The organism is Zunongwangia sp. L-65, assembly GCF_056859415.1.
Map to the genome: position 1 here is coordinate 1 of NZ_JBSXOK010000022.1, position 45,879 is coordinate 45,879.

General features: G+C 36.8%; 40 protein-coding genes. 28 read left to right on the plus strand and 12 right to left on the minus strand.

Translation table 11 applies throughout. The features are described from left to right. Window positions 1-295: 295 nt before the first annotated feature. The 4 genes from AC13DP_RS00885 to AC13DP_RS00900 all read right to left on the minus strand — a co-directional run bounded on the left by AC13DP_RS00885 (window position 296) and on the right by AC13DP_RS00900 (window position 2,509). A complete protein-coding gene (locus AC13DP_RS00885) occupies window positions 296-454 on the minus strand; it encodes a YqaE/Pmp3 family membrane protein (RefSeq protein ID WP_083759765.1) in 159 nt (52 codons plus the stop codon). Between the two features lie 95 nt (window positions 455-549). Continuing rightward, window positions 550-1,332: a DUF1206 domain-containing protein gene (locus AC13DP_RS00890; RefSeq protein ID WP_013072032.1), complete on the minus strand. Its 783-nt coding sequence runs from the start codon at window positions 1,330-1,332 to the stop codon at window positions 550-552. A 107-nt stretch (window positions 1,333-1,439) separates the two neighbouring features. After that, a complete protein-coding gene (locus AC13DP_RS00895; protein WP_041578895.1) occupies window positions 1,440-2,057 on the minus strand; it encodes a YqaA family protein in 618 nt (205 codons plus the stop codon). Between the two features lie 59 nt (window positions 2,058-2,116). Next, window positions 2,117-2,509, minus strand: coding sequence for a hypothetical protein (locus tag AC13DP_RS00900; RefSeq protein ID WP_013072034.1), 393 nt, complete (start codon window positions 2,507-2,509; stop codon window positions 2,117-2,119). A 211-nt stretch (window positions 2,510-2,720) separates the two neighbouring features. On the opposite strand from AC13DP_RS00900, the gene AC13DP_RS00905 reads away from it, so the two are divergent. From AC13DP_RS00905 to AC13DP_RS00920, 4 genes are all read left to right on the plus strand, one after another. Continuing rightward, window positions 2,721-3,434, plus strand: a complete 714-nt coding sequence (locus tag AC13DP_RS00905) for an SDR family oxidoreductase (RefSeq protein ID WP_347407371.1) — start codon at window positions 2,721-2,723, stop codon at window positions 3,432-3,434. Between the two features lie 197 nt (window positions 3,435-3,631). After that, window positions 3,632-3,961, plus strand: a complete 330-nt coding sequence (locus AC13DP_RS00910; RefSeq protein WP_272958708.1) for an ArsR/SmtB family transcription factor — start codon at window positions 3,632-3,634, stop codon at window positions 3,959-3,961. Next, the gene (locus tag AC13DP_RS00915) at window positions 3,962-5,017 is read left to right on the plus strand and encodes an ArsO family NAD(P)H-dependent flavin-containing monooxygenase (protein ID WP_347407370.1); all 1,056 of its coding nucleotides are present in this window, start codon (window positions 3,962-3,964) and stop codon (window positions 5,015-5,017) included. Between the two features lie 151 nt (window positions 5,018-5,168). Continuing rightward, a complete protein-coding gene (locus AC13DP_RS00920) occupies window positions 5,169-5,915 on the plus strand; it encodes an SDR family oxidoreductase (protein ID WP_272958709.1) in 747 nt (248 codons plus the stop codon). 148 nt (window positions 5,916-6,063) lie between these two features. On the opposite strand, the gene AC13DP_RS00925 is transcribed toward AC13DP_RS00920, so the two are convergent. Beyond that, entirely contained in the window at window positions 6,064-7,059 is a 996-nt protein-coding gene (locus AC13DP_RS00925) for an NADP-dependent oxidoreductase (protein WP_347407369.1), read from the minus strand. Window positions 7,060-7,260: 201 nt separating this feature from the next. Between AC13DP_RS00925 and AC13DP_RS00930 the strand changes: the two genes are divergently transcribed. From AC13DP_RS00930 to AC13DP_RS00940, 3 genes are read left to right on the plus strand one after another with little or no spacing between them, the layout of a single operon-like run. Next, window positions 7,261-9,507 (plus strand): FUSC family protein, encoded by a 2,247-nt coding sequence (locus AC13DP_RS00930; RefSeq protein WP_483067153.1) that lies wholly within the window; start codon window positions 7,261-7,263, stop codon window positions 9,505-9,507. Window positions 9,508-9,510: 3 nt separating this feature from the next. Continuing rightward, window positions 9,511-10,026: a DUF6155 family protein gene (locus AC13DP_RS00935; protein WP_272958711.1), complete on the plus strand. Its 516-nt coding sequence runs from the start codon at window positions 9,511-9,513 to the stop codon at window positions 10,024-10,026. A 41-nt stretch (window positions 10,027-10,067) separates the two neighbouring features. After that, a complete protein-coding gene (locus AC13DP_RS00940; RefSeq protein WP_483067154.1) occupies window positions 10,068-11,927 on the plus strand; it encodes a T9SS type B sorting domain-containing protein in 1,860 nt (619 codons plus the stop codon). Window positions 11,928-12,182: 255 nt separating this feature from the next. Here the strand turns inward: AC13DP_RS00940 and AC13DP_RS00945 are convergent, their stop codons facing one another. Together AC13DP_RS00945 and AC13DP_RS00950 are read right to left on the minus strand one after the other, a co-directional pair. Continuing rightward, window positions 12,183-13,313 (minus strand): AEC family transporter, encoded by a 1,131-nt coding sequence (locus tag AC13DP_RS00945; RefSeq protein WP_272958713.1) that lies wholly within the window; start codon window positions 13,311-13,313, stop codon window positions 12,183-12,185. A gap of 3 nt (window positions 13,314-13,316) precedes the next feature. Next, the gene (locus AC13DP_RS00950) at window positions 13,317-14,501 is read right to left on the minus strand and encodes a pyridoxal phosphate-dependent aminotransferase (protein WP_347407367.1); all 1,185 of its coding nucleotides are present in this window, start codon (window positions 14,499-14,501) and stop codon (window positions 13,317-13,319) included. 348 nt (window positions 14,502-14,849) lie between these two features. Between AC13DP_RS00950 and AC13DP_RS00955 the strand changes: the two genes are divergently transcribed. The 3 genes from AC13DP_RS00955 (at window position 14,850) to AC13DP_RS00965 (ending at window position 18,842) form a co-directional block, all read left to right on the plus strand. Continuing rightward, a complete protein-coding gene (locus AC13DP_RS00955; protein WP_483067155.1) occupies window positions 14,850-16,265 on the plus strand; it encodes a glycoside hydrolase family 30 protein in 1,416 nt (471 codons plus the stop codon). Window positions 16,266-16,999: 734 nt separating this feature from the next. Further along, window positions 17,000-17,572 carry a Crp/Fnr family transcriptional regulator gene (locus tag AC13DP_RS00960; protein WP_347406205.1) on the plus strand — a complete coding sequence of 191 codons (573 nt, stop codon included), beginning with the start codon at window positions 17,000-17,002 and terminating at the stop codon, window positions 17,570-17,572. A 169-nt stretch (window positions 17,573-17,741) separates the two neighbouring features. Beyond that, window positions 17,742-18,842, plus strand: coding sequence for an alkene reductase (locus AC13DP_RS00965; protein WP_272959347.1), 1,101 nt, complete (start codon window positions 17,742-17,744; stop codon window positions 18,840-18,842). Between the two features lie 76 nt (window positions 18,843-18,918). Here the strand turns inward: AC13DP_RS00965 and AC13DP_RS00970 are convergent, their stop codons facing one another. From AC13DP_RS00970 to AC13DP_RS00985, 4 genes are all read right to left on the minus strand, one after another. Further along, complete coding sequence (locus AC13DP_RS00970) at window positions 18,919-19,344, minus strand: BRCT domain-containing protein (RefSeq protein ID WP_228252128.1); 426 nt, start codon at window positions 19,342-19,344, stop codon at window positions 18,919-18,921. Between the two features lie 189 nt (window positions 19,345-19,533). Continuing rightward, on the minus strand, window positions 19,534-20,553 hold the full coding sequence (locus tag AC13DP_RS00975) for a zinc-binding alcohol dehydrogenase family protein (protein ID WP_347406206.1): 1,020 nt from the start codon (window positions 20,551-20,553) through the stop codon (window positions 19,534-19,536). A 125-nt stretch (window positions 20,554-20,678) separates the two neighbouring features. Then, complete coding sequence (locus AC13DP_RS00980) at window positions 20,679-21,593, minus strand: AEC family transporter (protein ID WP_347406207.1); 915 nt, start codon at window positions 21,591-21,593, stop codon at window positions 20,679-20,681. Next, window positions 21,580-23,097 carry an FAD/NAD(P)-binding protein gene (locus AC13DP_RS00985; protein ID WP_347406208.1) on the minus strand — a complete coding sequence of 506 codons (1,518 nt, stop codon included), beginning with the start codon at window positions 23,095-23,097 and terminating at the stop codon, window positions 21,580-21,582. The genes AC13DP_RS00980 and AC13DP_RS00985 overlap by 14 nt, the downstream gene beginning before the upstream one ends. Window positions 23,098-23,369: 272 nt before the next feature. On the opposite strand from AC13DP_RS00985, the gene AC13DP_RS00990 reads away from it, so the two are divergent. From AC13DP_RS00990 to AC13DP_RS01070, 17 genes are all read left to right on the plus strand, one after another. Next, window positions 23,370-24,266: a helix-turn-helix domain-containing protein gene (locus AC13DP_RS00990; RefSeq protein ID WP_228252124.1), complete on the plus strand. Its 897-nt coding sequence runs from the start codon at window positions 23,370-23,372 to the stop codon at window positions 24,264-24,266. Between the two features lie 65 nt (window positions 24,267-24,331). Further along, window positions 24,332-25,072, plus strand: a complete 741-nt coding sequence (locus AC13DP_RS00995; RefSeq protein ID WP_347406209.1) for an SDR family oxidoreductase — start codon at window positions 24,332-24,334, stop codon at window positions 25,070-25,072. Window positions 25,073-25,258: 186 nt separating this feature from the next. Next, a complete protein-coding gene (locus tag AC13DP_RS01000; protein ID WP_347406210.1) occupies window positions 25,259-27,133 on the plus strand; it encodes a M1 family metallopeptidase in 1,875 nt (624 codons plus the stop codon). Between the two features lie 229 nt (window positions 27,134-27,362). Next, entirely contained in the window at window positions 27,363-28,643 is a 1,281-nt protein-coding gene (locus tag AC13DP_RS01005; RefSeq protein ID WP_228252121.1) for an MFS transporter, read from the plus strand. A gap of 88 nt (window positions 28,644-28,731) precedes the next feature. Continuing rightward, window positions 28,732-29,625, plus strand: coding sequence for a LysR family transcriptional regulator (locus AC13DP_RS01010; protein ID WP_347406211.1), 894 nt, complete (start codon window positions 28,732-28,734; stop codon window positions 29,623-29,625). 72 nt (window positions 29,626-29,697) lie between these two features. After that, window positions 29,698-30,627 (plus strand): YeiH family protein, encoded by a 930-nt coding sequence (locus AC13DP_RS01015; protein WP_347406212.1) that lies wholly within the window; start codon window positions 29,698-29,700, stop codon window positions 30,625-30,627. 171 nt (window positions 30,628-30,798) lie between these two features. Then, the gene (locus tag AC13DP_RS01020) at window positions 30,799-31,254 is read left to right on the plus strand and encodes an RpiB/LacA/LacB family sugar-phosphate isomerase (protein WP_347406213.1); all 456 of its coding nucleotides are present in this window, start codon (window positions 30,799-30,801) and stop codon (window positions 31,252-31,254) included. Window positions 31,255-31,284: 30 nt separating this feature from the next. Continuing rightward, window positions 31,285-32,691, plus strand: a complete 1,407-nt coding sequence (gene gndA / locus AC13DP_RS01025) for an NADP-dependent phosphogluconate dehydrogenase (RefSeq protein ID WP_272959339.1) — start codon at window positions 31,285-31,287, stop codon at window positions 32,689-32,691. A gap of 23 nt (window positions 32,692-32,714) precedes the next feature. After that, window positions 32,715-34,241: a glucose-6-phosphate dehydrogenase gene (zwf, locus tag AC13DP_RS01030; protein WP_013072062.1), complete on the plus strand. Its 1,527-nt coding sequence runs from the start codon at window positions 32,715-32,717 to the stop codon at window positions 34,239-34,241. Next, window positions 34,235-34,945: a 6-phosphogluconolactonase gene (gene pgl / locus AC13DP_RS01035; RefSeq protein WP_483067156.1), complete on the plus strand. Its 711-nt coding sequence runs from the start codon at window positions 34,235-34,237 to the stop codon at window positions 34,943-34,945. Before zwf ends, pgl begins: the two co-directional genes overlap by 7 nt. Window positions 34,946-35,171: 226 nt before the next feature. After that, window positions 35,172-37,502, plus strand: a complete 2,331-nt coding sequence (locus tag AC13DP_RS01040; protein ID WP_483067157.1) for a T9SS type B sorting domain-containing protein — start codon at window positions 35,172-35,174, stop codon at window positions 37,500-37,502. A 235-nt stretch (window positions 37,503-37,737) separates the two neighbouring features. Continuing rightward, the gene (locus AC13DP_RS01045; RefSeq protein ID WP_483067158.1) at window positions 37,738-38,280 is read left to right on the plus strand and encodes a helix-turn-helix domain-containing protein; all 543 of its coding nucleotides are present in this window, start codon (window positions 37,738-37,740) and stop codon (window positions 38,278-38,280) included. Between the two features lie 227 nt (window positions 38,281-38,507). Beyond that, on the plus strand, window positions 38,508-39,110 hold the full coding sequence (locus tag AC13DP_RS01050) for an FMN-dependent NADH-azoreductase (RefSeq protein WP_013072067.1): 603 nt from the start codon (window positions 38,508-38,510) through the stop codon (window positions 39,108-39,110). A 124-nt stretch (window positions 39,111-39,234) separates the two neighbouring features. Beyond that, window positions 39,235-40,062: a 4,5-DOPA-extradiol-dioxygenase gene (gene ygiD, locus AC13DP_RS01055; RefSeq protein WP_483067159.1), complete on the plus strand. Its 828-nt coding sequence runs from the start codon at window positions 39,235-39,237 to the stop codon at window positions 40,060-40,062. A gap of 127 nt (window positions 40,063-40,189) precedes the next feature. Further along, on the plus strand, window positions 40,190-40,372 hold the full coding sequence (locus AC13DP_RS01060; RefSeq protein WP_013072069.1) for a hypothetical protein: 183 nt from the start codon (window positions 40,190-40,192) through the stop codon (window positions 40,370-40,372). Then, complete coding sequence (locus AC13DP_RS01065) at window positions 40,372-41,397, plus strand: glycosyltransferase family protein (RefSeq protein ID WP_347406219.1); 1,026 nt, start codon at window positions 40,372-40,374, stop codon at window positions 41,395-41,397. Before AC13DP_RS01060 ends, AC13DP_RS01065 begins: the two co-directional genes overlap by 1 nt. A 178-nt stretch (window positions 41,398-41,575) precedes the next feature. After that, complete coding sequence (locus AC13DP_RS01070; RefSeq protein ID WP_347406220.1) at window positions 41,576-42,994, plus strand: GH1 family beta-glucosidase; 1,419 nt, start codon at window positions 41,576-41,578, stop codon at window positions 42,992-42,994. A 121-nt stretch (window positions 42,995-43,115) separates the two neighbouring features. On the opposite strand, the gene AC13DP_RS01075 is transcribed toward AC13DP_RS01070, so the two are convergent. Beyond that, window positions 43,116-44,585 carry a sulfatase family protein gene (locus AC13DP_RS01075; RefSeq protein ID WP_347406221.1) on the minus strand — a complete coding sequence of 490 codons (1,470 nt, stop codon included), beginning with the start codon at window positions 44,583-44,585 and terminating at the stop codon, window positions 43,116-43,118. Window positions 44,586-45,299: 714 nt separating this feature from the next. Between AC13DP_RS01075 and AC13DP_RS01080 the strand changes: the two genes are divergently transcribed. Further along, window positions 45,300-45,491, plus strand: coding sequence for a cold-shock protein (locus tag AC13DP_RS01080; protein WP_013072074.1), 192 nt, complete (start codon window positions 45,300-45,302; stop codon window positions 45,489-45,491). Window positions 45,492-45,879 lie beyond the last annotated feature (388 nt).

Sequence of the window (45,879 nt, forward strand, 5' to 3'; positions counted from 1 at the left end):
CTTTCGTCTGGGTAGCTAGTTGGGATAACAGGGCTTCAGGTATAACTTGAAGTAACTCATTTACAGTTACCTTATGATCTTTAAAAACTGACATATAAGACTGATTATCAATATTAAAGATACAAAAAACAAAGAATAAAAACAAGTTATTTGTCTGATAACCAGTAGGTTATTCATATATTTCCTTCGGTATTATAATTAAGAAAAAAGTCTTTATAACAAAAAAGTCGGAAGAATAATCTTCCGACCATGACTGGCTTTAAGCCGGTTTTTTGTTTATAATTATTTTCAATAATTATCTCGTACCATTCACTAAAAAGGCATGAATTACACCAGGTATCCAACCAATAATGGTTAAAACAATACTGATAAGTAAAGTAGTGCCCACACCGTGTTTCATATACACTGCAAGAGGTGGTAAAAGAATATTCAGAATGATTGTTAAAATAGACATCGTTTAATTTTTTGGTTAGTTATTAATTTTCAACTAATGTAATGCTATGTGATTAAGTTATTGAAACAATTAGTTTTAGTTTAACTCACTTTAACTTAAGCTTTAAATTTACGATACTTAGCCATCATAAACATATAAATACCATAACACACCAATCCGGCTGCCACCGCTCCTAATAAGTATTGACCATAGGAAGAGTCCTGAAGAAAGGAAAAAGCATCGGTAGTACTTTTAATTTCCGAAGTATTGGATTCTATAGCTGCCCTTATAAAAAAGTAACCTAAAATAAAGAAAATCACCCCACGTGCAATAAGCCCCATTAAACCGGTATTTTTAATGGTTTTCCTTCTTTTTTCTTCTGAAATTGACTTGTAATCAAATTTGGAAAGAAAGCTTTTCGTATAAGCTTTTTTAATCTGGTTGATTCCGGCTCCAATAACTGCAATCCCGATAGCTGCAAATATAAAGACTCCAACCTGGCCGGTCATAAAACCAGGACTTTGGCTGCCACTTCCGGAACTTCCTCCGGCATTTATTACTTTCATAAATGCAGAAACGGCCAAAGCCAGATAAATCAAAGCACTTACCCCAAAGGCCGCTCTCTTCACTTTTCCTTTTTTATCGCTGCCGATATTTTCAGGATCTTGAAATACCTGTATGGCCCTCCATATAACATAGCATAAAAGACCAATACCCATTACGATTAATATCGCGTTTCCAAAAGATTGTTTTTCCAGAAATTCTAGAGCCTGAAATTTTCCGGCTTTTTGTCCGCCCATATTAAAAGCGGCTAAGAAAGTAAGTATACCTGTTATAGCATAAACCGATCCTTTTGCCACATATCCCGTACGTGCAATTTTCTTTAATTTTGAGTTCATTTAGATTGTTTTTTTAGTTGGTAATTCTAAATGTACTCTAATAAAAAATGTTGTTCCAAATTTTTAGCACAAGTTTACCTCCTTATGCTTCAAAATGTTATAAAGCGTTAAACCATTTCGAAAATTACAAGGGCATATAGATAAAAACGAACAAATCGTAGCAAGCCAAACATTAAGTAACTGCTAAATGGAAAGTTAATAATCCCTGCAGCAATACTTGTGATAGAAAAAGGAATAGGCAATAAAGCTCCCACGATAATTAAAAATCCACCCCATTTTCGGGTATTTTTAATATGCTGTGCTAATTTTAATTCCATAGCCTCGTGAACGCTTGGTATTTTAGTAATACCCCGGCCGATATAATAAGAAACAATTCCTCCAACATAAGAAGCCACTGCTAAAAAAGATAAATATAAAATGGGGCTAACAGATTTGCCTGCCCAGGCGATAAACAATTCAGGCGGAATTAATCCTAATAGTGATTCGCTGGCAAAAAAGATGCTTAGGATGACGATAGGTGAGTAGGTTTGGGTTACCATCACCAAAGTATCTTCTATATCAATGACAAAACGATCTAAAGCAAATAAAGCACCAACAAATAATATAATGGGTAAAATAGCTTTTTTGATACTTTTCCAAACAAAACTATAAAAACCGGTATACTTGTAGTATTGGTGCATTAAGCGCAGTCTTGATTTTTTCCTAGACTTCGCATCTTTCTTCATCAGCTATCTTTTAAGAAATTGATCTGGTTAATACAGATGTAAACAGGCAAAGAAGTTTTTTAATTCTCTTCAGCGTATTCTGTAAATGCCTGTATATAGTCGCGCAACTCAATCTCATTTACCCTATTGGTATGATCTTCCATCAAAGATAAAAGGTAAGCAAGGCTTTCCTGCCCGGTTACTTCATCTTCCACGCGAACTTCCTGATTTTCCTCATCATCTTCGATAGGATCGTCTTCAGGAATGGCAATGTTAAATGACTGATACTCTTCTACATGCTCGAAAGTTAATCGAATCACTTTGGCAAGTAGTGGCTGTCCTTCTTCAACCACATAATTTCTAAGTTCTTTTAAGTCGTCGATCAGCGTATTGGTAATAATTCCGTTTCGCATCAAATCTCGCTGAATCTTATTAAGCAGCTTCTGAGCTTTTATGTTTTCTAAAGGTTTCAAATTATCAGTGTATTTATTTGTAGTAGTAAGAAATCAAGTTTTTGCAAAAATACTTTTTTATGCTAGTTCTGAAACTATTTAACACCAAAATTAATAAAGGTTTTAGATTTAAAATTAACAATTAATTACCAATTATAATTTTAAACGCCATAGCTTCTTTATTAGCTTTAATTCTAAAGCAAATTTCAAATAAAAAATCAAGAAATTAGTTATGAATAATTTAAAAGGAAAAGTGGCATTTATTACTGGCGGGAGTAAAGGTATTGGCTATGGAGTTGCAGAAGCACTGTTAAACCAGGGCTTTAAGGTAGCAATTACCAGCCGTTCTTTGGAAGCCGCCCGTGAAGCTGCAAAAGAATTAGAAAGTAAAGGAGAAATTATTGGTTTAGAAGCTGATGTTAGAGATTATGAAAGTCAGCAAAAAGCAGTACAGTCTGCCGTAGATAAATTCGGGAAAATAGATCTTTTAGTGGCTAATGCCGGAGTAGGAAAATTTAATTCTATAGAAGATATGACTCCCGAAGAATGGAATGCTACGATCGAAACCAACCTTACCGGGGTATTCTATAGCGTGAAATCTACTTTAAGCGAATTAGTAAAAACCGAAGGTTATATCGTTACGATTTCAAGTCTGGCAGGAACCAATTACTTTGCTGGTGGTGCAGCATATAACGCCAGTAAATTTGGTTTAACCGGTTTTTCTCAGGCAGTAATGTTAGATTTAAGACAAAAAGGGATAAAAGTGAGTACGATTATGCCTGGATCTGTGGCCACGCATTTTAACGGACACACGCCAAGTGATGAAGACGCCTGGAAAATACAGAAAGAAGATATTGGCGAACTGGTAGTGAATTTAATGAAAATGAATCCCCGAACTTTACCAAGTAAAATAGAGGTAAGACCATCTCAACCACCAAAAAAATAATCGTCAGATTTAAATTTTGTAAAAAAAGCTGCTTTTTACGGCAGCTTTTTTTACTGCTAATATTATCGTAATATTGCAATTAATAATTTTTAGGGCAACTCTAAGAGGTAGGAATAGAAAGATTTTTTCACAATATTAAAGTATCACTAAGAGCTCGATCGTGATATCATATCTTTTGGTGTTAATAAAAACAGGCTATGGGAGTTACAAAATCAGAAATTTTTAGTGAAAGTCAGAATCAAATTGCCACGATTGCCAAAGTCTTGGGGCATCCGGCTAGAATTGCTATACTGCAGCAAATCATCAAATCCAAAAGCTGTATTTGCGGGGATCTGGTGATGGAGATTGGCCTGGCCCAGCCCACTATTTCACAGCACCTTCGGGAATTAAAAAATATTGGTATTATCAAAGGAGATATTGAAGGAACTCGTGTTTGTTATTGCATAAACGAAAAAAAATGGGGTGAAATTCGTGATGTACTTGTTAGCTTTTTTCAGCAGGATATCATCGGAAAGGAGTGTTGTTAGATGATTTATGATGTTGTTATTGTTGGTGGAGGTCAAAGTGCACTTGCCTGCGCCTATTATTTAAGACGAACTTCGCTGGACTATATCATTTTAGATGCTAATAAAAATTGTGGTGGTTCCTGGGGACAAAACTGGGAGCATTTAGACTTGTTCTCTGCGGCTCAGCATAGTTCTTTACCGGGTTGGCTAATGCCAAAGACCAAAAACGAATATCCTACTAAAGAAGAAACAATAGCGTATTTATGCCAATATGAAAAGCGTTACGATTTACCGATAAAAAGAGGTGTTAAAATCACTAATATTGAAAAAGAAAACGGAGTATACCTTCTGAAAAGTACCAAGGAAAACTTCAAATCTAAAGTTATCATTGCAGCTACCGGTAAACAATCCAAACCACTAATTCCTGAAGTCACCGGAATAAAAAAATTTAAGGGAAAACAACTCCATTCTTCGAAGTATCGTAAAGCAGAAGATTTTATCAATAAAAAAGTTTTGGTCGTAGGTGAGGGGAATAGCGGAGCTCAGATACTGGCACAACTTTCAAAAGAGACTGAAACGAAATGGGCGGTTAAAAATACTCCCGAATTTTTACCTGATGATGTAGATGGTAAAGATTTATTTGACCAGGCTTCAGCAAAATATAAATCCAAAAAGGAGGGCAAAGAGTTTAAACCACAAAACTACAACATCGGTAGTATTGTTATGGTTCCACAGGTGAAAGAGGCAAGAGATCGCGGAGTTTATAAAGATTTCAAAAATATTGAAAAGCTTACCGAAACTGGCGTACAATGGCAAAATGGAGAAAGGGAAGATTTTGATATCATATTATGGTGTACAGGTTTTGGCTATGCTACAGATTATCTGAAAAATATTACTGAAATTCAGCAAAACGGAAAAATAGCTACGAAAGGCACAGCAGCTTTATATGGCGATGGCTTGTGGCTTGTAGGTTTTGGACAATGGACGGGGTTCGCCTCGGCAACTTTAATTGGGGTTGGCCGCTCGGCCAGAAAAACAGTGACCGAAATTAAAGCATATCTGGAGGTTTCTAAATAGTTTTACCCTGTAGTAAAGCGCAACATCTTCAACAACATTTAAATTCTTAACAAGAATAGTCAGGCAGCGTTAAATGTGCGCTAAATCTAAAACACAATTTTGGGTTAAAGTATAGTTGTGCTTATATTCAGCATGAACAAAAAAAATTATTATGAAAATTGAAGGAAAAACAGTGATCATTACCGGAGCTTCCAGTGGAATAGGGGAAGCTACTGCAAAAAAATTAGCAAAAGAAGGTGCTAATGTGGTGATTTCAGCCAGAAGGGAAGATCGATTAAAATCATTAAAAGAAGCGATCGAAAAAGAGGGTGGTAAAGCACTGGTGGTAACTGCAGATGTTACTAAAAAAGAAGATTTTGAAAAAATAGTAAGTGAAACCAAAAGTAAATTCGGGAGTATTGATGCGCTTGTCAATAATGCAGGACTAATGCCGCTTTCTTACGTTAAGAATTTACATACCGATGAGTGGAATACCATGGTAGATGTAAATATTAAAGGCGTATTAAACGGTGTAGCCGCTGTTTTACCGACGATGAAAAACCAAAAATCCGGACATATTATAAATATTTCATCTTCTGCCGGAAATAAAATATATCCCGGTGGTGCTGTTTATTGTGCAACAAAAGCAGCAGTAAAAATGTTTACGGAAGGCCTAAGAATGGAATTAGCACCAAACTTCGGTATTAAAGCAACTTCTATTGAACCTGGCGCTGTGGATACCGAATTAACTGATACCATTACCGATGAAGAAATTAAAAAAGATTTTGTTTCCAGTTTACAGGAATTAACGCCTTTAGAATCGGAAGATATCGCTGAAGCTATTTATTACGCACTTTCACAACCGGGCAGGGCTAATATCAATGAAGTGTATGTGATGCCAACGCAGCAGCAACAATAACGATAGTAAAAGACCTCACAAGCCCAAGAGGTCTCAACTTACTTTTTATATTGAAGTAAGTTTTTGAATATTTAATCTCGATTATAGAGAAAAACAAAAAGGCTCCGATAATATATCGGAGCCTTTTTTATGTTGATATCAGATTATTTTAAACTTCTACCAGCATTTTACCGGTATTTTTTCCCTCAAAAATTTCGATAAAAGCTTTTGGTACATTTTCAAATCCTTCTCGCCTGGTTTCATCAAACTTCAGCTTGTCATCTGCCAACCAGCTTCCTAATTGTTTAATGGCTTCCTGAAATTCATCAGCATGATCCCTTACAATGAATCCCTGCATTAATGCACGTTTTTTTACCATAATACCTTCTAAACGCATTCCTTTTGGAACTTCCTCTTTATTGTATATAGAAATGGCTCCGCAATTAATGATTCTGGCAAAATCATTAATGTTTTGCATCGCTGCATCTAAGATTTCTCCTCCAACATTATCAAAATAAACATCTACACCATCGGGACAATGTTCTTTAATAGCTTTAGCCATATCTCCAGTGGTTTTGTAATTGATACCCGCATCAAAACCAAAATCAGATTTTATATGGTCTATTTTTTCATCGGTGCCCGCGATTCCCACCACGCGGCAACCTTTAATTTTTCCAATCTGTCCCACAACACTGCCAACGGCACCTGCCGCTCCAGAAACCAGTAAAGTTTCCCCTTCTTTTAATTTCCCAATATTTTTTAAGGCCAGGTAAGCCGTTAAACCGGTAAGTCCAAGAATACCTAGATAGGCCGAAAGTGGCACTTTTTTGTTCGTAATTTTATTTAAATCTTCGCCGGTATGTTTCTGAAATTGTTTCCATTGTAGCATACCGCTTACATGATCTCCTTCCTGAAATTCATCATTTTTAGATTCCACTATTTTAGCAACCACCATAGAAGACAATGGCTCGTTTAACTTAAATGGCGTTATGTATGAATCTTCATCGCGCATTCTACCCCTTAGATAAGGATCTACAGAGATATATTTAGATTCTAATAAAATTTCACCGTCTTCAAGTGATGGTTTTTCCTCTTTTTTAAACTCAAAATTTTTCTCCTCCGGTTTGCCGGAAGGACGTTCTTTTAATGTGATAACCTTATTCATAATATCAATTTTTTTTGAAATTAAAGCAATCTCAAACGACCACCAAAAACCAAGTCATAATTTATCCTTAATGCTTAACTGCAACGAAGATTGAAGAAACCCAGTATTGAAAACATGCAGGCTTTAGTTTCTATTTAACATTTAGAAAAGTTAATTTGGTAACTTTGTATTTTTACAAACTAATCACCTAAAACAGGCGCATTGATAAAACAACTTTCTGAGTTATTGGATTCCATTTTAAAGTTTTTACGCAGCACAGATTTTACTAAAGCTTTAATCTTAACGATTAGTATTGGATCTGCAATCGGAATTTTTAATGCCCTTGGATTATCGAAAATAGGGGTACCATTAGCCGTGGGATGTTTGCTTACGGCACCAAGTGATACTATTGGCACATTAAAGCATAAAATTGTAGGGGTTATTAGCGCAGCTTTTTTGGCGGGGTTAACTTCACTTATAATAGGATACGCTTCCAGCAATATTTATTTTACGATACCAGTAGTAGGAATTACGGTTTTTGCGATTTCCTACCTTGCAGTATACGGGTTTAGAGCCTCAATGGTTGCCTTTGCCGGACTAATGGCGGTTGTGCTTAGTTTTGCCAATGTAGATACCTCAATGCCGCTTTGGCAACATTCCCTGTTAATTTCGGCTGGAGGTCTGTGGTATTTATCACTAAGTTTATTATGGCATTTTATAAATCCCAAACATGAAACCGAACAACTACTGGCACAGTGTCTAGCACTTACTGGGGAGTATTTACAGGTACGTTCTCAGCTGATTCTTAATATTGAAAAAAGACATGATTTACAACAAGAACTTTTTGATCTGCAAAACGAACTTAACCAAAAACATGAGAGTTTACGGGAGGTCTTAATAAGTTCAAGAAAACTATCAGGAACTTCTAATTATGCACGCAAGCGTTTATTGGTTTTTATAGAACTTGTAGACATTCTTGAATTGGGAATGGCAAATCCAGTGAATTACAAGCGAATGGATTTTCTGTTTAAAGAGGATAGGGAATTTTTAAAGATTTTTAGTGATGTTACTCATTACCTGGGACTTCAGCTTATAGCGGTATCAAAATCTATTGAAAGTAAAAAAGCAGTGCCTGAAAATAAAATTTCCGAATATATTGAAAAATCTCGCTTGGCCGTAAAGCGCTATCGCGATCAAATTGATCTTACCCAAAAAAGAGAGCATGTTTTAATGTTACATAACCTCTTTGATTATCAGGAAAGGCAATCCCATAAGATTAATACTATTTTTGGAGTGGTTAATGATCTTAAGCAGGGAAATGCCATTTTTATGAAGCATAAAGAAGTGGTTAAGTTTATAACACCGCAAGAATACTCCTTTAAAACCCTACAGGAAAATTTCAATTTCGGTTCTCCTATTTTTAGACATGCTTTACGACTGGCCATGGTGGTTTTAGTAGGCTTTTCTATAGGTGCATTCTTTTCTATACAAAATGCGTACTGGATACTATTGACCATTGTAGTGATTATGCGACCCAATTACGGACTCACAAAATCACGTACCAAAGAACGGATTATTGGAACCTTGATAGGCGGAGTGATTGCAATTATCATTGTTTTTATTACTCAAAATACGTATATATACGGTGCTTTAGGTTTATTATCTTTAACTATGGCATTCTCACTCATTCAAAGAAATTACAGGACTGCTGCAGTTTTTATTACCTTGAGTATCATTTTTATCTACGCACTGCTAAAACCAGATGTCATTAAGGTGATAGAATTTAGGATCATAGACACTTTTGTGGGAGCTGCATTAGCAGGTTTGGGGAATCTTTTTTTATGGCCGGCCTGGGAAGCTGAAAATATTAAGAATGTTATCGCGACCAGTATTGCTGCCAATCGTGATTATTTTTTGGAAATCGATAGGTTTTATCATAAAAAAGGGGAGCTGCCTACAAGTTATAAGCTCTCGAGAAAAAAAGCTTTTCTCGAGATGGGAAATCTTAGTGCAGCTTTTCAACGGATGACACAGGAACCTAAATCCAAACAAAAAGATCTTGGCTTAATTTATCGCTTGGTAAGTTTAAATCAAACCTTCTTATCTGCCTTGGCATCGATGGGAACGTATATACGAAACCATAATACAACAGAGGCTTCTAAAGATTTTGAAGTATTCGTAAAGCAGATCTTGCATAGTTTAAATAATGCAGAACAAGGTCTAATTGCTCAGGCCGAGCAAAAGAAAACCAATGTAGAATTGCTGAAAGAAGCAAAATCGCGGTTGGATGAGAAATATGAAGAATTAGTGAAAATTAGAAACCAGGAAATTGCTGACGGGAAAGCACTTGCAGATCATGATATGCGTCTTCAACTTCAGGAGGCACAATTAATTACTAATCAATTACAGTGGTTACTGGATATTTCTAAAAACATCAGAAAAACGGTTTTTAAAACCACTTCAATCTAAACAATGAGTAAACGAGCCCTTAAAAAATACCTGAAAGAACTTGATAAAGAAGACCTGGAAGAGCAAATTATCGATCTATACGAACGCTTAGATGAAGTAAAAGTATTCTATAATTTTGTTTTTAATCCTAATGAAAGAAAACTTATTGAAAACGCGAAGGTGAAGATCAGTAAGGAATATTTTCCCGAAAATAGGAGAAAGCGCCCCAAAGCCAGACGTTCTGTAGCGCAAAAGTTTATTAAACATTTTAAAAAACTAGGTGTAGACCCTATAAAGACGGCAGATTTGATGTTGTATAATATCGAAATTGCCCAGACCTTTTCCGAAGATCGTTCCAATATCAAAGAGGCCTTCTACAAATCGATGTATAAATCTTATGAAGAAGCGGTGAAATATATTTTACAAAATGGGATCATAAATGAGTTTGAAGACCGGATAGTAAAAATAGCCTTACAATCTGAAAGTCAGGATTGGCCAAATTCATATTTATTTTTAAAATTATCTTCTCAATTCGACTAACTTTAAAAACTAAATACTACTTTTAGCTTTATCGATTTAGTATGAGGCTATTCATCATTTTTTTGTTTTTAAGTTTTGCTATTCCCGCTAAGGCCCAATTAGGGTTTTGCGGAGGAAGTAAAGGAGATCCTATATTTCAGTTTGATTTTTCCAATTCAGGAGCTTCATTTCAGCAATACACCACTTATAATTTGGTAGCGCAAAGTCCGCAGGACGGTTCTTATACCGTCTCTTCAAATTTAGATATACAAAGCGATTCCTGGCATAACTATTTTCCGCAAACAACGGTATCTAATGGAAATGCGATGATTGTAAATGCCAGCTACGAAGCAGGATTGTTTTTTGAAATCGACATTCCGAATTTATGTGAGAATACGACCTACGAATTTTCTGCATTCTTAATGAATGTGTACGATCGCGCCAGCAATATTTGTGAAAACGGAGGTATACCTATTAATGTACGATTTGAAATTTGGGATGAAACCAATACAGAACTAATTAATAGCGGTGATACAGGAAACATTCCTTCAACTACCAGTCCGCAATGGGATCTATATGGCCTGACTTTTCAAACAGAACCCGGACAGGAAAAGGTGATCCTTAAGATTTATAATAATGGAGAAGGGGGATGTGGGAATGATTTGGCTATAGATGATATTATCTTTAGGTCTTGTGGAGATTTAACAATTATTGAAAGTCCGGATACCGAAACTACAGCAATTGGACTTTGTGAAGAAAACTCTCCCGGCAACTATACCTTAACCGCAACTCCCGATAACTCGGTGTACCAGGATCATTTTTACCAGTGGCAATCACGCTTAGAAGGTGAAGAATTTGCAGATATTCCAGGAGCAACAAATCGCCTATACAGCGCTTCCAATATAACCAAGACGACATACTACCGGGTAAAAGTAGCTGAAGATCCGGTAAATTTGTCTAATGTGTACTGTAGCTCGGCTTCAGAGGAATTTAGTATTCTGTTTATAGAAAGTCCTACAGCACCGGTCTCTGCTGGTGATGTAGACTGGTGCGATAATCTGGGGGCGGCCACATTATCGGTTCGCGCAACCGGCGAACAGCAAATCGCATGGTATGATGCCGAAACAGGTGGAAATAGAATAGCGGAAGGAACCTCATTTCAATCCGAAAGGGAAGGTACTTATTATGCGGAAGCTTTTTATGAAGACTATGATTGCGAAGTGAGTCAACGTACGGCAGTAAGGTTAACGATTAACGAGTCTCCGGTTGTAGCAGATGAAATGTTGCAAATTTGTCCCGAGGGCACTTTAATTTTAGAGGCTAAACTTCCTAATCTTGCCTACAATTGGAGTACTGGCGAAACAACCGCTCAGATAGTTATTGATGCCCCTGGAATTTATAGTGTTGAAGTGATTACTCCTGAATCCTGTTCCAGTACCAAAACTTTTGAAGTACGCCTGGTTGATGATGCCCAGATCGCCGAAGTAACTTCAGATGATCGGTCGGTTAGGATCATTCCGCAAAATGAAGGGGAATTTGAATATAGTCTAGACGGGATCAATTACCAGCGATCCAATATATTTCAAAATATTGATGGAGGCATTTATACAGCATTTATGCGGGATTTAGCTAATTGTAAAATTGTAAATTTAGAATTTCCTCATATTGTAATACCAAAAGTGATCACTCCAAATGGGGACGGCTATAATGATAATTTTAATTTAAATGGCGTTGACTATTTTTCGGCCTCTGTAATTGCTATTTTTGATAGGTACGGAACCTTAATCACTACGGGCAGTGGTGCAGGGTTTAAATGGGATGGAAGTTTTAACGGCCAGCAATTACCAGAAGGTGAATACTGGTACAGGATTAGAATAGCCGAATTTAAAGAAATAAAAGGCCATTTTTCTTTACTTAGATAACATATATTATCGTCTTTTCTAAAATTTATTTTAATCCTTTGTTTTCTAATGATTACTGAAATGGGATGTATTTATACTTATTTCTAAAAATTGAATTCCATTCCGATAGGTATGTATAAGCTTATTTTTTAGGGCAACTGATAAGTTCAGCTAACCAAAGTAATCTTTAGTAACCTTCTTGGAAAAGTGAAATATCAAAAAAGACAGCCTAAAATAGGACTGTCTTTTTCTTCATATAGATTGGTTGGTTAAATTTTACGAGGTTTCCCCAGTTGAAATCTCCATATTTTTATTGATAATTTCTTCTTTTTCTGCTGTCTTCGATTTCTTGTAAAAAAAGAATGGTAAACCGAAACCGACTATACTTAAAACTCCTCCTAACATAAAAATGCTTGTAGGTTGAGTAAAGATATTTCCACTGGATAAAATCCCAAGAATTAGTATAGTGGATAATGGAAATGACAAAGCTAAAATGCTTATAGCATAATTGGGATTAAAGGTTTTTTTCGTTTCATCAGCTTCGGCCGCATCTACTGCCGAGATATGGGCGAAAGGCCAAAAACTGCAGGCACTTAAGCTAAAAGCCAACATCAATAGAATGTCTTTTTGCAGGGAAATCCCGGTAACCAATAATAGTAAACCGGTGATTATAATAACAAAGCCTGCTCTAAGCATTAATATCCCTAAGATCTGCACTAACTGATTTTTTTTAATATTTACCGCTAAACCTATATATAAAAGTACTAATGGCGTCATTAATAAGCTTAATCTACTTAAAGTTTCACTAGCGAAAAATGGAAGTGATTCCATATTAATCCCGAAGCCAACAAATATTAAAGCAGCAGCTATAAAAACATTTACCGGTTCAGAAATCATTGCGATCCCTAAAGATTTAAGCTTTGCTTTGCCTGATTGGGCTTTTTTCTGCTGTATCTTATAATGCCAGTTCATAGCGATAACATACAGGATCATTAATACAAAAACTTTATTTCCAAGATCGGCCATTGCTGCTTTCGCTAAATATGAATCTCCCAGATATTCCAGCACAAATGGAAAACAGGAAAGTCCGGGTGCCAAAGAGGGGATAAGCATTTTAGCGGTACGGTAATTAGAACTGTTTTTTTTTATTCCTAATATGGGCAATACTAAAGGGAACACAAAGAATAATAGCGCATTTAGTAATAAAGCCAATAGTGGCAGCAATAGCAAATCGGCCTCTACTTTTATTCCCAGTAATGCGATAAAAATAGTTGCCGGTAATGCGAGATTAAGGATTATTTTTTTAATCCCAACAACCTCAGCTTTAGTACTAAACTTAATTTTTAAAAGTAATCCTATCCCAATAAAAAGAATAAAAGTTATCGTTTTTTGTAGGCTTACATCCATAGATTAGACCAGAATTTCGTCAATTGCATCAGTAAAATACTTCATTTCTTTCATCGTGCCCATACTAACACGGCACCAGTCCTGATCCCAAAATTTAAAAGCGCGAACTACGACTTTCTTTTCATATATTTTTTCCAGGAATTTATCTCCATCCATGGCTATTGGAAAAATCACAAAGTTGGTATTCGAGGGCATAAAATCCATTCCGCGGCTTTCAAGATAGCTAGTGGTATAGTTTCTGGCTTCTTCAATCTTTGCTTTACAATCTTTTAAATAAGCTTCATCTTTCATGCTTGCAGAAGCCGCTGCGATACTAGGTCCTGTAATTCCCATTCCGCCACGCGTAATATCGTTGATTTCTTCAAGTGATTTTTTATTCCCTAACATGTATCCTACTCTTAAACCGGCCATCCCATGAATTTTAGAAAATGTTCTGGCAACGTAAATATCATAACCTTCAGCAACAAGAGGAGCCATACTGGCATTCATTCCTTCTGGTGAAAGTTCGATATAAGCTTCATCAATAAATACAGGCACTTTTTTAGAAACACGCTTACAAAAATCTTTAAGATTCTCAGTATCGGTCATCGTAGCCGTAGGATTGTTAGGGTTGGTAATGTAAACAAGCTTAGTGTCTTTGTCTATGGCTTCTTCCATCGCTTTTAAATCATGCTGGTAATCATCGGTTAATTTTACAGCTTTCCAATTTCCGCCGGCAGCTTTTGCCACGCTTACTAAAGACATGTAGCTTGGATCACCGCTAATAACATTTCCGCCATGCTGAAATTTTACCAGTGCCGTTTTTTCGAGTAAATCAGAGGATCCTGGTCCCATCATAACATTATAAGGTTCCACGCCCTCGTATTCCGAAATTTGACTCACTAATTCTCCCAGAGAACCCCAGGAATAGTGATTCCCCTCCATAACCGCTTTTTGAAAAGCTTCTGCAGCCATTTTTGAAGGACCATGAGGATTTTCATTCCAAACCAATCTCGCCTTCACTGTTTTTAAATCAGGAAATTTAGGAGGAGTATATTCATCAAATGAATTACTGTAATTAAATAAAAACTTATTGTTTTTTGACTGTGCTTCAGCAACCGATTTTGCCCATAAATCTGAGGGGGCTACCGCAACAGCTCCCATCGCCAAAACTCCCCTTTTTAGCCACTCTCTTCTATTTAAACTCATAATAATATTTGGTGTTTGCGTTATGATTTAAAAATAAAGATTAACAGAATATTAAGCAATCGTAAAATATTAAAAATGAGGGTGATGAAATTATAATTCTCTAAATATTTAATCTTTTTTTAAGATAACTCCAATTACTGTATAATTACGACTTCTGACTATCTGTATAAGTTCAAGAATTTTTAGCAATTCTACCAATTAAACTACTAGGAAAGAAATCAGGGAAATGATCAATTAAATATGATTACAGATTTGTTAAAAAATGGTATAATTTTAAAAATTTATAATTGTATTATTTACGTTTATAAATTAATTTTTATTTTTAGCCTTTCATCCCAGCATATAAAAATGTCATATAAATCTATTCTTAGCCTTTTATTAATTGCTTTTAGTGCAGTAACTTTTGCACAAACTCCAATAGAAGTCCATATTAACACCCAAAACAAGTATCAGACTATAGCAGGCTGGGGGAGTTCGTTATGCTGGTGGGCTAGTGAAGTAGGATCATGGAATGAAAAAAAGATAGACAGTATTGTAAGTATTATAACTTCTCCAGAGATGTTGAATATGAATATTTTCAGATTTAATATTGGTGGGGGAGATGATCCTGCACATGCAGGGGGGCACATGGCCGAAGGAAAAGGTACGAGGGCAGAAATGGAAGGTTATAAAAAAGGACCCAATGAAGACTATGATTGGGATGCCGATGAAGGGCAGCGTAAAATTCTGCTTAAAATAAAAGCATCCCGCCCAGACGCGGTATTTGAAGCTTTTTCCAATTCGCCACCGTACTGGATGACAAAAAGTAAATGTTCGGCAGGTTTTTTTAAAGCAAATAAAGATAACCTTGCGCCATCACAATATGATGCTTTTACAGATTATCTGTTAGAAGTTGTGCAGCATTATAAGTCTGTATATGATGTAGATTTTAAAACGCTGGAACCTTTTAACGAATCTACCTCGTCTTACTGGTATTATAAGGGAAGTCAGGAAGGATGTCATTTTGATGCGGAGAGTCAGATCGAACTGCTAAAAATATTATATCCGAAATTAAGTAAAACCGGACTTAAAACAATAATTGCCGCGCCAGATGAAACCAATTTGGAAGCCACTTTAAAAGTTTTAAATACCTATAGAGATTACGGAGAAGTGTTTGACTGGATTGGCCAGATAAATACTCATACCTATTCTGGAAATAATAAGCAACGCTTAGCGGTAAAGAAATGGATGGATAGTTTACAAAAGCCATTTTGGCAATCTGAAACCGGACCGTCTGGTGGTAATTATAAAAGCGCACTCGAAAATAACCTTAATCTGGTACAGAAAATGTTTTACGACCTTAAAATAATGAAACCGGACGCCTGGCTCGACTGGCAACTTATGGAGGAAAATAATGCAACCTGGTGCCAGATGAAAGCCGATTTTGATACTGAAGAATTTGAAATTGTAAAAAATCTATACGTACGAATGCAGGTTACCAGGTTTATAAAGCAGGGTTTCCGGATTATTGAAACTAATCATGATCATGTGCTCGCTGCCATAAGCCCTAATGGGGATGAAGTAGTAAGTATCCTGTTAAATACAACGACCTCTAAGAATAAAAACTTTAAACTTAAATTTGACAATATAGGGACCTATTCTTTAGCGGAAGTGTTTAGAACCAGTAAAAATGAAGATTGTAAAGCCTTAGATAGTTCAGATTTTTCTATAGACGGTATTAATGCTCCTGCCTTATCTTTAACCACTTTAATTTTTAGAAAATAGGCGGTATACAGTATAAAGTATAAAGTCGTTCAAAGTTTAAAAGTTCAAGGTTCAAAAGTTGTTGTACATGAACAGTCATTCAAAATTCAAAAAAGTTCAATAATGGTCACTTCGAGTATCAAATTTTGGAAAGCAATGGAAAAATTTGATGTATCGAGAAGTCTGTTTTGAGTAAAAAGTTCAAAAGTTCAAAAGTTCAAAAGCTGTTGTACATGAACAGTCATTCAAAATTCAAAATTCAACGTTCAACATTCAAGATTAATAATCCTGGTTCCTGACTCTTGCTTCTCTTTTCTATATTCTAAACACAAATAATTCCGTTGTCATTTCGAGCGCAATGAAATGAAGCCGAGAAATCTCAATCAAATAAAGGGTTTCTCCACTTTAACAGTATGGCTTCGATACGATTGCTCCTTCGTTGCAATCACTCAGCCGCCGCTAAATACTTCAAGGTTCAAAAGTTGTTGTACGGTTAAAAGTCATTCCAAATTCAAAAAAGTTCCATAATGGTCACTTCGAGTATCAAATTTTGGAAAGCAATGGAAAAATTTGATGTATCGAGAAGTCTGTTTTTGAGTAAAAAGTTCAAGGTTCAAAAGTTGTTGTACGGTGAAAAGTCATTCCAAATTCAACATTCAACATTCAACATTAATAATCGAACTGCTTATTATTTATAGCGTAAGATTTAAAATTTTTAAACGACTATTTATTGCATTTTAAAACTTCCGTATTTCATGCATCAAAAAATTCTAGACCACGTTTCTCATATCATCGATCTCAACGAATCGGAACAAGCTGAATTTCAAAGCATTTTGAGTCCGTTGAAATTATCTAAAAAAGAATATTTAATTAAAAGTGGAGAGTTTGTGCATCATAATTTTTTTGTGGTAAAAGGTTGTTTACGTGCTTTTTATCGTGATGATCAGGAAAACGAAGCTAATTTACAATTTGCTACGGAAGATTGGTGGATTAGTGATTACGAAGCTTTAAAAGATGGTATTCCAGCCCGGTTGAATGTAGAATGTCTTGAAGATTGTGAGCTCCTGGCCATTCATCGTGATGCGCAGGAAGAATTATACCGAAGAATTCCAAAGTTTGAGCGTTTTTTCAGAATTAAGGTGATGAATTCTTTTATTGCATTGCGCAGCAGGATTATGTCTAATTTGCAAAAAAGTGGTAAGGAGCGTTACCTTGAATTTTATGATCATTTTCCTGAACTCGAAAATAGAATTGCCAATTATCACATAGCAAACTATTTAGGAATTAAGCCAGAGAGTTTAAGTAGAATACGCAAAGAGCTCATCTAACTTAACAATTTTTAACAACGCAAGCTAACATACATCAAGGCTTTATTACGGTATTATACATTAATTTTGTTCATAAGGGAGAAAAATTGCTATATAAAAATTGGAGAGGCTTTATAAAACTGAACATCGTTTTATTAAGGCCTCTTTACCCTAAAAAAAGTAAATAACTATGACTAAACAACCGCTATTAACAGAGTATAATTTAAATGGTCTTAAACTACCTAATCGTGTAGTGATGGCACCAATGACCCGTAGCCGTGCAGATAATCCTGAAAATGCCCCACGTGAGGATTTTGAAGCAGCCTATTACGCCTTAAGAGCCTCAGCAGGATTAATCATTACTGAGGGATCTCCTATTAGTGATGATGCCATTGGTTATGTAAATGTTCCCGGAATCTATAAGCAGGCGCAAGTTGAAGGATGGAAGAAGGTGACTAAAAAGGTGCATGACGAGAATGGCCGAATTTTTATTCAGCTTTGGCATGTAGGACGGATGTCCCACCCAGATTTCCATAACGGAGAAAAGCCGTTGGCACCTTCTGCAATAAATCCAAACGCACAATCTTACACTCCAGAGGGGTTTAAAGATACCGTGACTCCGCAAGAAATGACTATTGAAGACATTAAAAAGACTATAGAAGATTTTAAAAATGGTGCTAAAAATGCGATGGAAGCCGGTTTTGATGGTATAGAAATACATTCTTCTAATGGGTATTTGTTACACCAGTTTTTTAACGCAACTTCCAATACCAGAAGTGATGAATATGGTGGGAGTATAGAAAATCGTGCTAAAATTCTTTTTGAAGTGATTGATGCGATTAAGGAAGTAATGCCAGAACATAAAATAGGACTACGATTAAATCCTTCTTTAGATGGGCCATTTGGGATGACCATGGATGAAGAAACCATCCCAACATTCGATTATATCGTAAACAAATTAAACGAGTACGATTTAGCTTATGTTCATTTATCAGAGCCTTTTACCGATGTGTCTGATAATAAATTTGCTGTTGCTGAAATCGCAAAACATTATCGCCCATTATACAAAGGCACTTTAATCATCAACGCAGGCTTTGATCAGGAAAAAGGAAATAAAGTGATTGAAGAAGGTAATGCCGATTTAGTTGCTTACGGAAAACTTTATATTTCTAATCCAGATCTTGTAGAGCGATTTGAAAAAGATATCGCACTTACAGATTGGGATGAAGATACTTTTTATGTTCCTGGTAAAAAAGGATATTTGGATTATCCGGTGAAAGCAAGAGATTAAGAAAAACAATAACTATTCAATAAAAAATCCCTGCAAAAATAAATTGCAGGGATTTTTTTGTTAAGTATAACGTACTTTAATTTCTTATTTTTACTGTGGCCCGTTTCTTTAATGGTCTGGTATTTTTATGAAGTACATAATGTGGCGCTTTATTTAAGGCCAGAAAGGATTCTTCAGAATAGATTTTAGTACCAAAAGCTTTAGCTTCTTCAATCACCAGTTCATCAGCATTTTTTCCTGTGATTAAAATCCCCGTTTCTGTAGACATTTTAGGTTCGACTTCTACATTCCAGGCTTTTAATTGTTCTTTTATTTCAGTTTTATTATCCTTATTCAAATCACCGTCTATAAGGACTTTCTGACCTTTAAACTCTTCTGCTATGGTTCTTTTCTTATTGGATTTTATAGTTTTTTGCTTATCAGCCAGGTGATTGAATATTAAAAATGAGATGAATAGGAAGATTAGAATGTAAGTGGCAATAATTAAGGTTTGGGGCGTCATGGCAATTATTTTTTATAATGGTTTTTTAGTTTGTTGTTAAGCTCAATTTTTCGTCACGAAAATATATATTCAAGCTTCCAATTTCATGCAAAAAACAGGGTTTAAGGAATATTTAACCCAAATCTTAAAATGTATAAAAAAAAGGATTCCAGTCTTGAAATCCTTTTTTATCCCATATACTAATTAAGCTTAGCTTATAAATTTAATAACGTTTTTTCCAATAGATTTACCGCTCTCCTGTAATTCGTGAACTTCTCTAAATACCTGAGTATCTAATCCTTCAAAGGTATTGTTTAAAGTAGATATTAATGAGCCTTCTTCAAAAAGTAAGCGCAATTCTTCCAGGATTTTGTGTTGTTGGATCATATCTTCGGTTTTAAAAAGAGAACGTGTAAACATGAATTCCCAATGAAAAGCTGCACTTTTATTTTTTAATTTATTTAAGTCTAATGGATTCTTATTTTCTACAATCGAGCAAATATGCCCCTGTGGTTTGATAAGGTTTGCCATGGCTTGCCAATGCATATCGGTATCAAAAAAGTTAAGGATATAATCTACATTTTCGATATTCGCCTTTTTCATCTCATTTTCCAAATCATGATGATTCACAATCATATCGGCTCCCATTTTTTTACACCACTCACTGGTTTCTTCTCTAGAGGCCGTAGCAATTACCTGGATGTTGGTTAATTTTTTAGCCAACTGGATCCCGATAGAACCAACACCCCCAGCACCACCAATAATCAATAGCTTTTTATCATTTTCACCATTTTTTTGCAGTCGCAAACGATCAAAAATTGCTTCCCAGGCGGTAATGGCGGTTAAAGGCATAGCGGCAGCTTCTTCAAAAGAAAAATTAGAAGGTTTGTGCCCGGCTATTCTGGAGTCTATTAACTGAAATTCTGCATTGCATCCCGTTCTTTCATATTCACCGGAATAATAAACTTCATCACCTACCTTAAAATTCGATACGTCGTTTCCTACTGCTTCCACAATGCCGGCGGCATCCCAACCTAATATTTTTGGTTCATCGAGTTCTTTATCTTTTGCCGCATTTTTTCTGACTTTATAATCTACCGGATTTACAGAAACCGCATGGATTTTTACCAGAAGGTCTTTGGATTCTGGCATTGGTTTTTCGGTTTCAAAAGAGATAAAACAATTTTTATCGTCTACCGGTAGAGACTTTGTTATTCCTATAGCTTTCATAATTAATTTTTTGTTGAAATTAATATTTGCATTTGCTTCGACAAAAACTTTGACATTTATTTAAATTCATAAAGCATTTTCCCGGCATAACAATCTTATGTGCTCTATAAGTTACTTCTTAGATTTTAGGCAAAAATGAGAGCACCCAATGGTACTAGAATCAAAGAAAGAACCATAGAAAACACGATGAGTAAAGCAGCCTCTTTTTCCTGAGACTTTAAAAAAGAAGAAAATACGGCCAGGTTTGCGGCGATAGGAAAAAGCGGAATTAAGGCCATAACCTGCCGCTGCTCTTTGTCTAAACCATCGATAAGCCAATATTCTAAGCCCATTAAGGCCGCAGTAATTATAACTGCTGAAATTGTCCGTACGCCCAGCACTTTGCCATAATATCCCCAGTTTAAGGATTTAAACCGGATATTTGTTAAATTCATACCTATGATAAGCATCCCCATTACAGAGACTATAGTTCCCAACACACTTACTATCGGTTTTACAGCCTCGGGAGTTTCTACTTTAAAAGCTTTTAAAATCAGGGCAAGTATAATAATATAGATAAAAGGCACTTTCAGGACTTCGATGATTGCCTTTTTTGTACTGTATTTAGATTTAGCCACCTGAATATAACCTATTATATTCCCATAGAGCGCCGTTCCCACATAAATACAAATAAGTGTGGTTACCGCATCTTCTCCAAATAAAGATTTTACCGTTGGTATACCAAAAAAAGCGACATTAAAATAGGAAAAACCGCTTTTCAAAATATTGATATCACCAGAATCGTCGATAGATCTATTCACAAGTATCGCAGGGAAAATCATTAAAAATGCCAACAAAAATGAAATGACCGCTAAAATGACCAGGTTTGAAAATCCTGCATTTAACACATGATCAATCACCAGTATAGGTAGCAATACAAATAAAAGCGGCTTATGTATCCACGATTTAGGGATCCAGTCTCTTTTGCTAATTAAATAGCCAATGGGGATACAGCATAAATAAGGAAGCAAACTTAGATAAAGGGATTTAAACGTGTCCATTAGCGGTGGTTTTAAAGATTATTTCAGAGGCTAGTCTTGCGATTGTTTTTACATTAAACCAAACGGCATTAACATCCATCAACATGCCATTCACTAAATGTCCTACCGCATAGATATGCTCGCCTCCTTTTTCTGAAATACATTGCATGGTATGTGGATTTATCACCGTGCCCCCGATAGGATGTGGTTTTAGGTAGTCCTTTTTTAATAAGTTTTCTACCAGGATATTTTGCATCTCTTCTAATTTCGCAGCACTTCCCGTAGCATTAATGAGTTTTTTTACTTCAAAAATTCCATCTTTCCCGGTAGTAATTTTAAAATGATTTTTCTCCTGAATAAAACTTACTTCGTTATTTTGCGGTATGATTTCCAGTTGTCCCTCTTTCATTAATTTCGCCAGTCTTTTCGCATTATGAAGCGGAATAGCATGTCTGGTAATCGTCCAATGCCTACCTAACCATTTTGTGAAAATAATTTGTTCATGCAAACTCATCCAACTCCATATCCTCGAGGTATCATAACGCATGGAATAGGCCATATTCAGTAACGAATCACCGCCTTTTTCAGCTACGCTAATGTCGTATTCCAATAAAGGTAACTGATCTTTAGAATCCCGGTTAAACGACTTCCAGTTAAGGGGGTTTCCTTCCGTTTCTTCTACGTCTTTTATAAATAATCGAAATAATTCTTTAGCCCTGGGAGGATGACCTTTTTCACGTTTTAGCTTATGTAAATTAGAAAGCGTGAGATATTTGCGTTGAAAATCTTTGTTTTCGTCAGGTTGCACCCTGGGTAACATTCCGTCTGGTGAAAACATGGTGATTTTTCCGGTATGGCCATTATCTACTAAACTCATGACCGTATCGATAGCACTCAAACTAGTTCCTAAAATGCCTACATGATCTTTTTTCCCGGTTCGTTCTAATAAGTTTTTGGTAGGCCAGGGAAAATCAATGTAATTCAAATTATCTTTAAAATGCTTAAAGGTATTAGGTTTGGGGGTACCGGGCGCTAGTAATACTTCATCTACTTCAGTCGTAGAATCATTGGTTAAATGAATAAGCAGTCTTTCATTTTCCAATCGATCTATATCATAAGCTTCCGCCTCAATAACTTCGATGTTAATTTGGCTTGCTTTAGCCTTCCTGATGCTTTCCTCTAATTGCTCTGCCACGTAATGGCCATAGAGCAACCTGCTGGTATAGGCGTTTTCCTCATCGCTTTCGCTTTTTACATCACTTCGGTATTTTCCGCCATGCGCTTTTAGCCATTCGGCAAAATCAGCCGGTTCGTTGGCATAAATACCCATAATATCGGCCTGGGTATTTAAAATATGCGAAGGTTGTTTGGATCCAAATGCTAATCCATAGCCCACTTTTTTTTGACGCTCGATAAGTACAAACGAAATTTGATTTTGTAAACTGGCACTAATACTTTGAATAATGAGCTCAATTAAAGCAGCAGATCCACAGGCCCCACCACCAATAATGGCAATTTTTTTCATTTCTTTTTCTGGCTTTTTGGTAATGTAATGAATAGGGAAGGAGCAGTAAAATTATTAACTTAATTTAAAGAGAATCCTCTTTTTAGGTGGGTCTCTCCTAAATGCGACGACCAATATGCAAACCAGGGGCTTGAAAAATCGTTGAAATCCGATGGTAATAGATATCGGAATGCTTTCAATAAAGAATAATCTCCTTAAAGATGCTTCATGTAAATGCCCTAATGTGGTTTGGTGATTTTTGGTTACTTTTATTCTTTAAACCCAAATCTTTAATGGAATCTGAATTAGCAAATAAGATTGTGACCTATCCTTTGGATATAGATCCGCACACCGGAAATTCACAATTTCAGATCAAAAAAGTGGATCGTAAGGAATCAGATATTCCGCCAGAATTTTTAATTCCCCATCGTAAAGATTATTTCTTTTTTGCGTTGGTAATCGATGCCAAAGAGGGCGGAAGACACTGGATTGATATGAAACCTTATGATATTCTTCCTAAAACATTATATTTTACGCATCCCTCACAGGTGCAATTAAAGGAGGAAAGCTGCGCTATCATCTCCTATGCGCTATCCGTTTCTAAAGAGTTTCTGTCATTAGATCCACAAAATGGAGCAAAGGAATTACCTATTATTCAAAATGCACATAAAGCGCATCAGTTACATTTAGCTGCAGAGGATTTTCAATTCATCGAAAATATTTTATCCAGTATTTTTAAGGAATATCATCAAACCAAAGACTGGCAACACAGTATGCTACAATCTTATGTAAATATCCTGCTGGTTTATTGCAGCCGACTATATACCCAACAATTTAAGTCGATTGACGCTCAACCTGAATCCCTGATACTGGAAAACTTCCGGGAGCTGATAGAAATGCATTATAAAACCCAGCACGAAGTTTCGCAATACGCTGATCTGCTCCATATTTCTGCCGGATATCTAGGAGAAATGATTAAACAGCAAAGTGGCAAATCTGCGATCAAACATATACAGGATCGGATTATTTTGGAAGCGAAAAGGCTTATTTATTTTTCAGAAAACTCAATGAAGGAAATAGCCTTTAATCTTGGTTTTGAAGACGCTTCCTATTTCAATCGCTTTTTTAAAAGGCATACGGGCTTTACCCCTTTAGCTTATAAAACTCATATCAGGAAAATGTACCATTAATTCCTGAAAGTCTGCTATCGAATACTTAAAATCTCAGGCTAGTTTTACATTACTTAAAAAATGAAATGATGAGAAGTGTTTTAATTACCGGAGCGAATAAAAGCATAGGTTTCGAACTTGCTAAAACGATGCTCCAAAACGATTACTTTGTTTTTTTAGGTAGCCGAAATAAAGAACGAGGAGAAGATGCGGTTGCCATATTAAAAGAAAGCGGTTTAGACCAGGTACAGTTAGTGCAACTTGATGTAACCAATCAGGATTCCATTAACGCCGCCGTAGCCACAGTGAAGCAACGCTTTGGTAAACTTGATATTTTAGTGAACAATGCCGGAATTTTAGGAGGATGGGATCAAAAAGCAGTAAGCGTAAAAACCGAAGTTATTCGTGAGGTTTTTGATACCAACTTTTTTGGAGTGATTAATGTTACACAGGCTTTTTTAGACTTGCTAAGAAAATCAGAGCGTCCAAGAATTAATAATATTACCTCTGGTTTAGGCTCCCTTACATTACACACCAATCCAGATTGGGATCATTACGATGTTAAAACCGGAGCTTACGGTCCTTCAAAAACAGCTTTAAATGCCTATAGCGTAGTATTGGCGTACGAATTGAAAGATGACAATTTTAAGGTAAATGTTATCGATCCCGGGTACACTGCCACAGATTTTAATGATCATCAGGGAGGCTTAAGCGTAGAAGATTCTGCCAGGTTTTTATACGATCATATCGATTTACCGAAAGACGGTAGGAATTCAGCTTATTTTTCACACGAGATCAATGAGGCCCCACATGTAAGTCCGTGGTAAAAAATAATATTTATTGAAAGTTTAAAAACCGACTAAATTAGTCGGTTTTTATTTTGAATTATTTGCATAAATAGAGTTGCTAAATCGATAATTCAACAGAATACTCATGAAATACTGAAAAGGACGTAAAGTTTAAGGCTATGTAGTTTCTATAACTTATTTTAGGCAAAAAATACATTTAATTTAATGAGAAAATCCATCATAGCAGTATGCCTGGCTTCTCTTGGGATGGGAAGTTTTTCTTTTGGTCAGGAGTTATATGTGCCCAGGGATGTAAAAAAGGCCTACGAAAACGAAACTAGAAGTAAAACCGGAAAACCGGGTAAAAATTACTGGCAAAATTCAGCGAAATATAAGATAAATGTTCAGCTAGATCCCCCCAATCGTAAGGTTACCGGTTCTGAAGAAATTACCTATACCAATAACAGTCCGGAGACCTTACACTCCCTAAATTTCAAATTAATACTGAATAACCACAAACCTGGTGCTGCACGTTTGGGAATGGTTTCAGAAGATTATATGACCAACGGGATACAGATAGACTCTTATACACAAAACGGTACTAAAAAGGAATGGAATTCAGAAAATGATGGTACCAATAAAATGATGAGCCTGGATACACCGCTTCACCCCGGTGAAAGTATTAACCTGAGTATTAATTGGCATTTTGAGGTTTCTAAACAAAGTGGGCGAGAAGGTGCTATTTTAGAGAATACGTTTTTCCTTGCTTATTTTTACCCTCGCGTAGCCGTTTACGACGATTATATGGGTTGGGATACCATGACGTTCTTCGGGATGCAGGAGTTTTATAATGATTTTAATGATTATGAAATTAACGTAAGTGTTCCTGAAGATTTTTTGGTATGGTCGACTGGAGATTTGCTTAATCCGGAGGAAGTATTGCAGAAAAAATATGCGAAAAAGCTGGAGAAGTCAATGCAAAGCGATGAAGTAATTCGTATTGTTACTCCCGATGATCTGGCGAAAAAAGAAATCACCAAAGAGGGTACCAATACCTGGAAATGGAAAGCGTCCAATATTACCGATGTCGCTATTGCGGTTAGTAACGAGTACAACTGGGATGCCGCCAGTGTAGTGGTGGATTCTACCGCCAATCGTCGTGTAAGCGTACAGGCGGCTTACGACAATGTTTCTAAAGATTTTCATGAAATGGTGAATTACGGTCATCATGCTTTAAACTGGTTTTCATATCATTACCCTGGTATTCCTTATCCATACTCAAAATCTACGCTGGTAAGAGGCCATGGAGATATGGAATATCCAATGATGGTAAACGATAATTCACATGAAGATCCTAATCTGGCGCGTTTTGTGGCAGAACATGAAATTGCCCATACCTATTTTCCTTTTTATATGGGTACCAACGAGACACGATTTGGCTTTATGGACGAGGGCTGGGCGACCACTCTGGAACATTTAATAGGAATCGAAGATTTAGGGAAAGAAAAGGCTGTTGAAGATTTTAAAAGCTTTAGGGTCGAACGATGGATTGGTGATGATAATATGGAGCAGGAGGTACCCATTATCACACCGTCCAATATTTTAAGCGGCCCGGTGTATCGAAATAACTCTTACGGAAAAGCTGCTCTGGGATATTTGGCGCTAAAAGATATGCTAGGTGATAAAGATTTTAAAAAAGCATTACAAGGCTATATGGAGCGTTGGCACGGCAAACATCCCATTCCCTGGGATTTCTTTTACAGCATTAATGATATTAGCGGAAAAGACCTGAACTGGTTTTGGGATCGCTGGTATTTTCAACCGAATTATATAGATTTTAAGATTGAAAGCGTAAAACAGGAGGACAGTTCGGCTGCAATCGTGGTTGAAAATATAGGAGGAATGCCGGCTCCTTTTGATGTCTTACTTACTTTTACTGATGGAACTACAAAAAATATTCATCAAAAATCTAGCATTTGGGAAACAACTAAAGATCAGGTTTCTATAACTGTTGAAACTGAAAAGGCATTAAAATCGGTTAGCCTTGAAGGCGGAATTTGGATGGATGCCACACCAGAGAATAATACCTGGTCTAAATAACTTTAATAGCTCTGGATAATCGATATGGAATGCTCCCGACTCGATAGCTATTATGAAGAAGCGAGGGCTGCAAATAAAAATATCTGATAACTACCTCATGGGGTTGCCTTGAGGTAGTTTACAACAAAAAAATACGAACCTCTAAGAATAAAACCATATTGAGGAGAGAAATTAAAAAGCTCATGATCCCTTAGGGAGCAGGGGCTTTTTTAAACGCTAATAAAAAGTTATGGCATCAATATCTGGCAAAGACCCATACGCCGCGTTGCGTTACAAGGAATTTAATATCTTTTTATGTATGCGTTTTGCATTTGTTTTTGCCAGAACCATGCAATTTATTGTTATTGAATGGGAAGTATATAAGCTTACTAAAGATCCGCTTTCATTAGGAGTAATTGGCTTAATGGAAGTGATTCCCGCCGTTACGCTATCCCTGTATGCCGGGCATGTGGTCGATCAAAAAGAGAAGAAAAGCCTTTTAATGAAATGTATACTGGGTTTCTCTTTAATAAGTGCGGGTTTATTTTTACTTACCTGGCCAAAATTTGTTAGTGATCTTCCGCAACAATGGATTTTATACGGAATTTATTCCTTAGTATTTTTCGGAGGGATTGTCCGTGCGTTTTTAGGCCCTTCTTTATTTTCTATGTTTTCCCTTATTGTTCCTAAAAAAATATATCCAAACGCCGCCACCTGGAACAGTTCGATATATCAGCTGGCTGCCGTTTTAGGACCGGCGCTGGCTGGTTTTAGTATCCATTGGATCGGGGTACACTGGTCGATGTTATTGATTTTTGGGTTCTCGTTAATTGCTGTCATCGCATTAACACGTATTCCTAAAAAACCAATTTTAAATCCCAAACTGGGTGAACCTGTTTTAAAAAGTTTAAAAGAAGGTGTAAAATTTGTGGTCAATACAAAAATTATTCTTGGGGTGATAAGTTTAGATATGATCGCTGTTTTATTTGGTGGAGCGGTGGCGCTTTTACCTGTTTTTGCCCAGGATATTCTAAAAGTGGGGCCTGAAGGTTTTGGCGTATTAAGAGCAGCACCGGCCATAGGCTCAGTCCTTATCATGTTCACATCGGCCTATTTTCCGTTAAATAAAAAAGCTGGTATTAAATTATTGGCTGCCATTTTTGGTTTTGGGCTTTCCATCATCATTTTTGGCCTTTCTACCTATTTTTGGGTATCGGTTTTTGCTCTTTTTTTAAGCGGCATGACAGATGGGGTTTCCATGATAATAAGACAAACCATCTTACAGCTTAAAACACCAGATCATATGCGTGGTCGTGTATCTTCGGTAAACTCGATGTTTATTAGTTCTTCTAATGAGCTTGGTGCTTTTGAAAGCGGTTTAACGGCTAAAATTATGGGCACAGTAACAGCGGTTGTCTTTGGCGGAAGTATGACTGTACTTACTGTTTTGGTTACCGGCTTTATATCCCCTACCTTCAGAAGATTAGATTTACAAAAAGATATAGATGCACATGAAGCAAATGATCAATAATTTTTAAGATGATAACTTGTAATGATAACTTGTATTTCAATTGCGAATAAGTTGTACGTAACATACATCTTTATTACTTTTGATTATAATGTTCGATTTTAAGTTACAGGTTTTTCAAAGTGTGGCATCCAGGCTTAGTTTTTCTAAAGCAGCTGAAGACCTTCATATTACACAGCCAGCGGTGACCCGGCATATCAGGCAAATTGAAGCCCATTTCAATCAAAAGCTTTTTAAGCGAAAGGGAAACAGCATCGCACTTACCGAAGCCGGTAAATTATTGCTTTCGCATAGTAAGCTTATTTTTCAGCAATATGAGAAAGCAGCGTTCGACATGAATTCGCTGATCGATAAAAGCGAAGGAAGCCTTAGAATTGCCGCCAGTACCACTATCGCCCAGTATATTTTACCTGAAGTACTGGCAAAGTTTCACCAGAAATTCCCCAAAATTAAGATCCATTTACTGAATATGAATACCGAGAAAGTAGAAAAATCAGTGATGAATAATTCGGTAGAATTAGGCTTTATCGAAGGGCAGTCAAAAAATCGGGAGCTTGCCTACGAAGCTTTTTTAGAAGACGAAATTGTACTGGTGGTCCACAAATCACATCCACTGGCCAAGAGCAACCAGATTTCGATGTCGGCATTAAAGGATATCCCGCTTGTTTTAAGAGAAAAGGGATCGGGAACCCGTGAAGTGATCCTAAAAGCTTTTGAGCATCTAAGCGTAAAAGCAGAAGCACTAAATATCGAATTAGAGCTGGGAAGTTCAGAAAGTATAAAGTCATATCTATCTAATGGGCACAGCGCTAGTTTTTTAAGTATTAATACCGTGCTAAAAGAATTAAAATATGGTGATTTTTATATTCTTGATATCGAAAATTTACAAATTAAGCGTGATTTCTTTTTTATCCAACAGCAGGGACATCATTCCAAATTAAATTCGGTATTTTTAAAATTCCTACAACATCATTATAACTTTTAGTTATATAGTATAACTATTTATCATTTGATTTCAGGCAAAACCGGGGGTACTTTTGGGGTATATATTCGGTTTATGAAATCTATAGCTACTTCCGCTTTATTTGTTATACTTTGCCTGGCTTGCATGCTTCCGGTGGTAAATCCGCCTATCGCATTAGCTGCCGGGATTGTATTTGCACAATTTTTTCAGCATCCCTTTCAGCATAAAACACAGTTAGGCATTAACTGGTTACTGAAAATTTCGGTGATTGGCCTGGGCTTTGGTATGAATATCGATAAAGCGCTAGCCGCCGGAAAAGACGGATTTGTTTTTACGCTGCTATCAATTACTTTAACCATTGGATTAGGGATTGCAATAGGTAAGCTTTTTAAGATCGATCAAAAAATTACCAAATTAATAAGTTCGGGTACCGCAATTTGTGGAGGGAGTGCCATTGCTGCGATTTCTCCCATTATAAAAGCAGATGCTAAGCAAATCTCTATTGCTATTGGCAGTGTTTTTCTATTAAATAGTATTGCTTTATTCTTATTCCCGGTTTTAGGCCACTATTTTAATATGAGTCAACAGCAATTTGGGATCTGGAGTGCTATTGCCATCCATGATACCAGCTCTGTTGTAGGTGCAGCGCAGGTGTATGGCAACGAAGCTTTAGAGATTGCTACCACGGTTAAATTAGCCCGGGCGTTATGGATTCTGCCGGTGTCTGTACTATTTGCCTTAAGTAGTCATACCAAACTTAAAAAGATTAAAGTTCCTTACTTTATCGGTCTTTTTATTTTGGCAGTCCTGGCCAATACCTATATTCCTAATATAGAAGTTGTAGCTCCAAACATTGTGTGGATTTCCAAAATGGACCTAACACTCGTATTATTTTTAATTGGGAGTACGTTAAACTATAGAAGCTTTATGAAGGTGGGAATTAAACCGGTGATTTTAGCTATTTTTATATGGATTTTTATCAGTATTGTTTCTTTAATCGGAGTGTTGCAATTAATAAATTGAAGCCAAAATCATCAAAACCTGGTTTATTGAGTAGGACATTTTTCTAAAATACTGGTATAACTTCACCATTTCAAAGGTTTTAGTATTTTTATAAGGTTTAGTCTTACCGTGAAACAGATTTAATTAGTTAATTTTAGCATTCGAAATGATTAAAACCAAAAGATTCACTTCATGAAAATCGGAATTGCTGCAGATCATGCCGGCTTAGAACAAAAAGTAAAGTTACTGGAACTTTTAAAAGAGAAAAATTTCGATATACAGGATTTTGGTGCATTCGAATATGAAAGTGACGACGACTATCCAGATGTGGTTACTCCTTTAGCAAAGGCTTTAAGCGATCATAAAATAGATCGGGCTATCGCTGTTTGTGGCAGTGGGGTAGGCGTGTCTATCGCGGCTAATAAGTTTCCCGGTGTTCGTGCAGCATTAATTTCAGAAACTTATTCTGCACACCAGGGAGTGGAACATGATGATATGAATATGATTTGTGTGGGCGGAAGAGTGCTGGGCACTTCACTTATTCTGGAGCTCATTCTGGCTTTTTTAAAAGCTGAATTTCAGCAGGAAGAGCGTTTTGTGAGACGTCTGGATAAAGTCTTGGATATAGAGAAAAAGAATTTTAAATAAATAGAATAGTTAAGAACCTAAAACTGAATCATGAAAGAATTCGATTTTGGAATTGTTGGTCTTGGAGTAATGGGTAGAAACCTTTTACTGAATATGGCCGACCATAAATTTTCTGTAGCCGGGCTGGACCTGGATCCGGAAAAAGCGGCATCGCTGGAAAAAGAAGCTTCAGAAGAGCACACGATAAAAGGAACCACCTCGGCAGAAGAGTTTTGCGGGTTAATTCGTAAGCCCAGAGCGATCATGCTTCTGGTTCCTGCGGGAAAACCTGTAGATGCTGCGATTGCTTCGTTATTACCTTACTTAGAAGAAGGTGATGTTTTGGTAGATGGAGGGAATTCTTATTTTCCCGATACCAACCGCCGGGTGGATGAGCTTGCTGCAAAAGGAATTCACTTCTTTGGCATGGGAATTTCTGGTGGCGAAAAAGGAGCCCGTTTTGGACCAAGTATGATGCCAGGAGGGAATGCCGAAGCTTACGAAAGACTTCGCCCTATTTTTGAAGCCGTAGCAGCCAAAGTAAACGGGGAGCCCTGTGTTACTTATCTTGGAAAAGGATCTGCTGGAAACTATGTAAAAATGGTTCATAATGGGATTGAATATGCCATTATGCAACTTATTGCAGAGGTTTATGATCTTTTGAAAAGAGGATACGGAGTAGAAGATGCTAAAATTCAGCAATTATTCGAGAAATGGAATAATTCAGAATTAGCTTCTTTTCTGGTAGAAATTACCGCCGGGATTCTTAAAAAAGAAGACGAGGTTACCGGAAAAGGAATTTTACTGAATTATATCTCTGATGCTGCAAAAGCCAAAGGAACCGGTAAATGGACCTCTCAAAACGCGATGGATATCCAGGCGCCTATCCCTTCTATTAATGCGGCGGTAGAGATGCGTGATATTTCTAAGTATAAAGAAGAACGTGTAGAAGCTTCAAAGCAGTTAAAATGGGATGATGTTTCAGAAACTTCAGAAGAAGAACTTTTTGCGGCATTAACCGATGCGTTCTACTTTGGAATGATTACTATTTATGCCCAGGGATTAGCCCAGTTAACCATTGCTTCTAAGGAGTATGATTATGGTTTAAATCTGGAAGAAGTGGCTAAGATCTGGAGAGGCGGATGTATTATCAGAGCCGCCTGTTTAGAAGATTTTAGACAGGCCTACAGCAAATCCCCAGAGCTTCCTAATCTTTTGTTAGATGAAACTATAGGAAAGACTTTAGTAGAAAAACAAGCTGCAGCACGTAATGTGGTAAAGGCTTTTATCGACAAAGGAATTCCCTCATCGGTATTTAGTTCTACCGTGTCTTATTTTGACTCGTACAGAAGTGAAATTTTACCCACCAACCTTATCCAGGCACAGCGGGATTTCTTTGGTGCGCACAAGTATGAGCGTAATGACCAGGAGGGTATTTTTCATACTGAGTGGAATTAAGCCTCAATTAATTTAAAACTAAAATGAAGACAGAAAAGAAAGCGGCCCCAACGATCATTGTTATATTTGGAGGAACAGGAGATCTTGCCAGTCGCAAATTAATCCCTGCATTTTATAATCTTTATCTCGATGATCGAATGGCAGATAATTTTGCCATTTTTGGATTGGGAAGATCAGATTTTGATGATACCTCGTACCGAAAAGATCTTTATAAAAAATTAAAAGAATTTTCTCGTCGCGATCCCGATTCAAAAATCTGGAAGAAGTTCGAAGAGTCGATTTATTATTTTAAATCAGATATCACCAACGAAAAATCTTACCAGGATTTACATTCCAAATTAGATAATCTTGATAAGGAATGGGGAGAACGAGCCAATAGATTATTTTACCTATCGGTATCTCCCAAATTTATTGATGATATTACCGCAAACCTTAAAAACCAGAAACTGGTAGAAGAGCTGGAAAAAGACCGTTTGGTGATCGAAAAACCATTTGGTTATGATCTGGAGTCTTCTATCGAACTAAATCAATTGCTTCGTCGGACTTTTGACGAAAAGCAAATTTTTAGAATTGATCATTATCTGGGTAAAGAAACGGTACAGAATATTTTGGCATTCCGTTTTGGGAATGCTTTATTCGAGCCGCTTTGGAACCGAAACTATATCGACTATGTACAAATTACCGTTGCAGAGAAGGTAGGTGTGGGGTCACGTGGTGGTTATTATGAAGGTTCGGGAGCACTTCGTGATATGATCCAGAATCACCTGTTACAGATTCTTTGTATGGTAGCGATGGAAGCACCGATTTCTGCCGATGCTGAAGAGATTCGGAATCGTAAGGTAGAAGTTTTACGTGCCATCCGCAGAATAAAACCCGACGAGGTAAGCAAAAATGCCGTTCGTGGCCAGTATAGCGCAGGTTGGGTAGAAGGAGAAAAGGTACCAGGTTACCGCGAAGAAGAGGGCGTAAGCGAAACTTCGAATACCGAAACTTATGCGGCAATTAAATTCTTTATCGATAACTGGCGTTGGCAAAACGTACCTTTTTATTTAAGAACCGGTAAACGTATGCAGGAGAAAAGTTCTTCGATTACTATTCAGTTTAGACCCGTACCGCACGCGGCCTTTCCCGGTGAGCAGTCCAATAACATTATGCCCAATAAGCTAACGATTAACTTACAACCGCAAATGGATATCAGGTTACGTTTTATGACCAAAAAGCCCGGTTTGGAAATGAACCTTAATCCTTCTGAGATGGTTTTTGATTATGATAGCTGTTCTACTCATACACCAGAAGCTTACGAAACCTTATTGCTGGATGCGATGTTGGGTGATACCACCTTATTTATGCGATCAGATCAGGTAGAAGAAGCCTGGGATGTGATAAAAACCGTTCAGGAAGCCTGGGATAGCAGGGAGTCGATTAATTTTCCTAATTATCAGGCAGGAAGTTACGGACCAGAAAACGCAGAAGCCCTTATTGCGCAACAGGGACATGTATGGTCCATTAACGTACCCGGAAAAAAAGAAAAGAAACAAGAAGAATGCTAAACATATATCAAACTAAAGAAGAAGCCAGTCGTGCTGCTGCCCGTCATTTTGTAGAATGTGCAGGTCTTGCCATAGAAAAACATGGCAAGTTTACTGTTGCCTTAACCGGTGGATCTTCACCCGGAGGCATGTACGATTTGCTAACTACAGAATTTATAGATCAGGTAGACTGGGGTAAAATTTTTGTTTTTTGGGGAGACGAACGATGGGTTCCTTTAGAAGACGAGCGTAGTAATGCGGGAAATGCTTTTAAGGATTTTCTGGATAAAGTGAGTATTCCAAAAGAACAAATCTTCCCGATGTATAAGGACGGAATTTCGGCCGAAGAGTATGCAAAAGAGTATTCGGCGATTTTGGATCAGGTCTTAGAAGATGGTAAAACCTTCGATCTCATCTTTTTGGGCATGGGAGACGATGGGCATACGGCTTCCTTATTCCCGGGAGAAAAAGTAATTCACGAAAAAGAAAAGAAAGTCGCGGCTTATTTTCTGGAACCTCAGGATATGTACAGAATTACATTAACCGCACCATTAATCAATTCGGCTAAAAGTGTAGCATTTATTGCCTTTGGTGCAAAGAAAGCAAATGCACTTTACGAGGTGATTAAAGGAGAGAAGAACATAGAGAAATATCCTTCTCAGATCATCGCACCTGCGGGAGAACTTATGTGGTATGTGGATAAAGAAGCCGCCGCTAAAATATAGTAGAACGGTATTAATACATACGAGCTTTTAAAAAGTCCGGACTGTGAAAACAGTCTGGACTTTTTTTTATAACACTTCACTAAATAATTATAAAGTATTTAAGATTAGTAAATTGTACTGAATCTAAGGAGATAGGAAGATTAATTTTAAAATTAAAAAGTTAATAAAAACATAAATTTGTATACAATAGCTTATTATTGCCGATCAATTAACAAGGTTAACCGTTTTGAAATTATATACATTACTTCTTATTTTTTTTCTCAGTATATCCATTTATGCCCAGTGTCCATCAGGAAATATTACTATCAGTTCTCAAGCGGAATTTGATAAATTTGCCAGAAATTATTCAAACTGTAAAACTATAGACGGAAATTTTACAATTACCGGAACTGTGACCAGTTTGGCACCTCTTCAAAATATAGAAGAAATTAAAGGGAATTTGACGATTAGAAATACCAATATTGTTGATTTTATCATAAATCTTGCGATTTCAAAAATTGATGGTAATCTTCGTATACTGGAAAATAGCAGTCTAAAAGACCTTAATTCCTTCAACGAACTAGTAGAGGTAAATGATATTTATATAGAAGATATAAAAGGGTATTTAAAGGGCTTTGATAAATTAGAGAAGGTAAATACTATAGACCTGAAAAGGCTTGGAATGTCGCTGGATGCATTTCAAAACCTAAAATTTATCGAAAAGAATCTACAAATGGATAAGGCAGGTTTGGTCTTAAGTATATTTCCTGCCTTTAATAAAGTAGTATATATTAAGGGTTCTCTTATAATGGAAGATTATGCACATGGGGTAGGATTATTTTCTGAACTAAAATATGTTGGAAATAACTTGTACATTAGAAGAACGGGTATCAATGAAATAGAAGGATTTAATAAGCTAGAATCCATAGGTAGCTTGGGAGGGGGAAATTTTGAAATTAGTGAATCCATGGAACTAACAGTATTTACAGGATTTAATAATTTAGAAAGAGTCTATGGTCATATGATTATAAAAGATAACCCTGAATTACCAAGCATTAGCGGATTTCGCAACCTTCACAAAATTGACAAAACCTTAAGTATTCAGAATAATAACGCGTTACCAGCCTTAACGGGACTGGAAAGGCTAACTTCAGTTAGTGGTAATTTAGGGATTATCGGTCTTACTGTTTCCAACAATGAAAGTTTAATCGATTGCTCCGCAATTTGTAATCTTTTAGCTAATGGCGGAGTTTACGACGAGGTAAGAATTGTAAACAATCCTTCTAAATGCAGTAGCAGGCAGGAAATAGAGGAACAATGTCTGCCAGATTTTGATAATGATGGAATTCCCGACGATATTGATTTGGATGATGATAACGACGGAATTCCAGATATCATTGAAGATAAAGGTATTCCAGGTCGGGATACAGATCATGACGGTTATCCGGATAAAAGAGATTTAGATAGTGACAATGATGGTTGTTTTGATGTTATTGAAGCGGGATTTAACGATCCAGATCATAATGGAACCTTAGGGAGTTTACCGGATACCGTAGATGAAAACGGGTTAATTATTAACGAGTCATCAGGGTATGAAGAACCGTTAGATGCAGATAATAATGGTATTGCTGATTTTCAGGAAGCATTTTTACTTCATCCTGGGGATGATGTAAGTCTTCAACTATGCCAAAATGGAAGCATAGTAGATCTATTTACTTATTTGGGTGCGAATGCTCAGGCAGGCGGGATCTGGAGTCCCAAATTAAGTTCTAATTCTTCGATTTTTGATCCTTCTTTAGATCCCGAAGGACTTTATAGTTATACAGTGAATAATTATTGTGTATCAAAAACTGCTATAATTGAAGTAACTTTTACAGACCAGCCTGACCCTGGATTAGGCTCAAGTATTGCTGTATGTAAATATGAGAAACCATTTGATTTAATTGATTATTTAGGAGGAACTCCAGATTCAAATGGCTATTGGGAACCTGCTTTACCAGGTGGTAGGTTCGATCCTCAATTAAATAAGCCAGGAAAATATATATACAATGTTTCAAATGCTAATTGTGAAGTGCTATCGGCCGCCATTGAGATTACACTTTTGACCAAAAATGAAACTGTAAATTATCAATTAGCTAAGAAGGCTAATAATAATGGCTCTTACGACATTAATATTGAAACTGAATATGAATCAGATTACATATTTACATTGGATAATCATATTAACAATACTACAGGAAATTTTTATCGCGTAGCACCAGGGATTCATAAAATTGATATCACAGAAGTCAATGGATGTTCTTATATCAGCGAACAAATTCATCTGATTGGATTCCCTAATTATTTTACCCCAAACAACGACGGGGCTAATGATACCTGGAAGCCTGTTGGAATTGGGGATAAGGAGGTAGAAGTCTCCATTTTTGATAGGTATGGGAATTTAATTGCGATCCTAAATAAAGAAGAGGAGTGGGATGGTAGTTTTAATGGAAAACCACTTCCTGAAGACGATTATTGGTTTCATGCTATTATTGATTTAGAACTGGAAGAAAAAGGCCATTTTAGCCTAATTCGTTAAATAAGGACTTATAGTATTTTTTACTACAATCTTATCGACAAACTACCGTTATAAAAGTTGAAATACCTTTTATGTTCATAAAATTTCATGAAAGACTAAACAAAACGAAGAAATGGCATTACAATTGCATTATCTATTTACAAATATTTAGTTTAAAAATACAGTATTAATTTTTAGCCGTAGCGTTTTTACACCCTACTATTAACGAAGGCTCTTAGATAAAACAATCACATCGATGAGTTTGTTCGTATCTTACATTGTTGGCTTTTTGTTGCTGGTTAGTTTGGGGATATTTGCTATTTCTGGCTCAACCCTTGTTTTATTCATCTTATTTCCTCTTTTTCTAATTATGATCTGCAATAGCGGAGTACTGGAAGAAAATGAGGAGGAGCAATCTTCACACCATCTTAATATCGATCATAGTGCCGCCCTGGAATATGTAAGGCTTCTCGATAAAATCATGCAAAGGGAAAAATTTTATTTAATTCAGAATTTAAAAATAGATGAAATCAGCAAGCATCTTATGCTCACCTCAAAAGAGCTGGATTATATTCTTAAAAAATCGAAGCAGTGCACTTTTAATCAATATCTGGACGATTTAAGGGTGTTGGAGGTAAGGGAAATGATCAATATCCCCGAGTATGAAGAGTGCGATTTGGCATGCCTTGCCGAAGCTTGTGGTTTTAGCAACTTTGCCGATTTTGAAACTGCCCTATGCAGGGTTTTCCATACCAATCCGCAAGAATTTCGTGAACGTTTTATAGAGCAGGATGTTTAAACTACTAAACTAAATGTTAGTAGTAACATCTATGGAAGTACCGTTTATCGCAGGAGTATTGTTTATATATTTGTATATACAAATGTTGATGGAGAATCAGGATCATGTTTTCCGATCTTGATAAGCTTTAACATTAGGACAGAATATAGAACACTCGAAATAAATAAACAATTTCTTATAAATGTCTCACGGATTTATCCTGAGAAAGTTTACTTAAAATACCTATTATGAAAAAGATACTTCATGTGATTTCTAGCTTAAACGGACAGAACTCTTATAGTATGGCTTTAGGAAATAAAATTTTAGAGCAGCTAAAAAAAGAAAATCCTGATAGTGAAGTTGTAGAAAGAAACCTCGTTGCAGAAGATTTTCCACATATCACTGCAGATAAATGGCAGGCCATCATTACTCCCGAAGAAAACAGAACCGAAGCACAAAGAGAAACTATAGCTTTTCAGGACGAAGTTATCCAGGAATTACTTGATGCCGATATTTTGGTTATTGGTGCACCTTTATACAATTTCGGAATTCCATCACAACTAAAAGCATGGATCGATCACCTGGCTAAATCGGGAGTTACTTTTAAATACACTGAAGAAGGTCCACAAGGATTAGTTAGTGGTAAAAAAGTATATATCGCGATGAGTTCAGGAGGAGTGTATTCTGAAAATCCTGCTTACGATTTCGTATCCGATTATCTGATCAAAGTATTGGGCTTCCTTGGCATGACAGACGTAGAATTGATAAGAGTAGAAGGTATTGCCATTCCGGAATTAAGAGATGAAGCGCTGAATAAAGCTGAAAAGCAATTAGCAACATCGCTGGCTTAATGCGCTAAAAGAAGAAAAAGAAAAAGAAAAATGACCATCAGCCTTTCGGTATGCTATCCGAAAGGCTTTTTTTATAGCTTGTGTTGCCTGGGATAAATAAAAGAATAACCTAATTCGATGAATAATGAATTTAGCAGACGTATATAAAATTTCAACAGATTTTAAAACCACCCCAAAAATGCCCGTATTATTTTTCGGGCATGGTAGTCCGATGAATGCTATTGAAGAAAATGACTTTGTGGCTAATTGGCGAAAAGTTGCTGCAAGCTTACCAAAACCAAAGACTATTTTATGTATTTCGGCGCATTGGATTACGGGAGGAACAGCGGTTACGGCCATGAGTAATCCAAGAACCATTCATGATTTTGGAGGTTTTCCACAGGCATTATTTGATGTTGAGTATCCGGCCAGGGGAAATTCCAAACTGGCGGAAGTAACAGCTAGTTTACTCACCGGCGAAAATATTCATTTAGATCATCAGTGGGGATTAGATCACGGTGCCTGGAGTGTGCTGAAACACTTATATCCCAAAGCAGACATCCCAATTGTTCAGCTAAGTTTAGATGCTTATAAAAGTCCGCAGCAACATTACAGGCTGGCTAAAGAACTAGCGATACTTAGGAGAAAAGGAATTTTAATTATAGGCAGCGGCAATATAGTGCATAACTTACATCTTATCGACTGGCCTCATATGAATAAGATAGATCATGCCTTCGATTGGGCGAGGGATGCCGATACTAAAATTAAAAATTTAATACTTTCCAAAGACCATAGCGCACTTCAGGACTACGTGAATTTAGGAACAGCGGTAAAGCTTGCGGTCCCCACATCAGATCATTATTTGCCATTACTATACATTCTGGCCCTACAGGAGGATAATGATAAGCTGGAATTTTTTAATGACAAAGCGGTAGGCGGTTCGCTAACGATGACCTCTTTAAAACTCAGTTAGCAAACAAGCTTGTCACTTTACACAGCGGGCTCCGGATAGTTTTAACCTTAAACATACACTTATTTAAAACACACGTAACACCTTTTAATTCATAAGCTTATAAATTTATGAGTAATAAATTATTGTTATGGATAAGCGTATGATGCTGAAAGGGAACGCCAAGCTTAAGCCCACTAAAAATTATTTCTTAAAGGATAATTTTCAGGAAATACTGGTGGCGATTTTTGTGCAACGTAGATTAAGTGCGATGATCTCACCATTTATTCTGAAGAAAAAAAATCATATCCATTTTTTTAGAATATCGCATTAATGAAAATACTTTATGCGATCCAGGGCACCGGAAATGGGCATCTTAGTCGGGCGTTGGAAATTATCCCTATTTTACAAAAAAAAGGAGCGGTTGATCTTTTGGTCAGCGGTATCCAGGGCGATTTAAAATTACCTTACGATGTTAAATATCAGCTGAAAGGCCTTAGTTTTATCTTCGGAAAAAAAGGTGGTGTGGATATTTGGAACACTTATCGCAAAAACCGACTGAAACGCCTGTACAAAGAAATAAAAAGTGTGCCGGTACAGGAATATGATCTCGTTATAAACGATTTTGAGCCGGTAACGGCCTGGGCATGTGCGATGGCTCATAAAAACTGTTTTGGATTAAGTCATCAATCGGCCGTATTACATCCTTTAGCGCCAAAACCTTTAAAGGAAGACTGGTTAGGATTAAAAATTTTAAAGCAGTATGCTCCCTGCAGCTTTAGTTTTGGGTTTCATTTTAGAGCTTTTGATGATCATATTTTTACACCGGTGATACGGTCTGAGATCAGGCAGATTCAGCCGGAAAAATTAGCCCATTACACCGTATACCTTCCTTCGTATTCAGATAAAAAATTGCTTAAACTGTTTAGTAGTTTTCCAGCATTCAGGTTCGAGATATTTTCAAAACATTTTAAAAAGGCTTCCACAATCGATAATATCATCATTCGCCCGGTAAACAACCAGGATTTTGTAAAGAGCCTAAGCACATGTAGTGGCGTAATTTGCGGAGCGGGCTTTGAAACCCCGGCCGAGGCCTTGTTTCTAAAGAAAAAATTGTTGGTGGTACCCATGAAAGGTCAGTTTGAACAGCAATGCAACGCCGCGATGCTGAGAACAATGGGGGTTACCGTACTTAAAAATCTAAAAAAGAAGTCCTGTCATGCCATTGAACCATGGCTTTTAAAAGATGAGATTATCGAGGTGGATTTTCCTGATGAAACCGAAAAAATTATTGATCGGTTAATCGCCACCGCTCAAAAAGACCTGAAGTCTCCTTTACCTCCTAAGCAAATTGTATAAATAAAGCCTTTGTTTGATAAACAAACCAATGGTGATTTTTGTACGATGCATCAGTGATGTATCAGCTGCGTATAAGCAAAAGCGGTGAAGAAATGGTAAAACGAAAAATCAAAGCGCTACAGATGATTTCTTAGGGCTTTAAAAAAATAGAATCAAATAATCAATATAGATTTATCTTTTGAAACAAGCACATTTTTCAGCATTAAAGCGTAGTGATTTCGGGAATGATTTTATTTGGGGAACTTCTACCGCAGCTTTTCAAATTGAAGGAAGTCCCTATAGCGATGGTAAAAAGGCATCAATATGGGACGAATTTTCCCATAAGAAAGGAAAAATATACGAGGGACAAAATGCTGATGTTGCCTGTGATTTCTATCATCGATTCCGTGAAGACTTACAGTTAATGAAATCGATGAATATTTCAAATTTCCGGTTTTCGATTTCCTGGTCCCGGATTTTACCTGATGGTACCGGAGCGGTTAATTCAGCCGGTCTTGATTTTTATGATCGGCTTATTGATGAATGTTTAAAAATAGGGATTACACCCTGGGTGACACTCTATCACTGGGATTTACCGCAGGCCCTGGAACGTAAAGGGGGCTGGACCAATCGAGACATCATTAACTGGTTTAGTGAATACGTGAAAATTTGTGTAACACGATTTGGCGATCGCGTAAACAACTGGATGGTTTTAAATGAACCTTTGGTATTTTTAGGAGCAGGGCATTTTTTGGGAATTCATGCGCCGGGTAGGAGAGGAGTTAAAAATTTTATACCTGCCATGCATCATGCTTCCCTGTGCCAGGCAATTGGGGGGAGTATCTTGCGGGATCATAATCCAAACCTGAATATTGGTACCACATTTTCCTGTTCGTATATTGAAGCCTACCGGGATCGTGAAAAAGATCATAAAGCCGCTAAGCGGGTAGATTGCCTGGTCAACCGATTGTTTTTGGAACTCAGCCTGGGCTACGGATATCCTTTCGAGGAATTGCCATTTTTAAAGCGGGTGGATAAATTTTATAAGCCTGAAGATGATCAATTGTTAGCCTTTGAATTCGACTTTATGGGTATCCAGAATTATACCCGTGAACTTGTAAAAAATGCCTGGTGGATTCCGTATCTACAGGCCACCAATATCAAGGCAGAAAAGCGAAACCTGCCAACGACTGAAATGGGCTGGGAAATATATCCCGAAGGACTTTTCCAACTGCTAAAGAAATATGACGCGTATTCCGGAGTTAAAAATATACTGGTGACCGAAAATGGCGCTGCCTTTCCGGATCATCTAATCAACGGCCAGGTGAAAGATGAAAAGCGACAACAGTATCTAAAGCAATATATGGGAGCGGTCTTAAAAGCCAGGAATCAAGGCATTAATGTAAACGGCTATTTTGTATGGAGCTTTACCGATAATTTTGAGTGGGCCGAGGGCTACCATCCCAGATTCGGACTCGTATACATCGATTATAAAACCCAACAACGTATTATTAAAAATTCGGGGCTATGGTATCGTGATTTTTTACAAACTCCGGAAACGCCTAAAAAAGCAATGCAGCGTTCCTCCGTGCAGCATTCTAATTTTTTTAAACCCTAGGAACCCTCTTTTCAGATCATGAATATCATCAACCTTAACTGCCAGCCGGTTTCATCGGCTGGCAGTTAAGGCTTATAAAATGGCTATTTTAAAAAGATTTTGTTTTCCTGGCACCTGTTCGTTACTCCTCTTTTTCCAATTCCGGCATTTTTTGATACCAATGGGTAACTTGAGTCATCATTTTTTTTACTTTTCCGGGATATTCTGTAGCAATATTGTTGGTTTCCGCCGGATCTTTTACAAGATTATACAATGCCGGCCTGCCGCCATCATAGTCACAAACCAGTTTAAAATCACCCGCTCTCATCGCTAAATCGGGGAGAGCTTGCTCAAAATCCTCATATGTTTTACGATCTGGTGGTCTGCTCCAAAAAATAGGTGCTTTACGGGAATGACTGTTTTTTCCCAGCATAGTTTTAAGCATATTTTCCCCGTCGGTTAGTTCCTCTTTTTCGGTACCAATACCGGTAAATTGTAATAAGGAAGGTTTTAGATCGATGGCCGAAAAGTAATTTTGAGAATTTCGGGTACCCCGGGCATTTTCCGCAACAAAATTCGGTCCCCACACAATTAAAGACGATCGGATGCCGCCTTCATACAAATGACCTTTAAATCCGCGTAGTTCTCCAGATTTTCCGGCACCGGGTTCGGGACCATTATCAGAGCAAAAAACAATCAGTGTATTTTCGCTTAAAGCTTTATTGTTCTTTACATAGTTAAAAAGTTTTCCAAACTGTTTATCCATTTCTTTTAGCACCGCTAAATATAACGCACGTTTTCCGTCTTCTTTGGTAAGATTATAATCTTCAAATGGCGGCCAAAACGGACTATGAACGTCATCCGGCCAGATATTTACATAAAATGGGGTATCTTTAGCACTCGCATTATCCATAAAATCAATGGCGGCGTCGATAAAGCCGGTAGTGATTTCAGATCGCTGCATCCAGGTCACTTCGCCACCTAAACGTTCGGCATCTTCCCAAATCCGGCCTACGTTGCCTTCGGCATCTTTGGTAAGTGGTAGTAATTTAGGACCAATCCCTTCAAAATTGGTAAGTGATTCATCAAAACCATAGGTCGTGATTTTGGGAGCTTCTACCACATTCCTTTGGCCGCCCATATGCCATTTTCCAAAATGACCGGTGGCATACCCATTCGCCTTTAGATCTTTAGCCAGCATTGGTGCTTCGGGAGCTAACCAGTTGGCCAATCCTCTACGATTATTATGCTGCCTGTCAGAAAGGTAGGAGGTGATATTCCACCGTTGCGGATAAGTTCCGGTAGATATGGCTACACGAGATGGCGAACAGATCGGCGCGTTTACGTAAAACTGATCAAAACTAATACCTTCAGCTGCCAGCTGATCTACATTGGGTGTTTTAGCTTCTTGATTTCCAAAGCTGGATAAATCCTGCCACCCCATATCGTCAATAAACACCAGAATGATATTCGGTTTTTTCTGCTTGTTTTTAGAATCAATCTTCGTTTTGCAACCCCAGCACAAACTTATTAGGGCTAGGGTACCTGCTGTAAAAAGCAGGTGACGTAGTTTGGTGAAATAGGAGGTCACAATGGGTCGTTTTCCGAACATATTTTTTAATATAAATGACTTGAGTCTATAAAGTTATAAAATTATTCTCAGTAAATAAATCGATTTAGCTGTAACTGTCAAAGTTTAAAAGTTTAAAAGTTGGAAAGTTGGAAAGTTGGAAAGTTCAAGGTTCAAAAGTTGTTGTAGATGAACAGTCATTCAAAATTTAAAATAATAGTTTATTCTCTCTTTTCTATATTCTAAATACAAATACCTCCGCTGTCATTTCGAGCGCAATGAAATGAAGCCGAGAAATCTCAATCAACAATTTAAGTTAGAAAGTTCAAAAGTTCAAGGTTCAAGGTTTAAAGTTGTTGTACATGAACAGTCATTCAACATTCAACATTTAACATAATAGTTTATTCTCTCTTTTCTATATTCTAAACACAAAAACTCCGCTGTCATTTCGACTGGAGCGCAGCGAAATGGAGAAATCTCAATCAATAATTTAAGTTAGAAAGTTCAAGGTTCAAGGTTTAAAGTTATTGTACATGAACAATCATTCAACATTCAAAATAATAGTTTATCGTCTCTTCCTACAGAATGATTTTAGAAGGAAAAATAGCTGCGTAAACCCAGCAATTATGGGGTTTGAAATAAAATTAAAATTATTTTACTGAAAATCAAAGTGTTAAATCTGAAAATAAATCAAACATATAGTGATTTATCCAAATATTAGTTCCATCTTTGTCACTTATTAATTAATACATTAACATGAGTAAAGGAACAGTAAAATTCTTTAACGATAGTAAAGGATTTGGATTTATCACTGAAGAAGGAGTAGACAAAGACCACTTTGTACACGTAACAGGTTTAATTGACGAGATTCGCGAAGGCGACGAAGTTAAATTTGATCTTCAGGAAGGTAAGAGAGGATTAAACGCAGTAAACGTAGAAGTTATATAATATATAGTTTTTTAAGGTTTATTAGAAAGCTCACCAGAAATGGTGAGCTTTTTTGTTTTTAAGTAGTTTTTGGTTTTATATTTTACCGTTGATTTTTCTAAGTCATCAGTAATTTAAAACATCAAAGATGAAGGTCTACGGAACATGTAAAAACTGCGAAGGAGAAATTAGTATTACTACAGATGCCCATACACGTGTCGAGTTCGTCATGTGACTAAGACTGAAATAAGTTGCCCTTTTTCTTAAACTTTTAAACAATGGAAAAAGGTAAACAACGCCGGGTTTTTAGTGTTGAGCTAAAACTTGATTTAGTGAAAAAAATCGAACAGGGTGACCTCCGAGTTTTGGATGTCACCAATGTGTACGGAGTGAGTCGTACCGCCGTTTA

Bases quoted from the DNA above. Each gene is read 5' to 3' on its own strand.
- AC13DP_RS00885 (WP_083759765.1), bottom strand. From the start codon at position 454: ATGTCTATTTTAACAATCATTCTGAATATTCTTTTACCACCTCTTGCA.
- AC13DP_RS00890 (WP_013072032.1), bottom strand. From the start codon at position 1,332: ATGAACTCAAAATTAAAGAAAATTGCACGTACGGGATATGTGGCAAAA.
- AC13DP_RS00895 (WP_041578895.1), bottom strand. From the start codon at position 2,057: ATGAAGAAAGATGCGAAGTCTAGGAAAAAATCAAGACTGCGCTTAATG.
- AC13DP_RS00905 (WP_347407371.1), top strand. From the start codon at position 2,721: ATGAATAATTTAAAAGGAAAAGTGGCATTTATTACTGGCGGGAGTAAA.
- AC13DP_RS00910 (WP_272958708.1), top strand. From the start codon at position 3,632: ATGGGAGTTACAAAATCAGAAATTTTTAGTGAAAGTCAGAATCAAATT.
- AC13DP_RS00915 (WP_347407370.1), top strand. From the start codon at position 3,962: ATGATTTATGATGTTGTTATTGTTGGTGGAGGTCAAAGTGCACTTGCC.
- AC13DP_RS00920 (WP_272958709.1), top strand. From the start codon at position 5,169: ATGAAAATTGAAGGAAAAACAGTGATCATTACCGGAGCTTCCAGTGGA.
- AC13DP_RS00925 (WP_347407369.1), bottom strand. From the start codon at position 7,059: ATGAATAAGGTTATCACATTAAAAGAACGTCCTTCCGGCAAACCGGAG.
- AC13DP_RS00935 (WP_272958711.1), top strand. From the start codon at position 9,511: ATGAGTAAACGAGCCCTTAAAAAATACCTGAAAGAACTTGATAAAGAA.
- AC13DP_RS00940 (WP_483067154.1), top strand. From the start codon at position 10,068: ATGAGGCTATTCATCATTTTTTTGTTTTTAAGTTTTGCTATTCCCGCT.
- AC13DP_RS00945 (WP_272958713.1), bottom strand. From the start codon at position 13,313: ATGGATGTAAGCCTACAAAAAACGATAACTTTTATTCTTTTTATTGGG.
- AC13DP_RS00950 (WP_347407367.1), bottom strand. From the start codon at position 14,501: ATGAGTTTAAATAGAAGAGAGTGGCTAAAAAGGGGAGTTTTGGCGATG.
- AC13DP_RS00955 (WP_483067155.1), top strand. From the start codon at position 14,850: ATGTCATATAAATCTATTCTTAGCCTTTTATTAATTGCTTTTAGTGCA.
- AC13DP_RS00960 (WP_347406205.1), top strand. From the start codon at position 17,000: ATGCATCAAAAAATTCTAGACCACGTTTCTCATATCATCGATCTCAAC.
- AC13DP_RS00965 (WP_272959347.1), top strand. From the start codon at position 17,742: ATGACTAAACAACCGCTATTAACAGAGTATAATTTAAATGGTCTTAAA.
- AC13DP_RS00970 (WP_228252128.1), bottom strand. From the start codon at position 19,344: ATGACGCCCCAAACCTTAATTATTGCCACTTACATTCTAATCTTCCTA.
- AC13DP_RS00975 (WP_347406206.1), bottom strand. From the start codon at position 20,553: ATGAAAGCTATAGGAATAACAAAGTCTCTACCGGTAGACGATAAAAAT.
- AC13DP_RS00980 (WP_347406207.1), bottom strand. From the start codon at position 21,593: ATGGACACGTTTAAATCCCTTTATCTAAGTTTGCTTCCTTATTTATGC.
- AC13DP_RS00985 (WP_347406208.1), bottom strand. From the start codon at position 23,097: ATGAAAAAAATTGCCATTATTGGTGGTGGGGCCTGTGGATCTGCTGCT.
- AC13DP_RS00990 (WP_228252124.1), top strand. From the start codon at position 23,370: ATGGAATCTGAATTAGCAAATAAGATTGTGACCTATCCTTTGGATATA.
- AC13DP_RS00995 (WP_347406209.1), top strand. From the start codon at position 24,332: ATGATGAGAAGTGTTTTAATTACCGGAGCGAATAAAAGCATAGGTTTC.
- AC13DP_RS01000 (WP_347406210.1), top strand. From the start codon at position 25,259: ATGAGAAAATCCATCATAGCAGTATGCCTGGCTTCTCTTGGGATGGGA.
- AC13DP_RS01005 (WP_228252121.1), top strand. From the start codon at position 27,363: ATGGCATCAATATCTGGCAAAGACCCATACGCCGCGTTGCGTTACAAG.
- AC13DP_RS01010 (WP_347406211.1), top strand. From the start codon at position 28,732: ATGTTCGATTTTAAGTTACAGGTTTTTCAAAGTGTGGCATCCAGGCTT.
- AC13DP_RS01015 (WP_347406212.1), top strand. From the start codon at position 29,698: ATGAAATCTATAGCTACTTCCGCTTTATTTGTTATACTTTGCCTGGCT.
- AC13DP_RS01020 (WP_347406213.1), top strand. From the start codon at position 30,799: ATGAAAATCGGAATTGCTGCAGATCATGCCGGCTTAGAACAAAAAGTA.
- gndA (WP_272959339.1), top strand. From the start codon at position 31,285: ATGAAAGAATTCGATTTTGGAATTGTTGGTCTTGGAGTAATGGGTAGA.
- zwf (WP_013072062.1), top strand. From the start codon at position 32,715: ATGAAGACAGAAAAGAAAGCGGCCCCAACGATCATTGTTATATTTGGA.
- pgl (WP_483067156.1), top strand. From the start codon at position 34,235: ATGCTAAACATATATCAAACTAAAGAAGAAGCCAGTCGTGCTGCTGCC.
- AC13DP_RS01045 (WP_483067158.1), top strand. From the start codon at position 37,738: ATGAGTTTGTTCGTATCTTACATTGTTGGCTTTTTGTTGCTGGTTAGT.
- AC13DP_RS01050 (WP_013072067.1), top strand. From the start codon at position 38,508: ATGAAAAAGATACTTCATGTGATTTCTAGCTTAAACGGACAGAACTCT.
- ygiD (WP_483067159.1), top strand. From the start codon at position 39,235: ATGAATTTAGCAGACGTATATAAAATTTCAACAGATTTTAAAACCACC.
- AC13DP_RS01060 (WP_013072069.1), top strand. From the start codon at position 40,190: ATGGATAAGCGTATGATGCTGAAAGGGAACGCCAAGCTTAAGCCCACT.
- AC13DP_RS01065 (WP_347406219.1), top strand. From the start codon at position 40,372: ATGAAAATACTTTATGCGATCCAGGGCACCGGAAATGGGCATCTTAGT.
- AC13DP_RS01075 (WP_347406221.1), bottom strand. From the start codon at position 44,585: ATGTTCGGAAAACGACCCATTGTGACCTCCTATTTCACCAAACTACGT.
- AC13DP_RS01080 (WP_013072074.1), top strand. From the start codon at position 45,300: ATGAGTAAAGGAACAGTAAAATTCTTTAACGATAGTAAAGGATTTGGA.